We start from the raw sequence: 57671 nt of genomic DNA, 5'->3' as shown, positions 1-57671 counted from the left end.
ACAGCTCATAACATGGCAGTTTGCCGATGAGCCTACTGCTGTTGAAGCGCCAGAAGACTATATTGCCGAGCAGCAACAACAATTAATTGAAGTGGTGGCATTAAAGCGCCAACAAAAAAAATTACGTTATCAAAAGGAGCAGACACTCGCCGAGCAAAATAACACTCTTGCTCCAGCTGACTTTTATTTTCCCGAGGGAAACAAAACCGTAAAAGTCAGCTTATCTCCAAATGGAAAATGGTTAGTGTTAGTCGAACAAGTAAGCTCTGGAGGGCGTGATAATACGGATATCATGCCAAACTATATTAATGAAGATGGCAGAGTCGCTGCAGACGATGTGCGTCAAAGAGTCGCCGACGCAGCGCCCAGTCAGCAGAGTATTTGGTTAGTTAATTTAGAGAACAGATCAAAACGCAAACTGAGCTACAGCAGTTTACCTGGGTACAACGAAGACGTATTGGAAGGGGTAAAGCGTGAAAATGCTGAAGCTAAAGGAGAAACCTATACAGTTAATCGGTTACCGAGAGATATAAGCCTTATGGATGACTGGTATTGGTCACAAAGCGCTATTCAATGGCATAACAATGGTGAAAATGTAGCTATTATGCTCGAAGCTTGGGACAACAAAGACCGATGGCTTACTACCGTCAACATGAAAGAGGCTACTTTAGTTTCTCAACATCGTTTACATGATGATGCTTGGGTTAATTATAAATTCAATAGTTTTGGTTGGTTACGCAATACTACTGATTTGTATTATTTATCTGAAGAAACGGGTTATTCACACCTTTATATTAAACCTTTGGACGCACCAGCAAGGGCTATCACTTACGGGAATTATGAGGTTGATGCATTGACACTAACCTCGGACGACCGATTTATGTATTTTAAGGGAAATAAAAAACACCCTGGTATTTACGAGATATACCGTGTTGATTTACATAACAACACACTAGAAGCAATGACCAATCTTAATGGCATGACTGATTATCAATTGAGTCCAGATGAACAGGCGTTATTGTTGACCCATTCTAGCCTAGTTCAACCACCGGAATTATATGTTCAATCGGTATCTAAAGCGCCGTTGCAGCAACTGACACAAACCACTAGCCAAGCATTTTTAGAGATGGATTGGTTAGCTCCTGATATTGTGCCAATTAAATCCTCCCACACAGATCAACCGATCTATTCTCGTGTCTATTCACCTAGAAATAAACGGCCCGGTCAAAAATTTAAGGCGGTAGTGTTTAATCACGGTGCCGGGTATTTACAAAACTCACATTTAGGTTGGTCTGGATATTTTAGGGAATTTATGTTCCATAATTTGTTAGTACAACAAGGATATGTGGTGCTTGATATGGATTACCGCGCCTCGGCTGGATATGGCAGAGATTGGCGTACCGCGATTTATCGACAAATGGGCACGCCAGAAATTCAAGATCTTCAAGACGGAGTAGACTGGCTAGTTAATAATCTTGATGTGGATCCACAAAGGGTCGGTACCTATGGTGGTTCATACGGCGGTTTTATGACTTTTATGGCATTATTTAATTCGCCTGATTTATTTCAAGCCGGTGCTGCATTGCGACCAGTAAGTGACTGGGCACACTACAATCACGGTTACACCTCAAACATATTAAATACGCCAGATATTGATCCAATTGCCTACGAAAGGAGCTCACCAATTTATTTTGCTGAAGGATTGCAAAAGCCGTTGTTGATAAACGCGCCTATGGTAGACAGTAATGTGTTTTTTGTGGATGTGGTGAGATTGGTTCAGCGATTAATTGAGTTAGAGAAACAAAATTTTGAAACAGCCATTTATCCAGTGGAATCGCACGGTTTTGTGCAACCTAGCTCTTGGCTAGATGAATACAGAAGGATTTACAAGTTGTTCGAAACTTACTTGTAAACTTTGAATACCACATTGATTCACAGCAAATCGAATCAATGTGGTGTCTTTCGATTAGGCTACTTGGTTTAGCCTGTTATCAACTTATCTTGGCTAAATTATTTTCTTTTAATATTGCGATACCAGCAATATAACAGGATTAAACTGCCTGTTACTGTACCGAATAGATGTGCGTCAATTGCGACATTGGCTGAAATCAACTCAGCAACATTTTCACTGGCTCCGTAAATTTGTTCATGTAGCACTTTAAGCCACACACCAACTAACATTATCCACCCACTTTTGAGTTTATTTTGTATATCAAAATAAGCTCCTATTAAAAATAGGCCATGTAGTACTCCTGACAGTCCCACATACCAATACATCTGTGGTGCAAACAAATACAAGCCACCTGACGTCCCTACACACAGCATAAAAAATAGAAATAGATACTGCAAAGTTGGGTAGTAGTGACCATGCAATGCCCACAATAAAGTTAAACCTGCTAAGTTCAATAGTAAATGAATGCCGTTGGTGTGCAGAAAATGTCCGCTTATAAGTCGCCACCACTGCAAATCAATTAATTGTTGTCTGTCATAAGCTAACCAATTACTGCTCATGGGCTCTGTTAAGAACAAAATGATACTAATGAGGGCGATAAATAGTGGCGCGAGACTGTATTTTGACTGAATAGGTAAATTCAAAATAGTATTTTTATGGAGTGGGAATATCGCTATGGTAACTAATTTTTACTAGATAAGTTAGCTACAGTTTTTTGATTTATCGTGTTGTTAGACAAAAATATTATTGGCTAATAAAGATTACTATTTGCAAATACTGTCTTGCATCGTTAGTGTGCGCGGCTATTCATTTTTGTTTGGAAAATCTGTGCGTTTATTAAAATCCTGCTGTGTATTTTGTTTGACCGTTATATTAAGTGTATCCATCCAGGGTAAACAAAAGCGCGAAGATAGAGAGCCCGAAGCGGCAACAGGTCTGCAACAAAAAAGTGCCTTTCATTCCAAAGAATTCATGGTGGTAGCAGCCAATCCCTATGCTTCATGGGCCGGTAAAAACGTATTAGTTAAGGGCGGAAGTGCAATTGATGCCGCAATTGCTGTACAAGCAATGCTCACCCTAGTAGAGCCTCAATCATCAGGCATTGGCGGTGGAGGTTTTATTCTATATTGGGACAATAAAGCTAAAAAACTCCACACTTTTGATGGACGCGAAACAGCGCCATCACAAGCAAGAATAGATTTATTTATGGAAGATGGTAAACCTATTAAATGGATTGATGCAGTAGTAGGAGGACAATCAGTAGGTGTACCAGGGGTGTTAAAAGCCTTAGATATGGCGCATCAAGAATTTGGAAATTTAGCCTGGTCTGAATTGTTTGCTGATAGTATTGCATTATCCAACAATGGCTTTATCGTTTCACATCGTCTTGCTTCATTATTGGAGCGGAAAATCCATCCAGGACTCAATCAGTTTAGAACTTCCTCGGTTTATTTTTATCCTAAAGGTAAAGCGCTGGAAGAAGGCAGTACTAAAAAAAATGCCGCCTTAGCGAAAACGTTAACCACCATAGCGCAAAAAGGTGTCGATAGTTTCTATAAGGGCAGTATTGCGACTAATATTGCAAGGGCTGCGCAATTTTCTACCATTAATCCTGGTTTGATAACGGCACAAGATATAGCCGAATATCAAGCGATAAAACGCTCTCCCGTCTGTGGGCGTTATCGTAGCTATCAAGTTTGTGGCATGGCACCACCAAGCTCAGGTGGCGTCAATGTCTTACAAATTCTACGCACTCTTGAGCCTTATAATATTAGCCAATACCCGTTAGGCTCAGCACCCGCAGTGCACTTATTTACGCAAGCGTCTAGACTGGCCTATGCCGATAGGGAAATGTACATAGCTGATAGTGATTTTAGCCAGCTGCCTTTAAGTGCCTTACTCAGTACACGTTATTTGTCTGAACGTGCCAGAAAAATTAATAATGAAAAAGATATGGGAAAAGTGTTAGCGGGTAAACCATTTCCCATTATGAACTTCTCAAAAGGTAATACCTTTGAACAGCCCAATACTAGTCATTTTAGTATTGTTGATAAAGAGGGGAATGCTGTTTCAATGACCACAAGCATTGAATTTGCTTTTGGTTCAGGTGTGATGGTTGAAGGGTTTTTACTAAATAATCAGTTAACGGATTTTTCTTTTAATCCGTATCGAGGCAACAAACCTGTTTTGAATAGAGTTGAACCTAATAAACGCCCTCGTAGTGCAATGAGTCCTACTATGGTCTTCGATGAGGAGGGGCAGCTTACACTAGTGTTGGGTTCCCCTGGTGGTAGTCGTATTGTGAGTTACGTGGCGCAAACATTAATGGGTGTATTAGATTGGGACCTTGATATTCAAGAAGCGATCAATTTACCTAAAGTAACAAACAGAAACGATTATACCGCACTTGAAAAGGGCACTGTGATTGAAGAATTAAAGCCGATACTCGAAAAGATGGGCCACAAAGTTCAGGTGATTGATTTAAACAGTGGCCTACACGGTATTCAATTAAACAAGGGAGGGCTAATTGGCGGCGCCGATCCTAGGCGAGAAGGTGTAGCTGTAGGGTTTTAGCAGCATTATTGTAAACTGACTACATCAACCTTCCACTCATTTCCCACTTTTATGAGTTCTACAACGCGCATGTCTTTTAATACATTGCCTTCTAATTCACCTTCGAAAAACAGTGATATTTCGGCTTCTTTGGCAAATTCATTTCTGCCGGCACTGCGTGATCTAGGTTGAATGGTCACTTTATCAAATCGCATATTTAATACGTGTTTTTGCACACCCTTGTTGGTGTGATAGGAACGTAACAAGCGTTCCATTTTAGGCGTGCTTAAACTAATTGCGCCCTCAATTCCTTTACTATGATAAATGTGATCAAAAAACTCAATGGCAGCAAATTCCGGGTTACCACTGTCTAACATACCAAATTTACCTCCACCGGGTTTAGGTGACGGTTTATCACATGCACTGAATAGCACTGCAAATATTAAAATAAAACTGATATTTTTTAGCATCTTAGATTCCTTGCTTTGATTTTTCCTACGACTTTGATGCTAATCTTATCTTGTTTATTGTTGCATCTAAAGAAAAGGGAGGCATAAGCCTCCCATTTAAATCAAAGTTATTGTAAGTATTAGTAACTTAACCAAAAAACCATATGGCTACTGGATGTTTTCTGAGTCAGAAAATTCACCAGCAAACAAAGGACTACTTAAATAACGTTCTGAAGCACTGGCTAAAATAACCACTATGTTTTTGTTTGCATTTTCTGGTTTTTCTGCCCAACGTTTTGCAGCAACCACTGCCGCACCTGAAGAAATACCGGCTAAAATACCTTCTTCTTTCATTAGTCTATGTGTCATCGCCATACATTCTTCGTTACTGACTTGCTCAACAGCGTCAACAATATCTAGGTCTAAGTTACCAGGAATAAAGCCCGCACCTATACCTTGTATTTTGTGTGGACCTGGAGTGAGTTCAATACCCGCTTTGGCTTGAGAAATAACTGGGGAGTCAGTAGGCTCTACAGCTACTGTGGTAATGGCTTTACCTTGAGTATTTTTGATGTAGCGGCTAACGCCAGTAATGGTGCCACCTGTACCTACACCAGCAACAAAAATATCAATTTTTCCATCTGTATCATTCCAAATCTCAGGGCCAGTGGTTTTTTCATGAATTTCTGGATTTGCTGGATTTTCGAATTGGTGCATAGGTATATATTTTGAAGGATCAGAGGCTACAATTTCATTAGCGGCTGCAATAGCGCCTTTCATACCTTTTGGCGCTTCAGTCAAAACTAAGTTTGCACCCATGGCTTTAAGTAATTTACGACGCTCTAAACTCATAGAGCTAGGCATAGTTAAAGTAATTTTATACCCTCTAGATGCAGCAACAAAGGCTAGTGCTATTCCAGTATTTCCACTGGTGGCCTCAACTATTTCATTACCGGGTTTAAGTAAGCCTTTTTTCTCTGCATCCCAAATCATATTTGCACCGATGCGGCATTTAACACTAAAACTAGGGTTGCGAGATTCAATTTTTGCGTAAACGTTGCCGCCTGTCACACGATTTAGTTTAACCAAAGGTGTTTTGCCAATGGCGAGTGAATTATCGTCGTATACTTGCATAGTTATTTCCTTGCTTATTATTTCTATTTTTTACAGTGTAACCCTGATTAGTTCACCGTCAATTAGTCATACTTTGGCGCTGTGTTTTGTATATATACGAAACCACAACGGGCCCTATAAATATTATTGATACATATAGCCTATAAAACTGTTTTATCATAATGACATTCATACCTATAGGTAAGGGGAGATGGCTTTATTTAAAGTGCTTTTTCGCTATATCTTATGGTTAATCATTTGTTAATTAGTTTTGAGGTTTTAAATGGCGTTTAATGGAACAGAAAAATACATTGCTAGTCGTGAGCTACAACTTGCTGTTAATGCAGCTATCACCTTAGAAAAACCTTTACTGATAAAGGGTGAGCCAGGTACAGGTAAAACTATGTTGGCCGAAGAGTTGGCAAAAAGTTTAGATGCGAATCTGATCCAGTGGCATATCAAGTCTACGACTAAAGCCCAACAAGGCTTATACGAATATGATGCGGTTTCGCGCTTACGAGACTCGCAGTTAGGGGATGAAAAAGTCCATGATATCGGCAACTATATAGTCAAAGGCAAATTATGGCAGGCATTTGATGCTGAAAAACGCAGCATATTATTGATTGACGAAATAGACAAAGCGGATATTGAGTTTCCAAACGACCTACTGTTGGAACTGGATAAAATGGAGTTTTTTGTTTACGAGACACAACAGCTAGTAAAAGCAAAACAACGTCCAATTGTTATCATTACTTCGAATAATGAAAAAGAATTGCCGGATGCTTTTTTAAGACGCTGTTTCTTCCATTATATTCAGTTCCCTGATGCCGATGAAATGCGTCAAATTGTCGATGTACATTTCCCAGAAATAAAAAAAGTGTTGCTTAATCAGGCATTACAATCATTCTTTGACTTACGTGACGTGCCAGGTCTGCGTAAAAAACCTTCTACTTCAGAATTATTAGATTGGTTAAAGTTACTTGTTGCAGAAGATATTCCAGCTGAAGCATTACAGAATAAGGATGGGAAACAAAGTATTCCACCGCTGTATGGTGCTTTATTGAAAAATGAACAAGATATTCATTTGTTCGAAAAATTGGTCTTTATGGCGCGCCGTTAATGTTAGTCGATTTCTTTTTTAAACTTAGAGAATATCACCTCTCAGTCAGCCTAAGAGAGCTTCTAGATTTGCTCAATGCACTTGAAAAAGGTGTGATATTTGCGAGCGTTGACGATTTTTATATTTTGTCCAAGCTGACAATGGTCAAAGATGAGAGTCAATTCGATAAATTTGACAGAGCATTTGCCGATTATTTTGAGGGTGTGCAAAGTATTGATTTATTCGGCAAAGACATTCCAGAAGAATGGCTAAAAAATGCCTTAGAACGGCATTTTAGCGAAGAAGAAAAAGCACAGATTAAAGCTTTGGGGGGTCTAGAAGAGCTAATGAAAACCTTGAAAGAACGTTTGGCTGAACAAGAGAAACGTCATCAAGGAGGCAATAAATGGATCGGGACTGGGGGGACATCGCCTTTTGGTGCCAATGGTTACAATCCAGAAGGCGTACGTATTGGTCAGCAAGGCAATAGAAACTTTTCTGCTGCTAAAGTGTGGGATAAACGAGAGTTTAAAAACTTAGCGGGGGATGTTGAGCTTGGTACTCGTAATATTAAAGTAGCCCTGCGAAAACTCCGAAAATTTGCTCGAACCGGGGCAACTGAAGAACTTGATATACCTACCACTATAGGTTCTACCGCAAAGAATGCTGGGTTGCTCGATATTCATATGGTGCAAGAGCGACACAATGCTGTAAAAGTACTGATGTTTTTTGATGTGGGTGGTTCGATGGATGCACATATTAAAGAGTGTGAGGAGTTGTTCTCAGCTGTGCATACTGAGTTTAAATATCTTGAGTATTTTTATTTTCATAATTGTGTATACGAAGGTGTATGGAAAGATAATAAAAGACGCGATCGAGAAGTCATACCAATTGCCAATATCATTCACAAGTATGGTGCTGACTATAAATTAATTTTTGTAGGTGATGCCACTATGGGGCCCTATGAAATAACCTATCCAGGCGGTAGTGTAGAACATTGGAACGAAGAAGCGGGTTCTGTTTGGATGCAACGTTTACTTAATCATTTTGAACATGCAATATGGCTAAACCCGCAGCTAAGTCAATACTGGAAATATTATGCGTCAATAAGCATAATGAAAGAATTGATGACTGAAAGAATGTATCCCCTCACGTTAGATGGAATAGGAGAGGGGATTAAAAGTCTAACCAAAAGAAGTGGATAAAATACCCGGTTATGGAAAAGCAAAGTGCTCAGCAGTTAACTGATGTTGCAGAGTCTGAATCACCAGACTCTGCCGTTGAAAACCCACAATTAACGCCCAAAGAAACCCGACAAATCGTCACTCCCTATGCTTTTTTTGTAGCTGATGAGTTGTTAGGTACACCCCTTGCGGGTCCATTTCGCCGGGGTTTTGGTATCTTGATAGACTTGATTTTTGTGAGTTTATTAACCCAAGTTAGTAGTTTAATACTCGCTACCATTGCTGCTTGGACCTTTTTCAAAGCGGGCAACCGATTAGAAACCAAAAAACGCTTTAATGTGTTAAGAATAGTATTGAGGATGATGGTCGCCTTGTTGTTATTTTTTGTGGCCATGGGGATCATTGATTGGATGGATAACAAAAACGCAGAGCAACAGGTTAAAGAGAGTGTTAGCAGCGAAAATGCGGTAGAAGGTATAGAACTGATAGCGTTAACTGCGAAATACTTGATAGACACTAAGGATGTAAAACAGCAAATTGCCCAAGGAGACTGTGCTCCGGCCTATGACTGTTTACAAAGGTTGGGTGAAGATCTGATGCAAGACATGAGTAATACAGGATTAGAAAAAGAGACCATAGATGGAATACTAGAAGGATATTTGGAAGCAGTTTCTGATAGTTTGAGCGCTCAACAACAAACTCAGCTAACTAGTCATTTGCAACAATTTGTTGTAACAAAACAAGCATCAACAAATAGCCAAATACAAGAGGCAGAGGCGTCAGTAGCTTTGCCTGTAGGAGAGCAAAAAACAGATAAAGATAAAACAACGGCTGAATCCACAGGTTTAATTAGCAAGTTAGTGAATTGGGTTGAGGAACTAGGATTAGGACTGGGCTGGGCTGCGTTTTATTTTAGTATATTTACTGCTTGGTGGAAGGGACAAACACCAGGTAAAAAGTTATTAGGAATGAAGGTTATCAAACTCGATAATCAGCCATTAAATTTATGGGAAAGTTTTGGCCGTTACGGTGGGTATGCCGCTGGACTCGCCACCGGCTTAACAGGGTTTTTGCAGGTTTTTTGGGATCCTAATCGCCAAGCCATACAGGACAAAATTTCTGAAACCCTGGTAATTGATATACGAAAGCCTAAAGTTGCTTTTGTAAAAGAAATGGTGAAATAAGCAGATGGCTAATAGGATAAGTCAGTTACTCAGCCATTGGTCCGAAAATCGAGATGTTCATTTGTGGGTGTTGGCCACTATTATTGAAACTGACGGTTCTTCTTATCGAAAGGCTGGAGCCATGATGTTAATCAATGACATGGGCCAATATTTTGGATTATTAAGTGGTGGATGTTTAGAGTCAGACATTATGCGACAGGCGAGGCGCTGTTGGGACAATAAACAAAATCGTATTATTGAATACGATATGCGTGAAGAAGAAGATCTTGCGTGGCAACTAGGCATAGGTTGCGGCGGCATGGTGAGAATTTTGTTGCAACCTGTACATAGTAACAATGAATACCTGAAACTCGATGAGCTTAATAGTTATTTAGCACAACGACTACAGGCGGAATATCATCAAAATATTGATGAGGGAGTACCACTGAATCGCGTTTTTCCTGTAGTTGACCCAATACCAAAGGAAACCAAAAGTACGCTGAAAGAGGGGGCTAATACTACTTTTGTGCAATTGCTTAGTCCTGCCCCCTTAATCGCCGTTTTCGGTGCTGGCGTAGACGCCAAACCTGTGGTGTCTATCGCTGCAGAATTAGGGTGGCAAGTGTTACTTGTGGATCCTCGTGTTGGTTACGCAAAAGCAGAATTTTTTCCCAAAGCCAGTCAAATCATTCGCAGTGCATTTGATGAATTACACAGCGCTGCTTGGGTAAGTCAAATAGATGTGGCATTGGTATTAACACACAATATAAAACTTGATGCCGCAGCCTTAAGTTTAGTACAAGGCAGTAGTGCTAAATATGTGGGTTTGCTGGGACCCACTCATCGAACTGATAGAGTGTTGGACATAGCAAAACTATCTAGAAAAGAGCTAACTAAACCTTTGGCCAATCCAGTAGGTTTACGATTAGGTGGAGAATTGCCTGAATCTATTGCCTTGTCGATGTTGTCTGAAGCCCATGCGGTGTTAGAAAACACCGATGCATTGTCTATTAGTGGTGTATTAAATAAGTGAAAACCGAGTTGTTATTGTTGGCTGCTGGGCAAAGCAAACGTTTTGGTGGCATAAAACAGTTAACCAAGATCCAAGGAAAACCAATGGTTTGCCACTGCTTAATACAATATCGACTAGGTGATAGTTGGCTCGAAGGTTTAGCTGATGGCCATATAGCTTTAGGTGCGAACGCTGCGTTAATAAAAGACTTGCTGCCAATAAATGTCAATAAACATGTGATCGAAACATGGGAAAATGGCATGGGTCATACCTTGGCAGAAAGTATGCAATATCTGGCTCCTAATACCACTCATGTTTTAATAGGATTAGCTGATCAAGTCATGATAAATCAGCAAATGATAAAGGGAATATTAGCGCAATCGAGTCAATTTCCAAAAAATATTGTTGCGTCAAAATATGCAGGGCGACTAGGTGCCCCTGTTATATTCCCTAGACAATATTTTTCTCAGTTACGCCAATTAAAAGGCGATCAGGGTGCTAGACATATTCTTCGGCAACATGTGACTGAGGTCGTAAGTATGCAGATGCCTGAAGCTGCGTTAGATATTGATAGCCAAGATGACCTTAAAGCTTTTAATCTGAGGTAGACTCTTTAGCTGCAATTTTTAGGGTTACTGCATCAGAAATTGCACAGTGCGACACTAAGCTATCTTAATAAATTGGATTTAGCTAAGTTGAATTCTTCATCGCTTAAATATCCTTGTTTGTGTAAGTTCACTAACTTATCAAGGGCATTAACCAAATCGGATGGAGGGGGTAGTGGCCCAGACGACTGCGGAGCATCAGGCATAGTGTTTTGATGTGTAGTATTGGCTTGGTTTTCATCGGTCGCTGAATCTGATTTTTCTTTAGTGTTTTCTGCCGATGTCACCAGTAAATTAGGTCTTGTAATAGTAACAATAGGGGCTATCCGTGTTTCGGTTTCTTGGGGATTAAGCTGTTTTGAAATGACCCAACAAAGGTCTATCACCATATCTACCACTCTATAATACTTTTCTCCTGTCACTCTGCTGTTACCATGCCTAAGGTACAGACAGATAGGATAGCTATCATTTCTATCGAACAGTATGATCTGGATTTGGCGAGTTTGCTCTTCAAGGATTATCTCGTTTTCCTCAGTTGTGAAAAGGCTCCTTATCTGTGCTTCAATTTGATTGCTAATGACATTCGCTGGCTCGTAATCGATGCTGCAAATGACGTTATTATTCAACAAAACTTCGCAACGAGTAATATCCGAAAGCTGAAGGGTTTTATGAGGTTTTTTACTGTGCATCCTAAATAATAATATCGCGTCTTTTGTTAACACATACTCGAATCGTACATAGTCGTTAATTAACTCATTTGATGCCAGAGAGCGCACGCCAGTTTTGCGCTTCTTAATGAAAAATATTACGAACAATAAAATGACCATTAAAGCCGAATACAAAACATAATGTATAGATTCATTGGGCGCATCTGTTGTTGGAGACTGATTGTCACTTATTGCATTGCTATTAGTGGATTGAAGTGAATACAACTTGTTTTTGGGGCGGTCAAAAATAATGATTTCGTGGTGATTATCTTCATGAATACTTAAGTCAGAACGCGAAGAAAGGTTGTCTGTTGTTATGATCTTTTCATTTATTGGTAACTCATTATCTGTTGATTCCAAGATATGGGAGGTTAGATTTAATTGCTCTCCAAGTTGTGTGAAATACACTATTTTATTTCTAAGACCATGGAAATTACGACCTTGATAAAGCAACAGTGATGGCATTTTGTTAGCTTGTTGCTTAAGTAAGTCAGTCAGTGGTAATGAGTCTAGCTTTGCCCCCACCTTTGCTTTGCTTAACCAGTATTGGATCTCGTTGTTATGTTGTATGAATATTGTATTGTGACTATATTTAGCCCAAAAAAAATGTTTAATATTTTGCCCATCCATTATTGCTATTTCGTCATTTATTTCGGGCGTTTTTACAAAAGGATTGCGCTCTGAAACTGTATAGTTACGGGCACCAAATATCTGAGGGTAAATACGTAAAATCACCCCAGAATATAAGGAATGCTCTTTTAGTTCATCTGAGAAGCCTAAAGAGAAATATAGCTGACCAAAATCGACATTCCAGGGCTTGAGATAGGGATCAAATGCCAGTTGTTGGATTGCATGTTCAATGTGTTGGATAGGGATTCGTATCACTTCTCTTTGAGACAGTGGATCAATCTTTTTTGTCTCAAAATTATAACGCCATTCTGTAATGACCGTTTCAAAAGCAAAATTAACATTGGACTCAATTGGCGTTAATCGATTAATGTTATTTTGGTGAGTGAATTCAGTGGTATGTGCAGTATAAAAGGTGGCATAGCCTGTTTCTTCAGGCAATGTAAAACTGGGGTGCAGGCTGATTGCAGTAAGAGAGATAAAAGTGGCGTTATTTAATTGCTGGGGCATATTTAAAATAGGACTCTGTGTATTTGATTCCTTGTTACTGACCAAATAAATAAGCCCATTGTTTTTAGCAACAAAAAAAACATCATCACTTTCAGGACTAGTTAATGGCGCCAACCAAATAGCCTCCTCGCTGAGGTCGTTATAGCCACTTAAATCTACAGCCAGTTCTAATTGGTATTGTTCTGCAAAAACCAATTGAGTGAAAAACAAACAACAAAAAGCCATTGTAAGATAACCAATAAACAAATTGTTTTTGTCAAAGTTTAGAGCAGCATGATTATCCAATTTAATACTTTTAGCCCCCAAAAATTTGTGTTTTAGTCAATCCTACTTCACTTGGCCTAGTAATTTTCTGTATTTTATTGTTATTCTTTTTATAATTAAAATCAGCTATTTAACTCGAAATAGTGATGTCTTGTCAAACCAAATTAATAGTAGGTATTCCGAGTAGTGAATTGACTAAGGTAACAGCAACAAAACTGGCTTAATTAGTAAAGTTCAGTCTAAGTAAATTGCATAGTGGTGCATAAATGTTAGTTTGCTCGGTTGATGTTTATTTTTATCGAGAAATTCGAGTTTAACCTTGGCTAATGTATCAAAGGTTGCCAGTATCATTTGTCAGCGGGTATCTGAAAATAAATAAAGAACATTTTCTTAAGGAAAATGTTCTTTATTTAAACTAGTGGTTTGTTTTAAATTGAAATTAGTACAGCTTGGCTAATGCTATCTTCATTGGAAATTGCCTCGAGTACCGCGCCTTCACATTCAGTCTTTTGCTCTGTCATTACAAATACATCAAATCGTTTACCTGGCAGCATACTTCTTTTTTCGGCTGGTCTTGCTGCGATTTTGTAGCTTTTTCCTGCTTCAACTTTGATTGCAAATTTAACACCATCAGCATCCCCTCCGCCAATGCGTGATGACCTTTCGCAATATCCGCTGGTGCAAATGGCAAAGCCTTTGAATTCATGCAAACCGGGAGTGAGTTGCAGTAACGCAAAACCACTAGATTCGACTGGTCCAGAAGGTAAACCCTCCATCTTAGGAATATTCAAACGTTTACCATTATGCTTTTCTAAACTCACTGCAAAGTCACCTTGAGTAACAAATGGATTAGCAATGAGTTTGCCACATGAACCAGAATAGGACATGGCTGAGTAGCCTAATGAAGCCAACAAATAAGTTAATTTAACGAATTTCATGAATCAATCCTTATGCAACGACAAGCGTATGCTGTGGCGTATGAGGTGCCAAAATAATAAAAAGTGTATGAACATTAACTGAACAATTCAATTTAACAAGACTTTAAAACGAAATGTTTTGCCCAATATCCAAATACATGAAAACAAATAGTAGACTTAAACAAAGTATTTTTTATTCCCTATGTTTTATTAGCATTTTGTGGTGTATTAAATCAGCGCAAATATTATTCGGATTAAATCTATCTGGATTGGGCTTAGTCCCTTTGGATGGGATTGGCTTAATTGGGATATTCACCGCACCTTTAATTCATGGCTCCCTAGAACATATTTTTAATAATACCTTTGCAATTCTCATTCTTTCGAGTGTTTTGTATTATGGTTATCCAAAATCATGGTGGAAAGTATTCAGTTTAGTGTGGATATTGTCAGGGGTAGGGGTGTGGTTATTTGCTCGTCAAGCTTCCCATATAGGTGCAAGCGGCTTAACCCACGGTTTGTTTTTCTTTTTGTTTGTCGCCAGTATCTTTCGCCGTGATAAAAGTTCGGTGGCTATTATGATGATTGCGTTTTTACTTTACGGTGGCATGACAATGACAATTTTCCCTAGGGAAGAAGGGATTTCTTTTGAGTACCATTTTTTTGGCGCCTTAGCTGGGGTTATATCAGCGTTAATTTGGCGAGATAGTGATCCCAAACCTGAAGTGCAACGCTATGAATGGGAAGGGGAGGATACTGACGCTGAAATGGATTATGAAGAACAATGGCAAGTCGAAACCTCTTCAGAAATAGAAAAACATCAAAGACTACATTAAGGCTCACTATGCTCGACAATTCTTCAAAGGCTAACCCTACTTTCACTCTCCTTTTAAGGGTTCGATACGGCGAATGTGATGCACAACAAGTGGTATTTAATGCACGGTATGCAGATTATGTAGACGTCGCCATGACAGAATATTTCAGAGAAGCAGTGGGTGGCTTTCAAACCTTGATTGATAAAGGACTAGATAATCAGGTGGTAAGTTTGCATATTGATTGGCTGTCTTCTGCACGATTTGATGATGTGTTAGCCCTAAATGTTGTCACCAAAAAAGTAGGTAACACATCCTATGGTTTTGACGTCACTATCAGTGATGCCAACTCTAAAAAGATCATTGCTAATTGTGCCATTACTTATGTCATGGTGGACACTACTCACTACCAAAAAGAACCAGTGCCAGATTGGTTAAGAGACATACTTAACAGTGTCAAACCATTACCGCTAGTTAACCAAGCCGGCGATCCTAGATAGTCTGAATACGTATGCATTAAGTTGTTGATTTACTTAGAATCAAGGTACTCTCTACGGTAACAATTTACTTTTTATTAACAGCTGTGATGTATTGGCCACTTTAAAAGCGATCATGGCGGTTTTAGAGAATATTTAATGCAGAAAACAAAACCCCAATTAAACTTTTGGCAAATCTGGAACATGTGTTTTGGATTTTTAGGTATTCAATTTGGCTTTGCCTTACAGAATTCTAACGTTAGCCGTATCTTTGAAGCCTTAGGTGCAGACTATAGTAACCTCGCTATTTTATGGGTGGCTGCACCAATTACTGGGCTGATTGTTCAGCCTATTATTGGTTATTTGAGTGACAATACTTGGAATCGTTTAGGACGAAGACGGCCCTATTTTTTATGGGGAGCAATCGCCGCAAGTTTGTCGTTGTTTATCATGCCGAATTCCCCAACACTTTGGTTAGCGGCTGGCATGTTATGGATAATGGATGCCTCTATTAATGTCTCAATGGAGCCCTTTAGAGCCTTTGTTGGTGATATGTTACCGAAAAAACAGCGAGCTATGGGTTATGCCATGCAAACGTTTTTTATTGGTGTGGGTGCTGTAGTTGCTTCAGCTTTGCCTTGGATGATGACCAATTGGTTCGATATTAGTAATGTTGCACCGGCTGGGATGATCCCTGATTCCGTTAAATTTTCTTTCTATGCAGGTGGCAGTATATTTTTGCTGGCTGTACTTTGGACAGTAGTATCCACTAAAGAATATTCACCAGAGCTACTTGCGGCTTATGAAGAGGCGCAATCTGCAGCAGATGGCACCGCAACTGCGCCACAAAGTGTTCGTTCCAGTCAAGCTTATTTAAAAGGCGGCCTAATATATTTAGTTATTGGGTTAATTTTATTTTTTGTGATTGCTGGCAATATCGATAGCTTAGATAAAAATTTGTTTATTATGGCAGGGGGGCTAGCGGCCTTTGGTGTCTGCCAATTAATAGCAGGTTATTTAAGTAAAAAGGCCCGAATCAATAACGGCTTTTCAGAAGTCATGAACGATTTGTTTGCAATGCCTCAAGCTATGCGGCAATTGGCTGTAGTGCAATTTTTCTCGTGGTTTCCTTTGTTTGCAATGTGGATCTATACCAACTCTGCGGTTACTTCGTTTCATTACTCAAGTACAGATGTCACCTCCGCTATTTATAACGAAGGTGCAGATTGGGTTTCCATTTTAATGGCTACTTACAATGGTGTATCAATATTTGCGGCGATTATTATTCCGATAATTGTACGATTCTCAAACTTACAGTTTGCCCACTTAATTAATCTGTCTTTGGGGGGAATTGGCTTTATTTCTTTTATATTTATCAAAGATCCAGCTTGGTTAGTGTTGTCCATGGTTGGGGTTGGTTTTGCTTGGGCTTCAATTTTGTCGGTACCTTATGCGATTTTATCCAATGTTTTGCCCGCAAAAAAAATGGGGGTATATATGGGGATATTCAACTTTTTTATAGTCATTCCGCAAATTTTAGCCGCCAGTATATTAGGTTTTCTAATTACTAAGGTATTTGATAACCAACCTGTTTACGCTTTAGTGATAGGTGGTTGCAGTATGTTAATCGCGGGTGTGATGACCCTGCGCGTAAAAATCCCAGAATAGGAAGAAAACTTTGTTAAGTTCTAATAACCATTTAGTTGGTATCACAATTGTATCTTGTTTTTTGATGTTGTCTTGCCAACCTGCAGATACTCAGCAAAAATTTAATACTGGTACTGACCATAATCCATCCATTCAAGCCTTCTATGGAACCAAAGATCCCTTTGCCAAAGAAGCCGTTTATTTTGTCATGACGGACCGTTTTGTAGATGGCGACCCAACAAACAATCAAGAGCAGCAAGGCGGTGATTGGCCAACTTTTGATTTACCACTTAATGGTGACAATGGACAAGTCGCTAATGTGGGATACTTAGGTGGCGATCTGCAAGGTGTATTGGACAATGGTCAATACATTAGCGATATGGGGTTTACCGCTGTGTGGTTAACTCCGATTCTAGATAATCCAGATCAGGCCTTTTCAGGCGGTGAACCTATCGAATTTGGGGGGGCCTTTAAAGATGGCGGAAAAACAGGCTATCACGGTTATTGGGCCAATAATTTTTATCAAATTGACGAACATTATCCATCACAGCACTTAGGGTATAAAGAGTATACCCAACAGATGCGTGACCAATTTGGATTAAAATCAGTATTTGATATTGTGGCAAATCATGGTTCCCCGTCTTTTGATATGCCAGTGGATCAACCTAAGTTTGGTGAGTTGTATGACATTGACGGCAACTTGGTCGCTGATCATCAAAACCTCAAACCCGAAGAGTTGGACATTAACAATCCTTTGCACAAAATGTTTCACACTACTCCAGATATCATGCAGTTATCTAATCTCAATGATACTGCCCCCGCACTACAAGATTATTTGATTAATTCCTATTTATACTGGATAGAGCAGGGTGCTGATGCGTTTCGTATCGATACTATTAAACATGTGCCACATGCGTTTTGGCGGCTTATGTCTGACAAAGTGCGGGCAAAACATCCCGACTTTTTTATGTTTGGTGAAAGCTTTAATCATGATGCCAACTTCTTAGCCCAGCATACTTTAGCTAAAAATGGCGGTATTAGCGTACTAGACTTTGTAGGGAAAAATGCACTTGTAAGCACTTTTGAAAACCCTCAGAGTGACTTTTCTGAATTAGTTGACTATTTGCATTTAACCCATGGGCCGTACACCAATCCCTATGAGTTAACGACTTTTTACGATAACCACGATATGCCAAGATTAAATGCATCAGACTATGGTTTTATCGATGCTCATAATTGGTTATTTACCAGTCGTGGCATTCCTGTTGTGTATCAAGGTTCCGAAATGGGGTTTATGCGTGGCAGGGCCGAGCATCAAGGTAACAGAAACTATTATGGACAAGGTAATATAGAGTTGGCAAAAAGCCATAAAATTCATAAGGCACTGACTGATATCGCTAATGTACGCAAAAAGGTTCCCGCTTTGCAAAGTGGATTGCAAGTTAATATTGAACTAGCCGGCAATAAAGCAGCGTTTTATAGAGTGTTAATGCTAGATGGTGTGTCGCAAACCGCTTTAGTATTGTTAAATAAGGGCGAACAAGAAACTAAGTTTTTAGTTGAAAAATATATGCAAGAAGGCAAATGGGTAAGCCAAATGAGCGATGACCAAGTCACTATAGCTAAGTCAAATAGACAACTAAACACCCAAGTCGCAGCTCATTCAGTTCAGGTATGGCTGCGTCAAGGGGATGTATCAAATCAACCATTACTCAAAGAGTTGCAACGTTTAATGGATAATAAATAGTTAGGTCTGTGCGCCACTTGATTGGCGCACTACTAGATCAACTGGCATAAGGTAATGGGAGACGTCTTCACCACTAATTAGCCTTAGTAGACTATCTACTAAAATCTCACCAGCCAATTTTGTATTTTGATGTACAGTCGTTAATGCGGGGTTAGCAAAACTAGAAATAGGGATATTATCGAAACCGGCAATGGCGATGTCTTTAGGAATACTTAGGCCTTTTTCTTGTAAACATCGCATAGCGCCTAAAGCAATCAGATCACTAGCACAAAACAAGGCATCAAATGGGCAACCCGTTGTGAGTAGTTTTTGTACCGCTCCATAACCAGATTGTTCGGTAGAAATCGCATCAAATTGCATAGCAGGGTTAACCTCTAGCCCTGCTTCTTTTAATGCTTGGCAATGTCCTAAATATCGCTCCAGAAACTCAGGTGCTTGACTACCTGCTTCACCAATAAAGGCAAATTTGTTTCGATGCGTTTTAAGAATATGTTGAGTCACATCAAAACCACCTTGCATATTATCGCAGCCAATGGAAACGCCAGGGTGGTCAACGTCATGTGCACCCCATCTAACAAAATGAGTACCTTGTTCTTCCAACTTTGAAAGTTTATCGCGGTAGTCTATATAATCGCCGTAACCCAGCAAAATAAGGCCATCGGCTTTGTTAGAATCTTCATATTCAGCGTGCCAATCATCATTTAGGTTTTGAAACGATACCAATAAATCGTAACCGGCCTTGGTACTTGCCTTGGTAATGCTGCCCAACATTGAGAGAAAAAATGGGTTAATAAGAGAGTCATCAGAAGTTGGATCTTCAAACAACAACAGTGCAAGCGTTAAACTATGCTGACGCCGCAAATTACTGGCGTTTTTATCCACCTTATAGTTTAACTCTGTGGCAATGGCTTGAATTTTGTCTCGTGTTTCTTTATTGACCAGTGGGCTATTGCGCAGCGCTCTGGATACTGTAGATTGGGATACACCTGCTCGATGGGCAATATCAAAAGAAGTGGCTTTATCTCTCATAATTTATGGCTACTACATTCCTAACTAAAAATAAAAATCACGAACAATTTCTTTATATGCCAGCATCTTAGATTGTTTTATGGCAATTTAACATCGACTTTTTACACTGCGGTCTTTTATCAATTCGAAATCAATCACTGCTGTGGTCAATATAAAGCTATTTGTCGAGTAAAAATTGTTATCTTGCTATTTGATACTGTTATAATATCCGGCTTAATTATTCGTAAGTTTTACCAAGAGGGTACATTAATGGCCGAGACTGACAGTCGTCCGACCAATTTTATTCGTCAAATCATAGATAAAGATATTAACGAAGGTTTACACACTACAATCCAGACTCGCTTTCCACCAGAGCCTAATGGCTACCTTCATATAGGTCATGCTAAGTCTATTTGCCTTAATTTTGGTATTGCACAAGATTATCAAGGTCAATGTAACTTAAGATTTGATGACACTAACCCTGAAAAAGAGGACATTGATTACGTAAACTCGATACAACAAGATGTAAGCTGGTTAGGTTTTAGTTGGAGTGGCGAAGTACGTTATTCATCTAATTACTTCGATCAACTCTATGGATTTGCCGTTGAGTTAATAAATAAAGGGTTGGCCTACGTTGACTTCTCTAGTCAAGAGTTGATGCGTGAATTGCGAGGTACCTTAAAGGAGCCTGGTAAAAACAGTCAATATCGCGATACGTCTGCGAGTGAAAATTTGGCCTTATTTGAAAAAATGCGCAACGGCGAGTTTAAAGAGGGCGAATGTTTGCTTAGAGCAAAAATTGATATGAGCTCTCCCTTTATGTGTATGCGTGACCCTGCATTATATCGCGTTAGATTTGCACACCATCACCAAACAGGTGATAAGTGGTGTATCTACCCCATGTATGACTTTACTCATTGTATTTCTGATGCAATCGAAGGCATTACTCACTCTTTATGCACCTTGGAATTTCAAGATAATAGGCGCTTATATGATTGGGTGTTGAGCAATATCACTATTGAAAGCACGCCTCATCAATATGAGTTTTCAAGACTGAATCTTGAATATACCGTATTGAGTAAACGTAAATTAATTCAATTAGTAGAAGAAAATCAGGTTAATGGTTGGGACGATCCACGTATGCCAACCATTGCCGGGTTACGCCGCCGTGGATACACTTCTGCCTCTGTACGAGAGTTTTGCAAACGGATCGGCGTGACTAAAATGGACAATATGGTTGAAATGTCCATGTTAGAAGCCTGTTTAAGAGAAGAATTAAATGCGGATGCACCTAGAGCAATGGCTGTTCTTGAACCGTTAAAGCTTGTCATAGAAAACTATCAGGGTGATGACGTTGAAAATTTGATGGCCGCAAATCACCCAGCAAATGACGCTATGGGCAGCAGGGTTGTACCTTTTAGTAAAGAAATCTTTATTGAAGCGGAAGACTTTAGAGAAGAAGCAAATAAAAAGTTTAAACGTTTAGTATTAGGCAAAGAAGTACGCTTAAGAAATGCTTATGTGATTAAAGCAGAACGCGTTGAAAAAGACCAAGAGGGAAATATCACAACAGTTTATTGTAGCTACGACAAAGATACATTAGGCAAAGACCCGGCTGATGGACGAAAAGTGAAGGGAGTGATCCATTGGGTATCTGCTTCACAAGGTGTGGCAGCAGAAATACGTTTGTATGACAGATTATTTACTGTGCCTAACCCTGCTGCAGAAGAAGATTTCTTAGGGAGTATCAATCAAGACTCTCTAGTTATTAAGCAAGGGATAGTTGAACCTAACCTGATTAATGCACAGCTTAATAAACCAGTGCAGTTTGAAAGAACGGGTTACTTTTGCAAAGACCAAGATAGCCAAGATGATAAGTTAGTCTTTAATCGGGCAGTTGGGTTAAGAGATACTTGGGCAAGAATGGATCAAGGCTAGGCAGGCTTTTACCTGAGTTGAGTTACCTCATAATTCACTATAAAAAACCGGACTTCAATGTCCGGTTTTTTATAGCTTTAATGGATCACTAAGTGTTTTGTGTTTTTTCCAGGCTGCTCATTTAGGTTGAGCATGCAAGGTTTGCCCATTCTCTTTGCTGGTTTGATTGTCCATTAAGTACAAGTACAGCGGCATTATTTGTTCTGGCTTGGTCACTTGATCAGCATTTTCCGCCGGGTAGGCTTTTGCACGCATGGCCGTTTTTGTAGCTCCAGGGTTAATGCAATTGAATCGAATGTTACTATTTTCGTATTCATCAGCGAGTATTTCCATCATGCCTTGAGTGGCAAACTTAGAAATAGAATAGGGGCCCCAGTAAGCTCTTCCTTTTAAACCCACACTTGAAGTCGTAAATATAACCGACGCATGGGATGCCTTTTTTAACACCCCCAATAATGCCTGAGTCATTAAAAACTGACTGGTGACATTAACTTGCATGACGTTTTGCCAATCTTGCTCGCTAATTTGTGCGAACGGACCTAAATGCCCTAACATACTTGCGTTATGTAACACACCATCTAAACAACCAAATTGATCACCTATGGTATTGGCCATATCTCGGTAGTGTTGTGATGTTGCGCCCTTTAAATCCAAAGGCACGATTCCTGGCTGGTTTCCACCCTTGTTGATGATTTCATCGTAAACACTTTCTAATTTTTTAACTGTTTTTCCTAGTAGGATCACTGTTGCGCCATATTTAGCGTAGTGCAGGGCTGCTTGTCTGCCAATACCGTCACCGGCCCCTGTAACTAATATGGTTTTTTTATCTAAATAGTTTTTTTCTGGTGTATAGGAATGCATAATAAATATCTAAATCAATCAATAAATAAATGGTATCACTGAATTGCTGAGGTAAGAAAGTGATAGGTCTATAGTAGTAGACTATTTTTGTGCACGTTTCTGGTGGAGGCTTTACAATCAGTATCCATAAAAACGCAAAGTCAGGCCCTTCTATAAATCGCCACAGATGACGCAAACAGGGTGACTTAAGATAGGTCAGTAGTGGCAAACTAAGTCTCAAGGTTAATTATTCAAAGCCAAGAATTGTTGCTTGGCTTTTTTTTTACTTTTTTACCCCCATATCACCGAAAACATTTTTTAGGAGAAAACCGTTTGGAATTTTTATACGAATATGGATTATTTATCGCTAAAGCGATAACAATAGTTGTTGCTATTCTTTTGGCGCTTGGCGGTATCATTGGTTTGGTGAGCAAACAAAAGCAAAATAAAGGTAACCTTGAAATAAGTTCTTTATCCGACAAGCTAGAGTCGATAACTGATTTTGCTAAAACCGAGTTATTAAGCAAAGACGAACTTAAACAATTTCACAAAGATCAGAAAAAAGCGTTAAAGGCTAAGAAAAAGGAACAAAAAAACCAAGGTGCTGATGAAGCGAAAAAAGGCCAGCTGTTTGTTATCGACTTTTCTGGCTCGATGGACGCCCATGAGGTGGATTATTTGCGAGAAGAAATCACTGCCATTTTATGTGTTGCTAAACCTGAAGATGAAGTGTTAGTTAGGCTTGAAAGTGGTGGTGGGGTTGTGCACGGATACGGCTTAGCCGCCTCTCAGCTACAACGAATTAAAGACAAAAAAATTAAACTTACCATTTCTGTAGATAAAGTAGCGGCCAGTGGTGGCTATATGATGGCCTGTGTTGCCGATCATGTATTGGCAGCAAAGTTCGCTATTATTGGTTCCATCGGCGTAATTGCTCAGTTACCCAACTTCAACAAGTTATTGAAGAAAAGTAATATAGAGTTTGAACAACACACTGCGGGTGAGTTTAAACGTACTTTGACAATGTTTGGTGAAAATAACGATCAAGGTCGTGAAAAATTTAAGGCTGAACTAGAAGATGTGCATCATATGTTCAAAGATTTTGTGCAATCTCAAAGACCTGAGTTAAATATTTCTCAAGTTGCAACTGGTGAATATTGGTACGGCATTAAAGCAAAAGAACTTGGTTTAGTGGATGAGATCCAAACTTCAGATGATTACATTCTAACTGCCAATGAAGACAAGAAAATATTCACAGTAAAATATAGTATGAAAAAGAGCTTGCCAGAGAGACTCGGCTTAGCCGCTAGTTTGTCAGTGGAGTCATTGTTGATGAAACTGTGGAGTAAAAGTGATAGCAGTTTTAGGTAAGTAACTTCCCATATAGGAGAAGGTCGCGTTACCTTCTCCGTATTTCAGAGCTTAAGATTATAACAAGTCTTAACTTGAGCAAATAAATTACCTCGTCCCAGAGCAAGCTAAGTTTCTTTTTTGCAGTGAAAATCCCCCTCAACACTGCATAGACAAAGCAAAAACTAAAATCCTCTATCAAAAAATATTTATTTTTTATTTTCTTTGATTCGTTTGTTTTTCTACTGTGACGGGTATATAAATTATATTCGCCTAGTTATTTTATTGGCGAAAACAGGACACACAAAGCACTTAAATGGCATATCAATGTAGATACTTTGTAGCATTGCCTTTAAGCATTATAAAAAAATATTAAGCTGGAAAACAACTATGAAAACTTCAATAACTAAGCTAGCGAAGAATATTCGTTATGTTATAGCTGCGTCTGCCGCAGCAAGTATTGTATCTGTTACCCCTGTATCAGCTCAAGAAGCCGAATCAGATGAAAATGTTGAAAAAATAGCCGTTGTAGGTTCACGTGCAGCACCTCGTTCAGTAGCTGACTCACCTGTGCCAATCGACATCATAGGCGGCGATGAACTGTCAAAATCCGGTTCAGTTGATATGCTTGATATGCTAATCAGTTCAGTGCCCTCTTTTAATTCAAGAGCTCAACCTATTTCTGACGCAGCAACACTGATTAGACCAATAAACTTAAGAGGTTTATCTTCAGACAGTACTCTGATTTTGGTGAATGGTAAACGTCGCCATAGAGCTTCTGTTATTGCATTTCAAGGCGGAGGCATAAATGATGGGGCTCAAGGTCCTGATATTTCTGTTATTCCTAGCGCAGCGCTGAAACAAGTTGAAGTATTAAGAGACGGTGCTGCCGCTCAGTATGGTTCCGATGCTATCGCTGGTGTGATGAACTTTGTTTTGAAGGATGCAGCTGATGGTGGCTCTTTATCCATCAAACGCGGCGAGTATTATGAAGGCGACGGTGATGCCACTATTATCGATGGTAATCTAGGTTTACCCCTAACGGAAGATGGTTTTGTAAACTTAAGTTTTCAATTGAAAAATGCAGATGCAACCAGTCGTAGTAGGCAAAGAACAGACGCGGCGGCACTTATTGCTGCCGGTAATACATCAATTGGCGATCCTGCTCAAATTTGGGGCAATCCAGAAATAAAAGATGATATTACAATTTTTGCTAATGCTGGCATTGATTTAGGCGATGATAAAGAAGTATACATGTTTGGTAACTTCTCTGAACGTGATGCCATAGGTGGATTCTATTACCGTAACCCTCATAACCGTGGCAACGTTTATTCAATCGATGGCGGTGAAACACTACTAGTAGGGGATATAGCCCAATCTCAAGGTGCAGATCGCACCTGTGCTGTTGTGCCAGCCAATGTACCAAACGTGCTTGAAACTGATGCTTATAAAGATATGGTAGCCGATCCTAATTGTTTCGCCATGAACCAAATATTTCCTGGTGGTTATACCCCAGCATTTGGTGGAACTATCACTGATACCTCTTTAGCTGTTGGTACAAAAGGCGAATTTAAAGAAGGTTTCCTTGCTGAGGTGATGTTTGACTTAAGTGGTTCAATTGGTAAGAGTGAATCTTCTTTCAATCTAACAAATACACTTAATCCTTCTTTAGGACTTAGTACGCCTACTGAGTTTGATACTGGTAGTTATATTCAACTAGAAAAAACCATCAATTTAGATTTAGTTAAAAGTGTTGAAGCCGGACTATATGAACCAATCAATGTGGCAGGTGGTTTAGAGTGGCGAAGTGAATCCTTTGAAATTATAGCAGGTGAAGAAGCATCATGGATTGCGGGTCCCTTTGCAGATCAAGGGTTTAATATTGGTTCTCATGGTTTTAAAGGGTTTGGCCCAGAAGCTGCTGGGCTTAATTCTCGTCGTAATATTGCCGCCTATGTCGATGTGGAAGCCTATGTAACGGAAGATTTACTGCTAGGCGGTGCGTTACGTTATGAAGATTTTTCTACCTTTGGAGATACAACTAATTATAAGTTAACCCTGCAATATAGTGTGTCAGATGAATTATCATTGAGAGGGTCAAGCAGTACTGGCTTTAGAGCACCAACAGTAGGGCAAGCCAATGTGGTGAACACTGCTACTTCTATAGTTGAAGGGAACTTAATTCAAAGCTTTACAGCTCCTCCTACCAACCCATTAGCTTCATTTTATGGTGGTAAAGAGTTAACACCAGAAAATTCGACGAGTTTCGCTTTTGGTGGTGTTTACCAATCGGGTGATTTTTTCTTCACTCTTGATTATTACAATATCGAAGTGGAAGATCGCATCACCCAATCCAGTCAAATCACTGTTAGACCGGAAGATTATACTGCGTTAGAAGCCTTAGGTGTGCAGAATCCTGAATTGATATCAGCGGTAACTTATTTTGCTAACGATTTCGATACCACCACGCAAGGCGTCGATGTTGTTGCAAATTATTCAATGGAAATTTTTGAAAGTAGTGACACTGATTTCTCACTGGCCTATAACTGGAACGATACAAGTGTTGATAAGTTTAATCCTGATACCACCAGTGATGGTAAAGTACGTAGATTAGAAAAGGGTGTGCCTAACCATAGAGCTACTCTAACAATCTCACAAAGCTGGGATGCGTTAAGCATGTTTGTTCGTACCAATTATTTTGGTGAGTATTATGCAACTCATGCTGATGATACCTCTGACACTTGGTCAGAAATTGCTGACGCTGCCGTTACTGTTGATGTAGAAGTTAACTTCTTCTTAAGTGATCAAGTGACTATCACAGCTGGAGCAAATAATGTGTTTGACCAAAAAGCCGAAAGATTGCAGGTTGAGGCAAGAGCTGTAGTAGGTGGTGCTTTCTATGAAAGTGGACCATTCGACTACAACGGTGGTTTTTATTATGTAAAAGCAACCTATAACTTTTAGTTAAATGCCAATCATACAACCTTGCCAATTATGGCAAGGTTGTATTTCTTTTAATAATAGAAGGCAGTTATAATTTGCTCTATCTAACGTTGCAACACTTTGGTAGCAGGGTGCCTAACACTACTGGAATTCTGGTTAACTTAAATGGATTAGTCAATGCAGCATAAGTCGACTATGGCAACTACTTATTTGAAATGTAGCGCTCTCTTAGCGAAAATAATAGGAGGCATTGTAAAAAGTGACGACGTGGAAGATATTGTTCAAGAAACCTTTATCAAAAGTTACGAAGCGGGTCTGAAGCAAGAAATAAAATTTGAACGGACTTACATGCTTACAACAGCTAGAAACCTAGCTCTAAATCACGTTTACAAGGCAAGTGAACGTAAAAATCAATCATTAGATGACATGAAAAATTTGCCTAGTGATTTAACCAGTAAAAGTCTCGAAAGCCAGATTGAAAGTAAAGAGCGTTTTTTACATTTTTGCCGTGCTACTGATACTTTATCAGTAGAAGTTAAGCGGGTGTTTTTATTAAAAAAAGTTTATGGGATGAGTCAAAAGGATATCGCTGGGTATATTGGATTAAGTGAGAGCACAGTTGAAAAACATGTTGCTAAAGGATTATTTCAATGTTCCCTATATTTGCGGAATTTAGTCCAATCAGACACTGAACAAGTCGCTTCGGTATTAAAACACGGTAAAACAGTTAAAAAATGAATAACGTTAAAACATTCAGTAGCAAACAAGAAATTCATCAACAAGCCTGCGAATGGATCAGCCGCTTTGATCGTGGCTTAAATGAAGTTGAAAATAAGGCATTTTCAGATTGGGTTAATATCAGCAGCTTCCATAGAGAAAGTTTATTCTCAGTAGCACAGACTTGGGATGAATTAAGCGTCTTAAATGAATTAAGTACATTATTTCCATTGCGAGAAAATCCACAACGTAAGACTAAGCTATTCTCAAATAGCAAAACCATAGGAATGGCGGCAAGCCTTGTATTTGCTGTTAGTTGTTTGGGGTGGCTTGTGAATTCTCAACTTATGGCTACTGTGGATGACCCATCTTTGGTGGTGCTTGATGCTGAAACTTTGGTGGGTGAGCAACGAATACTTTCGTTAGCTGACGGCTCGGTCATCCATTTAAATACTGATAGTTTGGTGTCGGTTGATTTTTCTAACTCCCTAAGGAATGTAAACCTAGTGCGGGGTGAGGCACACTTTGAAGTTGCCCATGACCAGAAACGGCCATTTATTGTTAAGGTTGCTGGCAACTCTGTGACCGCTGTAGGTACGGCTTTTAACATGCAAATAAACAGTGCTGACCAGTTTGAATTGTTGGTAACTGATGGAAAAGTGTTAGTTAAAAATAAAACGGATAGCATTCCCAATGCCATTATTGAAGAATCATTACAACCCCTTGAAGGTACTGGGGAGTTAATGATTGCGGGGCAAAAGGCACTGATTAGCCAACAAACTATTCAACCATTTACATTGACTAATGAACAAGTTCAGAACGATTTAGCTTGGCAACAAGGTATGTTGGTGTTTCATGGAGAGCCTTTGGCTGAAGCGTTACAAGAAATTAGCCGGTATACTTCAGTTCATTTTACCTTAGCAGACGAACAAGTCAGGCAACAAAGGGTAGCGGGCTATTTTAAAGCTGGTGATATACAAGGATTGTTATTTGCACTCGAAAACAACTTTAATATTGTCTATGAAAAAAACGATGAACAAACAATAGTACTTTCCACTGGAACAGAAAGTTATCTCTAACTAACCAGTTTTCGGTGTTAAATTAGCCAAATCTTGATCGTTTTCCAATCGAAATCAACGTGCTAGACTGCCTTATCGAATTGTATTCAGTTTATCCTGTATTTTTATGCGTGTACTTGTTGTCTTAATAACGATTATTTCATTTCAGACGCTTGCCCAAAATAAGTATCAATTTTCTATCCCCTCTCAATCAGCCGACAAATCGCTAATTTTGTTTGCTCAACAAGCCAATACCACACTTCTATTTCCAATTGAGCTTGCAGAGCTAGAAGTGACCAATGAGTTAAGTGGTTATTACTCTGTTGAATTAGCGTTAGTCAAACTATTAGAAGGCACGGGGTTATATCCAGTTAAAGATAAAAAGGGACTGAGTGTCAAACCGATAATCAAAGTACATTCATCTGCTACGACGGATTTCGAAGAAAGTAAACAAACTGAAATACTGTTTCCTACTGGTGGAATCGAAAAGATAGCAGTAGTAGGTACAAGATCAGCCCCTAGGTCAGTAATTGATTCGCCTGTCCCCCTAGACATCATTGGGGTAGCTGAGTTTACTCAACAAGGCTCCACAGATATTACTTCGATGCTTTCAACTCTAATGCCTTCTTTTAATGTTAATGATCAACCTATAAATGATGCCTCGAGCTTAGTTAGACCGGCTAATTTAAGGGGGATGGCATCAGATCATACGTTAATTTTACTCAACGGAAAAAGGCGTCATAGGTCTGCAGCTATAACTTTTTTAGGCGGTGGTTTATCAGATGGTGCACAGGGCGCCGATGTGAGTAATATCCCAGCCTCATCTTTACATCAAATCGAGATACTCAGAGATGGTGCTGCGGCGCAGTATGGTTCAGATGCCATAGCTGGGGTGATTAACTTTGTGCTTAATGATAATAACCAAGGGGGGATGTTTGAAGTTAGAACTGGCCAATATGGAGAAGGTGACGGTGAATTAGTGCAAATTACTGGGAGCTTAGGTTTTGCACTAAATGAACAAGGGTTTATTAATATAAGTACAGAATATAAACAACAAGGGGCAACCGACAGAAGTATACAAAGAGATGATGCGTTGGCCTTAATAGCCTCAGGAAATACTTTTGTTGATGATCCAGTGCAAATATGGGGAAGTCCTAAAGTAGACTATGACCTGAAGTTTTTAATTAATATGGGTTATGAATTAGATACGTCCAAAGAATTATATTCTTTTAGCAATCTGGCGCAAAGAAAAATCCAAGGAGGCTTTTATTTTCGTAATCCGCAAACCCGAGATGGGGTGTTCGAAGGGGCTCAAAATAATGATGGTTTAACAACATTATTGGTCGCCGACTTAGACGGGATGGGTCAAGGTATTAGTTGCCCACAAATTCTTATCACGGATAATAACGTGCTAGACGATAACAATTATCTGCTCATTGCAGATAACTCTACCCCAATTGGCCAAAATTGTTTCTCGTTCAATGAAATTTTACCCGGAGGTTTTACGCCACAATTCGGGGGTGTTATTAGTGACGCTTCTTGGGTATTAGGCATCAAAGGACAAAGCCCGTCTCATTGGGACTACGATCTCAGTGTTGCGTTAGGTTATTCTGAGATCGATTACCAGATAACGCATACCGTTAATCCTTCTTTAGGGCCAAACACGCCATTTTCTTTTAATCCAGGATTAGCTAGCCAATTAGAAAAAAACGTTAATTTAGATTTATTTAGACAATTTACTATCAATAAAAAGTATCAAATTAATTTTGCCACAGGCCTTGAATGGAGAAGAGAAAGTTACCGGCAAAAAAAAGGCGACTTAGGATCTTATGTGGTGGGCGATTTAGCCTTTAATCCTAATACCGGTTTATCTCAGGGCTTTGGTGTTGGATCTAATGGTTTTCCGGGGTACAACCCTCAATCTGCTGGAAAGTGGAGTAGGGGGAATTGGGCTGTCTATTCTGATTTTGAAGTACATATGAGTGATGCTTTTTTATTTGGTCTGGCAGCCAGATATGAAGACTTTACTGATTTTGGAGCTACTTTTGATGGTAAGGTCTCTGCACGCATGATTTTGAATGACTTGTTAACTCTGCGTGGCTCAGTAAGTACTGGATTTAAAGCACCCACTGTAGGGCAAAGTAATGTGGTTAATGTGACCACCGCTTTTTCGCCTAATGGATTAGAGGACCAAGCGACATTGCCGCCTACCCATGCAATATCAATACAACTTGGTGCGACACCGCTACGTCCAGAAGAGTCAATCAATACAAGTTTCGGAATAGTGGGAGAAATCAATAAGCAGTTTTATTTCACTTTGGACTACTTCAATATACAACTCCATGATCGAATAAGCACCACGTCTGCCTTAGCATTGAGTCAACAGGATGTTCAAGCTTTAGTCGCCGCTGGAAGCACTGAAGCCATTAGTTATGGTAGCGCAAAATATTTCACAAACGATTTTGATACTAAGACTCAAGGTTTAGATTTGGTTGTCAATTATGAAACCTATTTGTTTACTATTCCAAGCCGTTTAATGCTGACGTACAACTGGACTGATACTGAAGTGGTTAGAGTGACTCTGTATCCTAGAATCCATGAGGATGGTACCTCATATGTGGAGTCAAACCTTACGCCGCAGCGTATAAAAATGCTTGAAGGTAATCTACCAGCAAACCGTGTGAGTTTTTCCATGATCCAAAGGTTTGACAAATTAAGTAGTAACATCCGAATTAATTTCTATGATGGCTTTTATGAAGACCACTTGGATGCAGCAGCAGGTTTAGATATTTACGCCAGTTCAGAAATAACCGTAGATCTAGACATAAATTATCAAGTTAACAGTCATTTAAAACTATCAATTGGCGCAAAAAATTTGTTTGATAATCGCCCTGATCAGAATCCATATAGCGGTGAGGCGGGTTCACTTTATCCCGCTACTTCACCTATTGGAATAAATGGTGGGTTCTACTATTTACGGGGAATATACGAGTTTTAGATTCACTACTAATCCTCCTTTATTAGTAGTGAATTGGGTTTAATACTTAGGATATTCTGATCCCATTAGAAACCACAGGTTCTTCCACGGTTTTGTTCGTCGAGCCATTCTTTTAATGGTGCAAAATAAGCCAGAATTGCATTGGCATCCATCTCACCTTTGCCAGTTAAAGTGGTCAGGGCTTCTTGCCAAGTTTTACTCTTACCCATTTCTAACATGTTGTTTAACGCTTCACCTGCCTCTTTGCTACCATAGATAGAGCAACGGTGTATGGGATCGGTGTTTCCTGAAATATCGCACAGGGTCTTATGAAATTGAAACTGTAAAATATGCGCTATAAAATAGCGGGTATAAGGAGTATTAGCTGGTACATGGTATTTGGCGCCAGGGTCAAATGCATCATCACCGCGTTCTGTAGGTGCCATAACGCCTTGATATTTCTCCCTAAGCTGCCACCACACTTTGTTATAATCGGCAGGTTTTACTTCTCCTGAAAATACTTTCCAGCGCCATTGATCGACCATCAAACCGAAAGGTACAAAGGCTATTTTATCCAATGCCAATTTGAGTAACATGCCTATGTCGTTTGATGCATCAGGGATATTCTCTACTAGTCCGATCTCCTTTAGATATTTAGGAGTAATAGACAACGCAATGGTGTCGCCAATGGCTTCATGGAAACCGTCGTTAGCTGATTCTCTATATAACAAAGGTTGGTTTTTGTAGGCTCGTTGATAATAGTTATGACCTAATTCATGGTGAATAACCGCAAATTCTTCACCGGTTTTTTGGATACACATCTTGATACGTAAATCGTCTTTGTCATCTATATCCCATGCTGATGCATGACACACCACTTCGCGATCTGCGGGCTTAGTAAACTGAGACCGTTCCCAAAACGTGTCAGGTAAAGGAGCAAAACCTAAAGAAGAAAAGAATGATTCTGCCTGCTTAACCATTTTGATTTCATCATAATTGTGAGTGGCTAAGGCTTGAGTGACGTCTATGACGTCTAGTTCTTGTTTCGGCTTAACTAAGTCATAAATATTCCCCCATGACTGTGCCCACATATTTCCTAATAAATGCGCTGGTATAGGTTGGTCTTGGGGCACTTTATCTGTGCCATATTGGTTACCCAATTCAGCTCGCACATGACAATGTAATGCGTCGTAAAAGGGTTTGACTTGACCCCATAACCTGTCTAATTCATTGCCAAAATCCTCAGCGGGCATGTCATAGCTGCCGCGCCATAAATCACTTATATCAGCAAAACCTAATTCTTTGGCCCCCTCATTGGCTATAGCCACTTCTTCTGCGTATAAAGATTTCATCGCTGGAGAAACCTGACGCCAGCCTTGCCACATTTCTAGCAATAGTGCTTCATCGCGACTAGTAGACATAATGTTACTCATGTCTGTTAAGCCCATGCAGTCATTTTCAGAGCGACAGTATTTTCCACTTCCGTACATACCTTCTAAATCAGACGTGATCTGCGACAAACGAGCTGACTTTTCGGAATCTGCTGGAGCAGGTAAAACCAAACTATTACGCATCAACTCTAATTTTCTACGTGTATCTGAGTCTACTTTTACATCATTAAATGCTGCCGATTGCTTCGCTAACTCGGACGATAGGCTGCTACTTTTTTCAGATAAATATGCCGATAACGCCGCTGTGTCTTGGTTGATATGAGTCTGATAGACCCAAGCAGCTTGTGCTGATGGCAATCTGACTTTTTGTAACGCTAGTTGCGCATTTTCCACAAATTGTTTGGCATCTTGTGTTTTTGTGGTTGGTTTGACTGTGACATTGTTTGAGTTGTAATTACAACTGAGTAAAGTGGCCGATAAGGCTAACATTATCGCGCTCAAAGGTGTTTTTTTCAAAATGACGTCCTTTTGTAATTGTTGTTTACATCATGGCTACAGCAGTTAATTTACCCCAAAATTGGTGGTATAGAAGGATATCTCGCCAAATAACTTAAAAATGCCTTCGAGTTATTTGAAAGTAGGATAGATATCATGTTTTTATTAACTTAATAGTGGTTCTATTCTTTTTATTCTTCCCTATAAAGCCTATTTGGCAAGACCAAACTTTTAATATTCATCTACTATTTACATCCTAATTACAATTAATATACATACTCACTCTTTGTGTATATAAGAGATATAGGCAAATAAATGAAAGACAGAAATCATTTAGCCAATATTGGGCTGATTCATCAGGTTAAAATCATTGAGAATGGCCTAATTGATATTCCAATGCTGCAAGTCTTACAACCAGACGGTTCAGTTCATCCAGAAGCAGAATGTCCGGCTATTACTGAGCAATGTTCCTTAAAAATTCTGCATACCATGCAATATATAAGGTTGTTAGACGAAAGGATGGTCGCGGCGCAGCGCCAAGGAAGGATAAGCTTTTATCTGGCCTGTACCGGTGAAGAAGCATCCACTATAGGCAGTGCTGCAGCGCTTGAACCACAGGATATGATCATGTCCCAATATCGAGAGCAAGGCGCATTGGCGTATCGAGGATTTACCAGCAAAGAATTTATGGATCAAATGTTTAGCAATCAAAATGAGCTGAATAAAGGGCGACAAATGCCTATCCATTATGGCTCTAAAGCCCTTAACTTTATGACCATTTCATCTCCTTTAGGCACACAAATTCCTCAGGCAAGTGGTTATGCTTACGGTCAGAAAATGGCCGGACACGATGCAGTTACTATTTGTTATTTTGGCGAAGGCGCAGCCTCAGAAGGGGATTTCCACGCTGGTCTCAATATGGCGGCTGTTCTAGATTGCCCAGTAATCTTCTTCTGTCGTAATAATGGTTACGCCATTTCAACACCATCAGAAGAACAATTTGCAGGTGATGGTATAGCTTCCAGAGGTATAGGTTATGGAGTAAGAACGATTCGTGTAGATGGTAACGATGTTCTCGCGGTTTATTCCGCTACCCAAGAGGCAAGAAAAATTGCGCTAGAACAGCAATGCCCAGTACTGATTGAAGCCATGACCTATAGATTAGCGGCTCATTCCACTTCAGATGATCCAACAGGTTATCGTTCAAAAGATGAAGAAGAACGATGGCGCTTAAAGGATCCGTTACAACGATTTAAACGCTGGATAGAGTCCAAAGGCTGGCTGAATGAAGACCAAAATCTGGCATTTATCGATGACACTAGGCAAGAAATTTTGAAACAGCTTAAGCTAGCTGAACAAGTGCCTATTTGTCCCATAGAGCAAATAATTGAGGACGTATACGATTCACCACCTTGGCACTTAAAGGCACAATTAGCCGATTTAAAAACACATATTGAATTGTACCCAGAAGCCTATCCAAAAACGTCAGGGAGGCTATAAGATGGCTAAAATGAATATGCTGCAGGCTGTGAATAATGCACTCATTACAGCCATGAATGATGATGAAAAAGTCATGGTATTTGGGGAAGACGTAGGCCACTTTGGTGGTGTGTTTAGAGCCACCAGTAACCTTCAGCAAACCTTTGGTAAAGGTCGTTGTTTTAATACGCCTTTAACAGAACAAGGCATAATAGGTTTTGCTACGGGCCTTGCCGCACAGGGCTCTGTACCTGTCGCTGAAATTCAGTTCGCTGATTATATTTTTCCTGCCTTTGATCAAATTGTAAATGAAACAGCTAAGTTTCGGTATCGTTCTGGCGGGCAGTTTTCATGCGGTACGCTTACTATCCGCACGCCATACGGTGGTGGTATTGCAGGTGGTCATTATCATTCACAGTCACCAGAAGCGTTTTTTGCCCATGTTCCTGGCATTAAAGTGATAGTCCCTCGTAATCCTTATCAGGCAAAAGGTTTGTTACTCGCTTCCATCCGCGATGATAATCCTGTGCTTTTTATGGAGCCAAAACGATTGTATAGAGCCTCAGTGGGCGAAGTGCCAGAAGATGACTACCAATTACCACTGGGTAAGGCAGATGTTGTCAAATTAGGCTCAGATATCACTTTGTTGGCATGGGGGGCACAAGTGGAAATCATCGAAAAAGCGGCGGTTATGGCTGAAGAGCAAGGCATTTCCTGTGAGGTGATTGATTTACAGAGCATATTACCTTGGGATAGTGAGACGGTTTGCCGTTCTGTTGAAAAAACAGGGCGTTTGTTAATCAATCACGAAGCGCCACTAACTGCGGGTTTTGCTAGCGAAATTGCTGCAAGTGTTCAGGAGAGGTGTTTCCTTAATCTAGAATCGCCTATATGCCGAGTATGTGGATTAGATACACCTTATCCCTTGGCTCATGAAAAAGAATATATGCCAGACCACCTAAAAACCTTCGAAGCGATTAAACGCACCGTCAATTTTTAGGTCAATATTAAGGATCAAAGTATGCAAGATTTTATTCTACCGGATATTGGTGAAGGCATTGTGGAATGCGAAGTGGTCAAGTGGTTAGTTACACAAGGCCAAACTATTATAGAAGACCAACCCGTTGTTGAAGTCATGACTGACAAGGCATTGGTAGAAATACCAGCTAAGTACAGCGGGCAAGTTACTAAGCTATATTATGCTGAAGGTGACATTGCCAAAGTGCATTCGCCTTTGTTTGAAATGCAAATTAATGCAGATGATGGGCAGCCGCAGGAAACGGCTGTTGTTCAAAAACAAGTTGACGATAATATACCAACCGCCACTAAATTAGCTGCTAAACAAGGGGATATAGATACTGCTAAACCAGCATCAGGTAAAGCGCTAGCAAGCCCCGCAGTCAGGCGGTTAGCAAGAGAGTTAGAAATTGACCTGTCTCAGGTTGCGGGCAGTGGCGATAAGGGCCGAGTGTTAAAAGATGATCTTACGTCTGTTTCGTCACCGGAAATATTATCAACTTCTGCGAGATTTGAGACAACAGGTGGTAAACGTGTAGAGCCTATTCGCGGGATCAAAGCGGTTATGGCAAAACATATGATGCATTCTGTTTTTACAGTGCCACATTTTAGTGTCAGTGAAGAAATTGAAATGGATAATTTGATGCAGGCTAGGGGACAAATAAAAGGGTCGTTTGAAAAAGAAGGTATTAAGCTTAGTTTTATGCCATTTTTTATCAAAGCCATGTCTTTGGCATTAGAAAAATTTCCAATCATAAATAGCCAAGTTAATGCTGATTGCAGCGAAGTGACTTATTTTGACGATCATAATATTGGAATAGCAGTTGACTCTAAAGTCGGTCTAGTAGTGCCAAACATCAAAGGTGTGCAGCGCCTATCTTTATTGGAGATTGCTAAGAAATCAAACGAGCTAGTGGAGCTTGCACGTCAAGGCAGATTAAGTAATACCGATTTAAAGGGAGGAACCATTAGTATTTCAAACATTGGAGTACTAGGCGGTACAGTTGCCACTCCGGTTATTAATGCGCCAGAATCAGCCATCGTTGCCCTAGGTAAAATTCAGAGATTACCTAGGTTTGATGAAAATGATGCGGTAAAGGCGGTTAATATCATGCATGTGAGTTGGTCTGGAGATCATCGGATTATAGATGGCGCTACTATGGTGAGATTTAACAATCTGTGGAAATCTTACTTGGAAAATCCTCTCACAATGTTGGCTATAACTAGATAGTCAATTAAATTTAGTGATAAACCCGCTAACAGAGGGTTTACTTTTGCTTTAAGATAAGAGGTTATTGACCTTTCATATATGGCCGAGATTTTCCTCAGAATATTTTCAATAAAGCAAAAACAGGTAAACTTTGGCTATGTAAATAGAAGGGTTTAACGTGTTATGAAAACGTTTGAGGAAAACACTTTAGGTCGATAACCGATTTATGGTCCATTTATTAGTCTACCTTGCTTTTTCATCTTTGGTTTAGAATGGCTAAACCAAAGATAAACGTCTCGGTAACTACATAAACGACCTCAGTCTCAACGACATATGCAAGGTCAACAGCCCCTAAGCCCAATTTTTGTCACACAGTTAAAGTAAGGAATTCACTATTGTTAAGTTATCGACATAGTTTTCATGCAGGTAATCATGGTGATGTTTTAAAACACCTTTGCCAGATGTTGTTAATTGAGAAACTAAAAAGTAAAGACAAAGGCTTTTGTTATTTTGATACCCACAGCGGCGCTGGGATTTATCAATTGAACTCAGATGAAGCACGTAAAACCAATGAATTTAAGCAGGGCATTGAACGTTTAATTGGGAAGCCGGTTAAAAATGAAGCTATTAATCACTACTTGTCTTTGGTTTCTGCGTATAAAGCTTTTAATCAGTATCCGGGTTCGCCAGAAATTGCTAAATCTATGCTTCGTTCACAGGATAAGTTAGTGCTAATGGAATGGCACAATCAAGAGATACTCAACCTTAAAAGTAATATGGGCGGTAAAAACATCGCGATCCATCATAGAGATGGATATGAAGGCTTATTAGCCTTAACCCCACCAGATATGCAACGAGGTATAGTACTAATTGATCCTTCTTATGAAGTGGCGAGTGAGTATCAGCAAGTTGTCGATACTGTAGTTGCAGCCCATAAGAAATGGAATTCTGCCATTTATGGGATTTGGTATCCTCTTGTGAGTGATAGAAAGCCGAGTGACATGAACACCGCGAATACGAGTTTTGCTAGTAGTGTCAGTAAAAAAGGTAAAAGTGAAGCGATGCTTGATAGCTTAAGCCAACATTCTTTTAAAAATTTACTTAAAATAGAGTTATGCGTAACCTCTGCTGATGAGGCTGGAGGTATGTATGGCTCTGGCATGGCCATTATAAATGCCCCTTGGCAATTAGATCATCACATAAAACAAAGTTTACTAGAACTCACGCCATTATTGGCACAAAACGATGGCGCGTCTTTCAACGTTGAATGGTTAATTGCGGAATAATTGGCAATCCTGAGAAGATGACAGCTGAAAATATAAAACATTTTTATATTCCTGATGAACAGTCTATCTATTTGCTGTCCCATAAGGATGCGAAGAAACTAAAAGATTGGTTTAAGTTATGTACCGAGCAATTGCAGCTTCTGGGTTATCAAGAGATTGAATTAATCGGTAAAGGAGCTTTTGGGTTTGCTTTTGCGGGAACGGTTGCCAAAAGGAATGGCTCTCAGAATGCTATTCAACCTCTGCAGCAGGTGTTTAAATTTTCGCGCATTAATCTACCGCAACACGTGCAAGACCGATTGGAAGAAGAAGCCTATATGTTGAGTTTGGTTTCTCATCCTTATGTACCACGATTAATTGAATATCAAAAAATCAAAAAACAATCAGTGTTAGTCATGGACAGGGCAAAAGGTGAAGATTTAGAAAAAATTTCCCTTAAATATGGACCTTTATCAGTTCGATTGGTAATTAAAATTGCGGCGCAACTGGCTGATATTTTGTTGTATTTACGTGGACATCAACAGCAAGGTCAAAGCAAACCTATAGTTCATGGGGATATTAAACCATCAAATATTGTGTTTGATGAATCCAGTGAAAAAGTGGGGTTAATAGATTGGGGATCGTCGGTTTTTGCTCAGCTTGATCATCAAGGACAGTTTGTAGGTAACAACGTGATGGATTTGATGTCTAGTGACATGCAACAAACTAACGCGCGCCTTGGTGATGTGTATTTTATTGGTGATGATCAACTCAACGGAGGCCTATCTTCTGTGCGCTTTGACGAACAAGGATTGGCAAGTACACTTTATGCCTTGGCCTCAGGTCAATCTAGTCGATTTGGACATAAGGTTATTACTCCAAACTCCTTAGGTTTACCCCAAGAACTTGCCAAAACACTAACCGCTATGATGAGTGACTCCCCTAAGTTACGAGAGCAAGGCGGCGATTATTTTATTCATAACATGCAATATATGAAAAATGTCGTATTGAATGAAGCTATACAACCTGATCACGTTTCTTTAATCCCTTCTAGAGTCAGTCCCCATGTAAAAGAAATAGACACAGTAGTATACAGCTCGCGAAAATCCTTTTTAAGGATTGAGGCAGAGCAAGAGCTTAGATTAATTGATGATGCCCAGTTTGAGCGATATTATAAAAATTATATGCAAGGCATGGGAGATACTGAAAAAGCATTTGTAGCAGCGGTGAGTCGATTAGGTAAGTATCCCTTAGTCGGAGGATTAGCGGTTAGATGGGAAAAATCAGGGGTGTTTATAGATTCTAGCCTGAATTTATACGATTTAACGCTTATAAAGTCCTTTGAAGCGTCTCTCAATAACATAGTTCATTTTGCTAGGGCCATTAATCGAATTGGTGTGTTTAAGTGCTGTATGTTCAATGCGCGTGATACCTTACATGTTGAGCGCAGTGATGAGCACAGTGTATTTATTCCAGAACGGACAATGCAAATACCATTTGAACTCAGTGAAGTGTCTCTTTCAGAACACGACAGTCGAATGCATTCATATTTTGAGGATGGTGATGATCCCGATGAATTATTAACCTTGCCTTTAGAATTAATGGCCGTGATAAGGCAATTAAATAGCATCCATCATACTGGCTGTATTATATTTGAATCTTTACCGACTCATCTTAAAATACATAGCGATTACAAACTGTTAAATCACAGTATGGAATTGGAATTTAAGAGTTTATTAAAAGACGTCATTGATCTTATTCCAACCATTGAGGGGCTTGGTATCTCTGGTTTTATGAAGCTGCCTTTTAAAGACACAAGATTTTTTACCCATCAAAGTCAATTACCTGATAGATTTTACCCTAAAGACCCGCGTCAAAAGAATTAGGGTAAAATTTAAATACGTACGAAACAAACAGAGAATTTATGCCAGAAGTCAAATTAGTAGAATTATTAACCCTAGACAAACTTGAAGAAGGTTTGTTTCGAGGACAAAGTTGGGATTTAGGTTTTCGAGCCTTATTTGGTGGACAGGTATTAGGCCAAGCGCTCGCTGCCGCGCAGTTGACTTTGCCTGAAGGTCGCATCACACATTCATTTCATAGCTATTTTTTGTTGCCAGGTGATGCCAATAAGCCCGTGGTGTTTGATGTAGAGAATGTGCGTGATGGTCGTAGTTTCTCCACTAGAAGAGTGAAAGCGATTCAAAACGGCAGAAATATATTCTATATGACTGCATCCTTTCAATCTCCTGAAAAAGGACTTGAACATCAATATGCGGTTATGCCAAACGTGCTACCGCCAGAAGAAATAGAGTCAGACATCAAACTATTGTCTAAGACTCAAGAAATGTCGGAGCGTATGAGTGATAGCAGTGGTTATCACAAACCAATCGATATGCGCACTGTTGACTTTGTAGCCCCTGACAAAGCCATAAAGCAAGAGCCCAAACGTTACATCTGGATGAAAGCACAAGAAGTATTGTCTCGGAATATTAATCTCAATCAAGTCATGTTGGCTTACGCCTCGGATTATCATTTTTTATCTACAGCACTGCATCCTCATTGTATTGCAAACACCGATAAAAATTTGCGCATGGCCACCATTGATCATTCGATGTGGTTTCATCATCCATTCGATTTTGACGACTGGTTATTATACTGTGCTGAAAGTCCGTTTTCTGGTGGAGCCAGAGGGTTAGTGAGAGGGCAGTTTTTTAATCGTCAAGGCAAGTTAGTTGCATCGACCATGCAAGAAGGCCTCATGCGTATGATTGGAGATAAGTAATGATTTATTCGTTAGGTGATGACAAAGTTGAGTTAGCACAAGGGGTTTTTGTTGCCCCTGGTAGCCACATAATAGGTAAAGTTGTCATGAAAGCAAATAGCAGTGTTTGGTTTAACACTGTGGTGCGTGGTGATTGCGATCTGATTACGATTGGTGAAGATAGCAATGTGCAAGATGGTTCAGTATTGCATACCGATCATGGCATACCTCTTATTATAGGCAGAGGAGTCACCATAGGTCATAAAGTGATGTTGCATGGCTGTGAGGTCGGAGATTACAGTTTGATTGGCATCAATAGTGTTGTGCTAAACGGAGCAAAAATTGGTAGGTACTGCGTAATAGGTGCTAACAGTTTGATAACCGAAAATATGCAGATCCCTGATGGCTCATTAGTCATGGGATCACCGGCAAAGGTGGTTAAGACCATCCCAGAAACGCAGCAAAAAATGCTCGAACAATCTGCGCAACATTATGTTGAAAATGCGCAACGTTTTTTACAACAGTTAAAGCCTTGTTGAACACAAATAAAAAAAGGCCCGACACTATTACTAGATCGGGCTTAGGGGAATGGCTCTGAAAGAGCCGTGCGCTAACTGGAGAAAAGATTAAACTTTAAAAACTAGACTGATAAGCATAGAACAAAATTGCCTAAAAACTAAACAAATTTTGAAATCATTTTTAATTTCTATCTAAAACAATATGTTATCTATCCTAAATGGATCTCTACTCGTTATTTAAGTGGTCGATTCGTAATTCAACCTATAAATGCTTGGACATAAAAGCATTTATCTTGTTTATGCTCGGTATAGTTACCTTGTAGCAAACACCTAATACTGTAAAAATTACCCCACTAAATCACCTTTATCTTGGAGCTTTTATGACTCAGACATTTTCATCTTTTATACCTCCTACTCGAGTACTAATGGGGCCTGGACCCTCAGATGTCTACCCGCAAGTGCTTGAAGCTTTAGCTAGACCAACTATAGGTCATTTGGATCCTAGATTTGTTGATCTAATGGATGAAGTGAAACAGTTATTACAATATGCCTTCCAAACTAATAATGCCTTAACAATGCCCATTTCGGCACCTGGCTCGGCAGGTATGGAATCTGTTTTTGTTAATTTAGTTGAGCCTGGCGACAAGGTTATTGTTTGCCAAAATGGCGTATTTGGCGGGCGTATGCAACAAAACGTGCAACGCTGTGGTGGCAAAGCTGTCATGGTGCAAGATGATTGGGGTAAACCTACAGATCTTAATAAAGTCAGAGCAGCACTTAAAGCTAACCCTGACGCTAAAGCACTAGCCTTTGTTCATGCGGAAACGTCAACAGGTGTGCTAAATGATGCCCAAGCCTTATGTCAATTAGCCAAGGAGTTCGATTGTTTGAGTATTGTTGACGCTGTGACATCCTTAGGTGGTAGCGAATTAAGGGTGGATGAATGGAATATTGATGCCATTTATTCTGGTACTCAAAAGTGTCTTTCTTGCATACCTGGATTATCCCCGGTGTCTTTTAGTGACAAGGCGATCGCAGTGATTAAGCAGCGACAACATCCTGTGCAAAGTTGGTTTTTAGATATGGATTTGGTCATGGGGTATTGGGGGCAGGGAGCGAAACGCGCTTACCATCATACTGCACCTGTAAACAGTATCTATGGGTTACATGAATCTTTGCTTATTTTGCAACAAGAAGGACTTGAAAACGCTTGGGAAAGGCACAGTCGAAACCACCTTAGTTTAAAGCTTGGGTTAGAAAAACTGGGATTAGACTTGGTTGTCGAAGAAAAATATCGATTGCCACAATTGAATACAGTGCAAATTCCAAATGGAATAGATGATGGCCAGGTTCGTAATAGGCTACTCAATGAATTCAATTTGGAAATAGGTGCAGGCTTAGGTGAATTGGCAGGCAAAGTATGGAGAATAGGTTTGATGGGGTGTGGTTCTAGCCAAAAGAATGTTGATTATTGTCTTTCAAGTCTAGAAGCAGTACTTAACTAAAACGTTAGTTTGTTTATAACAAGGTCCAATTGTCGACAATTTGACCTTGTTATTTTCAGTTTAAGCGACTATTATGGCGATATCATTTATTATTGTCGACAACCAAAAATTGCAAACGTCAAATAACACAGCACCTAGTATCACCCGTGCAGACACGGTTTTTATTGATCTGCGTCAGCGCATTGTTGAAGGGAATATCTTAACAGGCTCTAAGTTAAGTGAGCCCGAACTGGCCAAACACTACGAAATAAGTCGTTCTACACTTCGCGATGCATTGTCCCGATTAGAAGGTTGTGGCTTGCTTGAGCGCAAAGCTAATATTGGTTATCGCGTGGTGACATTGTCGACAGAAAAATTACTTGAAATTTTTCGGGTCAGAGAATCCTTAGAGGGAATGGCGTGTCGTTTAGCGGCACAAAACATCACTCCAAAACAAATTGAAGATCTAAAACATCTGCTTGATGTCCACAATCAGCACGAGTCATTGCAACAAGGCCAAGCTTATATTCAAGAAGAAGGGGATTTGGACTTTCATTTTCGTATTGTAATGAGCAGCGGTAATCAACTGTTGATCCGCCTGTTGTGCGAAGAATTGTATTATTTAGTACGTATGTATCGTTATCAATTTGGTATGGCAAGTCCTAGAGCCAAAAAAGCATTTTCTGAACACCACCACATTATTCAAGCCATCGAAGATCAAGATGGTGAACTGGCTGAAATTCTTATGCGCAGGCATATATCAGCATCACGTAAAAACGTCGAAAAACGGATGAAAACCCTATGAAAACTCCCGGACAACGCTTTCGTCAAGCTTTAAAAGACAATCAACCCTTACAAATTGTAGGCACTATTAACGCTTATTCAGCGATGATGGCAAAACAAATTGGTCATCACGCTATTTATTTATCAGGTGGTGGTGTGGCTAATGCTTCCTATGGATTACCTGATTTGGGTATGACCTCACTAAATGACGTGCTAGTTGATGTTCAGCGAATTACTGCAGCTTGTGATCTGCCCTTGTTGATAGATATTGATACAGGTTGGGGCGGGGCATTTAATATTGCTAAAACCATTCGCGATATGGAAAAAGCCGGCGCGGCGGCAGTGCACATGGAAGACCAAGTGGCGCAAAAACGTTGTGGACATCGTCCCAATAAGGAAATTGTTTCTACTGAAGAAATGGTGGATCGCATCAAAGCCGCCGTTGATGCGCGTATCGATCCTGATTTTTTTATCATGGCCCGTACGGATTCATTTGCCCAAGAAGGTTTAGACGCTGCTATAGAGCGTGCTAAAGCCTATGTGGCGGCAGGCGCAGATGGGATTTTTGCAGAAGCGATAAAAACAGAACAACACTATCGTGCTTTTTCAGAAGCTTTGGACGTACCTATTCTGGCAAATATCACAGAGTTTGGCCAAACTGAACTTTGGAATAAGAAGGAATTAGGCGAGTGGGGCGCCGATATGGTGCTTTATCCACTCAGTGCATTTAGAGCGATGAATAAAGCGGCGGAAAATGTTTACCAATCAATTTTGAATATAGGCGATCAAAAAGCAGTGGTGGACACTATGCAAACACGCTCGGAATTGTATGACTACCTTGGCTATCACGCCTATGAGCAGAAACTAGACTCACTTTTTTCTGAAGGTAAAAATAAGTAATCTCCTAAACATTTTAAGTTACTTAAATAATGAAACCATTACGACCTTTGTTTGCTTCATACCACAAGGGTTTAAATATAAAAGTTGGATTAAATTATGACTGATAAAAAACTAAGTGGCGCAGGTCTGCGTGGTCAAAGTGCCGGTGAAACTAAATTATGTACTGTGGGTAAATCAGGCTCAGGCCTTACGTATTGTGGTTATGATGTATCAGATTTGGCCGACAATGCCACGTTCGAAGAAGTGGCTTATTTATTGTTTAACGGCGAACTGCCTAATCAAGGGCAACTAGACAGTTATAAAGCCCAGTTATTTGAACAACTTGACTTGCCACTAGCCCTAAAAGAAGTATTGAAACTTATTCCAGCTGACGCACATCCTATGGATGTGATGCGCACGGGCTGCTCATTTTTAGGTAACCTTGAGCCAGAAGTGGACTTTAGTGCCCAAAACAAAGCGGCAAACCGATTGCTGGCTGCTTTCCCGGCTATCATGTGTTTTTGGTACAGATACAGTCACGACGGTATTGAAATAGATTGTGTAACTGATGAAGTGTCACTAGGTGGACATTTCCTTAAATTGCTCACAGGAGATACCCCGTCTGAACTACACAGTAAAGTGATGGATGTGTCCCTTATTTTATACGCTGAACATGAATTTAATGCGTCTACTTTTACAGCTCGTGTGTGTGCGTCTACGTTATCCGACATGTACTCTTGTGTGACTGGCGCTATAGGTTCGCTTCGTGGTCCTCTCCATGGTGGTGCAAACGAAGCGGCCATGGATATGATCCAGAAGTTTAGCTCTCCAGCCGATGCGAAAGAGCAGATGGCTGGCATGCTAGCGCGCAAAGAAAAAATCATGGGATTTGGACACGCCATTTATCGTGAATCAGATCCCCGTAATGTGATCATTAAAGCGTGGTCAGCAAAGCTAGCCAAGGAATTTGGCGATAGCTCTCTTTATGATATTTCAGTGGCCTGTGAAGAATTTATGTGGGATACCAAAAAATTATTCTGTAACGCTGACTTTTTCCACGCTTCGGCGTACCACTTCATGGGCATTCCCACTAAATTGTTTACGCCAATATTTGTGTGCTCACGTTTGACTGGTTGGGCAGCGCATATTATGGAACAACGTTCAAATAATCGTATTATTCGCCCAAGTGCTGATTATATAGGTGCTGAGCCGAGAAAAGTCACCACTATTAGCCAACGCTAACGACCACCACTTAATGTCAGGCCAGAAATTATCGGCCTGACTTCTTCCCTCTATACTATGGAACTCATTATGAATTATGAACATCGCAAACCTCTTCTCGGTTACACAATTGGTGGTAGTAATGTCGATTACTTTGATACCCGCGCTGCGATAGAAGCAATTAGCCAAGGGGCTTACGCTAAATTACCTTATACAGCACGGGTGTTAGCTGAACAACTGGTGCGAAAATGTGAGCCAGAAATACTCACTGATTGTTTAAAGCAGATTATTTATAACAAACAAGAAATGGACTTTCCATGGTATCCAGCTCGCGTAGTCTGTCATGATATTTTAGGACAAACCGCCTTGGTTGATTTAGCTGGCCTTCGGGATGCTATTGCCGAGCAAGGTGGTGATCCTGCTAAAGTTAATCCGGTTGTGCCTACTCAGTTGATTGTCGACCATTCTTTAGCGGTGGAACACGATGGTAACGACAGTGACGCCTTTAATAAAAACCGCGCCATTGAAGACAGACGTAATGAAGACAGGTTTCATTTTATCGAATGGACCAAAACGGCTTTTAAAAATGTAGATGTTATTCCCGCTGGTAATGGCATCATGCATCAAATTAACCTTGAAAAAATGTCACCTGTCATTCAATTAAGAGATGGTGTGGCTTTTCCTGATACTTGTGTGGGTACCGATAGTCATACTCCACACGTGGATGCCTTAGGTGTTATCGCTATTGGAGTGGGTGGCTTAGAGGCAGAAACTGTGATGTTAGGTCGTCCTTCTATGATGCGTTTACCTAATATTGTGGGTGTAAAGCTGTCAGGAAAACGCCAGCAAGGTATTACTGCCACAGATATTGTTTTAGCCATTACTGAATTTTTACGTCATGCAAAAGTAGTCTCCGCTTACCTAGAGTTTTTTGGGGAAGGTGCAACAGAACTCACCATTGGGGACAGAGCAACCATATCCAATATGACACCAGAATACGGTGCGTCAGCTGGGATGTTTTATATAGATCGACAAACCATAGATTACTTGAAAATTACCGGCCGCGAACCGGAGCAAGTGGAATTGGTTGAAACCTATGCTAAACATACCGGACTTTGGGCTGATGATTTAAAAGAAGCTGAATACGAACGCGTGCTTGAGTTTGATTTATCCTCTGTAGGGCGCAATATGGCTGGTCCTTCTAGTCCTCATAGCCGAGTTGCTACGGCAGACTTAACAGCCAGAGGCATTGCCTATGCGTTAGAACAAAAAGAGGAACAAAAAGCAGGTCAAATGCCTGATGGTGCCGTGATTATTGCGGCAATCACAAGCTGTACAAATACCAGTAATCCTCGCAATGTAGTGGCAGCGGGGTTAATTGCCAAAAAAGCCAATGAATTGGGACTGTTAAGAAAACCTTGGGTGAAATCCTCTTTCGCACCAGGATCCAAAGTCGCTAAGTATTACTTAGAAGAGTCGGGGTTATTACCTGAAATGGAAAAATTAGGCTTTGGCATAGTGGGGTATGCATGTACTACTTGTAACGGCATGAGCGGAGCACTAGACCCTGACATTCAAAAAGAAGCGGTAGAGCGTGACTTATATACCACTGCAGTGTTATCTGGTAATCGTAATTTCGATGGCCGAATTCATCCCTATGCCAAACAGGCATTTTTAGCGTCTCCTCCTTTAGTGGTGGCATATGCTATTGCCGGTACGATTCGTTTTGATATTGAAAAAGACGCCCTCGGTTATGACAGCAATAATAAAGCGATAACTTTAAAGGATATCTGGCCTAGCGACGAGCAAATTGATGCCATAGTGTCTGAGTTTGTTAAGCCTGAACAATTTAGAAAAGTGTACGCCCCAATGTTTGACTTAGGTTCATTCGAACCTGCAGAAAGCCCATTGTATGCTTGGCGACCACAAAGTACTTATATTCGTAGGCCACCTTATTGGGAAGGGGCCCTTGCAGGTGAACGCACCATGAAAGGAATGCGACCATTAGCCGTTTTAGGTGACAATATTACTACCGACCACTTATCACCTTCTAATGCGATTATGTTAGACAGTGCGGCCGGTGAGTATTTACATAAAATGGGGTTGCCTGAAGTTGATTTTAACTCTTATGCGACTCATAGAGGCGATCACCTTACCGCTCAACGTGCCACCTTTGCGAATCCCAAATTGTTAAACGAAATGGTATTGCAAGACGGTAAAGTCAAACAAGGTTCCTTAGCGAGGTTAGAGCCTGAAGGCAAGATCATGCGTATGTGGGAAACCATCGAAACCTATATGCAACGTAAACAACCACTTATCATTGTCGCGGGTGCTGATTACGGTCAAGGCTCTTCAAGAGATTGGGCAGCAAAAGGGGTGCGATTAGCCGGAGTTGAAGTCATAGCCGCAGAAGGATTTGAGCGAATTCACCGTACTAACTTGGTGGGAATGGGGGTATTGCCCCTTGAATTTAAACCTGGAACCACGCGACATACTTTAGAAATTGACGGAACCGAAACCTACGACGTAGTAGGTGATTATGCCGCTGGAATAACCTTAACCTTAAATATTACCCGTAAAAATGGTGAACAACTTCAAGTGCCGGTGACTTGTCGTTTAGACACCGCGGAGGAAGTGCGAGTATACGAAGCTGGCGGAGTACTTCAACGTTTTGCTCAGGACTTTCTTGAACAAACAGTGGCATAACTAGGACCAAATTAATATGAGTTATAAACCCCAAATGGCTGTTACTGCAACCTATATGCGTGGTGGTACCAGCAAAGGTGTATTTTTTAGACTGTCTGATTTGCCTGAATCGGCGCAGACACCTGGTCAGGCCAGGGATAGTTTATTACTGAGGGTAATTGGTAGTCCTGATCCTTATGGAAAACAAACCGATGGTATGGGTGGCGCTACTTCAAGCACAAGCAAAACGGTGATACTTTCTAAAAGTAACCAAGATGATCATGACGTAGATTATTTGTTTGGTCAGGTTTCTATCGATAAACCTTTTGTAGATTGGAGTGGAAATTGCGGTAACTTAACTGCAGCCGTTGGTTCTTTTGCGATAACTAATGGATTGGTTGACGCTAAGCGTATTCCCAATAACGGATTCTGTGTAGTACGGATTTGGCAAGCCAATATCAACAAAACCATCATTGCACATGTGCCTATCATCGATGGTAAAGTGCAAGAAACCGGCGACTTTGAGTTGGACGGGGTGACTTTTCCAGCCGCTGAAATCAAAGTCGAATTTGTGGATCCCGTTGATGGTGATGAGGCTATGTTTCCAACAGGCAATCTGGTTGATGATTTACATGTGCCCAATATTGGCGAATTTCAAGCCACTATGATCAAAGCAGGTATCCCCACCATTTTTTTAGATGCTGAAGCACTGGGGTATACTGGCACTGAATTACAAGAAGTGATTAATGGCGATGATATGGTGCTTAATCGCTTTGAAACTATACGGGCATATGGTGGACTTAAAATGGGCCTCTTTAAACATATTGATGAAGCTGCAAATTGCCAACACACCCCTAAAATTGCCTTTGTAGCCAAACCTGCAGACTATGTGACTTCCAGTGGTAAAATGGTTAAAGCGCAGTCTATTGATTTAGCGGTAAGAGCGCTGTCAATGGGTAAACTCCATCATGCCATGATGGGCACTGCCGCCGTTGCCATAGGTACTGCAGCCGCTATTCCAGGCACATTAGTGAATTTAGCCGCTGGCGGAGGACAGCTTGATTCTGTTACTTTTGGTCATCCTTCTGGTACCTTAAAAGTAGGCGCACAAACTCAACTTAACTGTGGTGTATGGACAGTGAACAAAGTCTCTATGAGCCGCAGCGCAAGAACATTGATGAAGGGTGAGGTTTATATTCCAAAAGGTGCACTTTTTCAGTAAAGTTTTTGTATCAAGCATGATACACATTAACAAAAATATAAATGAGCAAATAATGAAAGCATACTTTTTAACCTCGGTCGCAATTGCTAGTACATGTATATTAGTTGGCTGTAGTAATCCTGAAAAAGAGCAACAAATTAAAATGCAAGAAAGTCCCCTCATAACAGAAAAGTCCGCAGAAGCCCCCTTGTGGTTGGAAGAGGTTCAAGGCGAACAAGCTTTGTCTAAAGTGAATGGCTGGAACAAAGTTACCTTAGATAAATTAATGTCAGACAAGCGTTATGAAAAGTACTTTGAATCTGGATTAGACATAGTCAATGCAAAAGATAAAATTCCTTACGGTAGCTACCGTGGCGGTTTTGTATACAATTTCTGGCAAGACGAAGAAAACGTAAGGGGGATGTTAAGAAGAACCAGTCTCGTAGAATACACAAAATCGCAACCCAAATGGGAAAATTTACTCAGCATAGATAACCTTGCGGCATTAGAAGAAAAAAACTGGGTCTATAAAGGTTCTAAATGTTTTGAAGGCAACTACGATAGATGCCTGTTATCTTTGTCCGATGGCGGGAAAGATTCCGTTGAAATGCGTGAATGGGATCATTCCACACAGTCTTTTGTTGAAAATGGTTTTGTTATTCCTGAATCTAGAACAGACCTTAGTTGGACAGATATTGACCACATCAATATCGCTACCAACTGGGGGGAAAATACGCTGACTGAAAGTGGTTATCCATTTGTTGTTAAGTCATTAAAAAGAGGACAAACACTTACCGAGGCCAAACAATTGTTTGCTGGCAGGCAAACAGATGTAGGCGTTTTTCCTTTTTCAGTAAAACTCGACGATACCAATCTAAACATGGTAGTACGTGCGATAACATTTTATGAATCAGAGTATTTTTGGTTACCTGATAATTCAACCCAAAGCATACAATTACCTATTCCAGAAAAAGTGAGCTTAGAAGGTGTGTTTAAGGGACAGCTCGTTTTTTCAATTAAACAAGAATGGACGCCTGAGGGTTCAGAACAAACCTTTACAAGTGGTGATTTGCTTTCTTTTGATTTGAAACATTGGTTGCAAGAGCAACAAATTAAAGATTTACAACTAGTTTATCGTCCCAATGAGCGTGCAACAATTGATAAAGTTTCAATTACCGCCAATAAACTGGTTTTAACACTTTTAGAAAATGTGGTGAGCAATATCTATTTGTATGATTTTGACAAAAGATGGTCGCTCCTAAAGTTAGCCATGCCAGAAAACGGTTCGATGTCAGTGTCATCAGCTAACCAAGATAGCGACATCATTTTTATCAACCAAGAGAGTTTTGTTGCCCCTGATACGCTGTTTAAAGTTGATGTAAATAAAGTAGACATCGCTGCGATTAAATCTATTCCAGCCCGTTTCGATGCGTCTAATATTGTGGTAGAACAATTTCAGGCCAGCTCACAAGATGGTGAAAAAATTCCATATTTTGTGGTCAGACAAAAAGATATTAAATTTGATGGTTCCAATCCAACTTTACAATATGCTTATGGTGGCTTTCAGGTTTCTTTAAAACCTAGTTATTCTGGGCTACTTGGAAAAAATTGGCTAGAACAAGGTGGGGTTTATGTATTGGCAAATATCCGAGGTGGTGGCGAATTTGGTCCTAATTGGCATCAAGCTGGACTAAAAACCAATCGTCAGGTTATTTATGATGACATGATTGCGGTAGGTGAAGATATTATCGCTAAAAAAATTACCTCTGCTAAACATTTAGGAATTATGGGGGGCTCCAACGGTGGTTTGTTAATGGGCGTCATGTATACCCAAAGACCTGATTTGTGGAATGCCGTTATTTGTCAGGTGCCTTTGCTGGATATGTTGCGTTATCACAAGTTATTGGCAGGCGCTTCTTGGGTGGGTGAATATGGTAGTCCTGATATTCCAAATGAAAGAGCGTTTCTAGAAAAAATATCCCCTCTGCATAACATTGATCCAAAAGGAGAGTACCCATCGATTTTGTTTGTTACTTCTACTAAAGACGATAGAGTGCATCCTGGTCACGCTAGAAAAATGGCGTACCTATTGGAACAATATGGTCATGATTTTGAATATTATGAAAATATAGACGGTGGCCATTCAGCGTCAGCTAATTTGCGCGAAACCGCTAAAAGAACCGCTTTAGAATACACCTTTTTGTCTCAAAAATTGATGGATTAAAGGCTTGTGGCGGCTTTACACCTAAGCCGCCACAGATTTCACTGTTTGTTATTCTTGATTCATACTTGGTTCATTAGTGTGAATTCATTATCAACCCCCATTTAATTGAAATGTCTATTTATTGAGGTTTTATATGCGTAAATGTCTTTTTATTTGTCTCACATTAATCTTTGGTAGCAGTTTTGCTAAAGATCATCCTGACATTCAACAACCAAGAATAATTGAAGTCTCGGGAATGGGAAGCGTACTTAGTGTGCCAGATCGTTTTAGTTTTAGTTTGTCTATTCAGGAAAAGGGAAAAGTAGCGGCGCAGCTCAATAAGGCTATCGTTGAGAAGACCAATGCTGTGGTACAAGCTTTAATCAAAATAGGCGTTGATGAAAAAGATGTGCAATCTTTACAAATACAGTTTAACCCTTGGGTTGAATACAATGGCAAAACACAAGAACAAAAAGGGTTCATTTTAACCAGGCAAGTTAAGATAACCTTACAATCCTTAAGCCAATACGAGCAGTCTATTGATACAGTACTAAACCTTGGCGTGAGTAATATTAATCAATTTAGTTTTTATAACAGCCAAAGCGATTCGGACTATCAACTGGCATTAAACCAAGCTTTACTCCACGCCCAGCAGCGAGCCACTGATTTGGCAAAGGTATTGGGCTTGAAATTAGCCGGAGTGATATCCATATCAGAGCAGACGTCAGGACAGGTCTTGCCAGTTTTAGCTAAAACACGCCAATTCCAATTATCTGAAAGTTACCAAGCTGGGGAAATGTCTACAGATGCAAGAGTCAAGGTAATATTTGCTTTGCAAGACGCTTCTTAAATAGAGATATAGATTTTAATTAGGTTGAGATTAATGGTAGAAAATAAACAGCAACACTATGCACAATTGGCTCAACAAGTGGAAGCCATAGTTGCTGGAGAACATGATTTAATCGCCAATATGGCAAACGTAAGTGCGATACTTTATTGGGCTTTGGATAAGGTAAATTGGGCTGGGTTTTATTTGGTGAAGGATGAACAATTGGTTTTGGGTCCATTTCACGGCCAGCCAGCATGTATTCGTATACCAATAGGTAAAGGAGTATGTGGTACCGCAGTATCAGAAAATGCCATTCAATTAATAGAAGACGTTCATCAATTTTCAGGTCATATCGCCTGTGATGCAGCTTCTAATTCAGAAATAGTCTTACCTATAGTGAGAAATAAACAAATTATTGCTGTGTTAGACATTGATAGTCCAGAGATTGCACGATTTGATCTTGAGGATAAAAAAGGGTTAAGTCATATTGTGGAAATATTACAAGCCACGTTTTCCCAAGAAGGCGAAGAAAAAGCGAAGGAATCAATGCAGTGAAAAATAGCATAGATATTCAAGTTGTGCTTGCAACAGTTGAGGATATGGATTTTTGGGATGATAGAGCCCCTGAAGCGACGGATAGGATGAATACTATTCTTCACATGCTCTATGATCATGCCGATGAAGACATAAATTCCACCTCTTTAGAGAATATGATCCAATATATTTGGGAAAATTGGCGAGAAGATGCACATTTACTCGATATAGATGAAGATGATTTGTATGACTGGGTTGACCAACTTCTAGCAACTTGGGATGATGAGCACCAAGAACCCCGTTAACGAACTAACTAGAAGACTGAATGGACAATCTACAAAAATTTACTAACAGCAAAGAAGTCATTGGCTTCTTAGTTGAACAATTCCCTGCTTGTTTTAGTAATAAAGGTGATGCTAAACCTTTAAAGATAGGTATTTTTCAAGATTTAGCAGAACGACTGGAGAATGAAGAGCGTGTCAGTAAAACTTTGCTTCGTTCGTCGCTAAGGCATTACACCAACAGTTGGCGCTATTTACATAGCATCAAAAAAGGTGCGCAACGTATTGATTTAGATGGCAATGAAGTTGCCGCTATTGAAGAAGAACACGCTGAACACGCTAAAAAGCAATTGGATGAAAGTAAGGCTAAGGTCGCTGAGAAGCGTAAAGAACAAAAAGAAGCAGGTGCTGTTCCTGGTGCAGATGTAAAGAATTCTTACAAAAAGAAAGAAGCACCTAAATTTAAACCTACTTCTAAAGTTGCTAAAAAAGAACAAACTAAGGTAAAACAGCCTCCTGCTGAACGATTAGAGCAACAACATATCGTAGAAGGAACTGCTGTAACCGTGAAAATTGGCAAGAGTCCCATGCCTGCAACTATTACTGATGTCAGTAAAGATGGCATTCAAGTGCAACTTGATACTGGAATGGTGGTCAAAGTTCAGTTGGAAAACCTGAGGTTGGCTCGTTCTAAAAGGTAAAATAATGATTAAATCAATTCGTATTTCTGTGGCATCAGCTTTATTGGTGATGAGTACTGGCTCTGTAGCAATAGAGAGTAGTTTGGGCGTGAAAGATTTGCCCAAGCTGACCCAAGAATCGCAACACGTGGCGTCAGCCAAAAGGGTATCATCGCAATTTTTGCGTGCCCATTATAAACAAATTGATTTAGACGATGCGTTATCGCTCAAGATATTTGACCGCTTTATTCGTTCTTTAGACTTTAATCGTAATGTTTTCACAGCTGAAGACATTAAAGGTTTTGAAGCCTATAAAACCAAGTTTGATGACGCGATAGAGCGGGGTAACTTAAGTATTGCCTATGAAATTTATCAACTCAATATGCAACGTCGTGCCGAAAGGTACGAATACGCGTTAACTTTGTTAGATAAAGAATTTAACTTTGCGCTGCCTAACGATAAGTTCACTTACGATCGTGAAGAGGCGCAATGGGCTAAAAATACGCAAGAGTTAGACGAATTATGGCGTCAAAGAGTAAAATACGATGCGCTTAATTTAAAGTTAGCGGGTAAAGATTGGCCTAAAACCCAAGAATTACTGACGAAACGTTATGAACGTGCGATCAAACGTTTAACTCAAACTTCTAGTGAAGATGTATTTCAAACTGTAATGAACTCATTTGCTCGCAGCATTGAAGCACATACCAGTTATCTTTCGCCACGCAATGCTGAACGTTTTCAAATGGAAATGAATCTTTCCTTTGAAGGTATTGGTGCTGTATTACTCAGTGAAGATGACTTTACTGTCATTCGAAGTGTAGTTCCCGGTGGACCTGCGGATTTATCAAATAACATTAAACCTGAAGACAAGATAGTCGGTGTTGCTCAAGATGACGATGAATTTGTAGATGTTATTGGTTGGCGCTTAGATGAAGTAGTAGAACTGATTAAAGGGCCTAAAGGCAGTATTGTTCAGTTACAAGTAGTAAAAGGATCTTCTGAGTCTTCAGTACCAGTGGTAGTGAAGTTAACGCGAGACAAAATTAAGTTGGAAGATAGGGCAGCTAAATCTGAAGTTTATATTCCCAAAGATGGCCCCAACAAAGGTCAAAAACTAGGCGTTATTGAAATTCCATCTTTTTACAATAACTTGCATAAAGATGTTCAGAATGAAATTAATAGTCTTAATGAACAAGGTGTAAGAGGCGTTATTGTCGATTTACGTGGCAATGGTGGTGGTTCTTTGACTGAAGCAACCTTACTTTCGGGGCTGTTTATTGAAAAAGGTCCTGTTGTGCAAATACGTGATGGCGCTGGGCGTATTCGTTTAGAAAAAGATGTTGATGGAAAAGTGTTCTACGACGGCCCTTTAACTGTTTTAGTGGATAGATACAGTGCCTCTGCATCAGAAATTTTTGCAGCAGCCATGCAAGATTACAATCGAGCATTAATTTTAGGCGAACAGACTTTTGGTAAAGGTACAGTGCAACAACACCGCCCATTAGGTAGAATCTATGACTTGTACGAGAACCCTCTGGGAAGTGTTCAGTTTACTATCGCTAAGTTTTATCGGATAAACGGTGGCAGTACTCAGCATAAAGGTGTTATTCCAGATATTTTATTCCCTTCAGTAATTGACCATGCTGACTGGGGCGAAAGCCAAGAAGAAAATGCATTGCCATGGGATAGTATTGCCAGAGCCAATTACACTACTTTTGGTGAAAATAAAAATACAGTTAAAGGCCTTACTGATTTGCATAATCAAAGGATTAAAAAAGAATTTAACTATATTTACGAAGATCTAGAGCGCTACAAGATTAAGAAGGAAGACAAAACAATTTCCTTGGTTGAATCTGAGCGACTTCAAGAGAAAACTGAAAACGATAAACGTAGTCTGATGCGCACTAATGAACGACTAGCGCGACTTGGTTTAGAGAAAGTAGAAAACTTGGATGACTTACCAGAGGAACTAGAAACTGTTGATCCGTTTTTAGAAGAAGCGGCGAATATTACCTATGACGTATTAACTATGGGAAAATACGCCATTAATACCGAAAAGAACTAAAAAAGGGCTGCTAAATGCAGCCCTTAACTATTCAAAAAAATAATAATAAAAATAATAAGGGCAACACATGGCTGTACGTGGAGAGTTTTCATCTCGAATGGGATTTGTGCTGGCTGCGGCTGGTTCCGCAGTGGGTTTAGGTAATATTTGGGGATTTCCTACTCAGGTCGCTAGTAATGGCGGAGCCGCTTTTGTTTTAGTCTATATCATCCTAGCTTTCCTTTTGGCTTATCCAGTGTTGATGGCAGAATTAATTATTGGCCGAGCGACACGCTCCAACATGGTTGATGCACTAGGTAAAATATCTGGCAGCAAATTAGGTAGCGCAACGGGCGTCTGGGGATTTGTTACTGTTTCTTTAATCCTTTCTTTCTATGCGTTAGTTGCTGGCTGGATGTTGTCACACTTTTTGCAGACCATCAGCGATATGTTTGGCCAAGATGTTATCTCATCTTGGTTGATAACGTCGTCGTACACTAGAGACATACTTTTTTCAGGCATTTTTCTTTGTTTAACCGCCAGTATTGTGACTGGAGGAGTGAAACAAGGAATTGAATTATGGTCAGTTCGTTTAATGCCAGCCCTTTTCCTTATTATTGCGCTATTGATAATCTACGTATCAACCCTAGATGGTGCAGCAGCAGGTTGGAAGGCTTACTTGCTACCTAATTTTAGTTTAATCATGGAGCCGGATTTATTAATTAGTGCCATGGGTCAAGCGTTTTTCTCCATGTCACTAGGTGTGGGTACTATGTTGGTATATGGTTCTTACGTGAGTAAAAATGAAAACCTTCCTTCCCTTGGCGCCTCAGTTGCATTGGTTGATATTGGCGTAGCCATTTTGGCGGGTATGTTAATAATTCCTGCTATGTATGTGGCATTACATAACGGTGTGAAAATATTTTCTGATAGTGGGGCTTTGATAGAAGGGCCTAATTTAATTTTTGCGGTTTTACCGTCATTATTCGAAACCATGGGTACAGTTGGCATATATGTCGCGTTTGTCTTTTTTGCGTTAATGAT

At 40.0% G+C, this 57671-nt stretch carries 45 protein-coding genes (2 of these 45 only partly in view); 37 read left to right on the top strand and 8 right to left on the bottom strand.

What is annotated here, in order from left to right; genetic code table 11:
- Positions 1 to 1912: the 3' portion of a prolyl oligopeptidase family serine peptidase gene (locus AAC000_RS03760; RefSeq protein WP_339720219.1), read on the top strand. 578 nt of this gene lie to the left of the window's left edge; 1912 of the gene's 2490 nt are visible here — the last part of the coding sequence; its start codon lies off the left edge, out of view; it ends in the stop codon at positions 1910 to 1912.
- 98 nt (positions 1913 to 2010) lie between these two features.
- Here the strand turns inward: AAC000_RS03760 and rrtA are convergent, their stop codons facing one another.
- The gene (gene rrtA / locus AAC000_RS03755) at positions 2011 to 2598 is read right to left on the bottom strand and encodes a rhombosortase (RefSeq protein ID WP_339720382.1); all 588 of its coding nucleotides are present in this window, start codon (positions 2596 to 2598) and stop codon (positions 2011 to 2013) included.
- A gap of 214 nt (positions 2599 to 2812) precedes the next feature.
- On the opposite strand from rrtA, the gene ggt reads away from it, so the two are divergent.
- Complete coding sequence (gene ggt / locus AAC000_RS03750; RefSeq protein WP_339720380.1) at positions 2813 to 4525, top strand: gamma-glutamyltransferase; 1713 nt, start codon at positions 2813 to 2815, stop codon at positions 4523 to 4525.
- A gap of 5 nt (positions 4526 to 4530) precedes the next feature.
- Here the strand turns inward: ggt and AAC000_RS03745 are convergent, their stop codons facing one another.
- Together AAC000_RS03745 and cysK are read right to left on the bottom strand one after the other, a co-directional pair.
- On the bottom strand, positions 4531 to 4974 hold the full coding sequence (locus tag AAC000_RS03745) for a hypothetical protein (protein ID WP_339720217.1): 444 nt from the start codon (positions 4972 to 4974) through the stop codon (positions 4531 to 4533).
- Positions 4975 to 5121: 147 nt separating this feature from the next.
- Entirely contained in the window at positions 5122 to 6087 is a 966-nt protein-coding gene (gene cysK / locus AAC000_RS03740) for a cysteine synthase A (protein ID WP_339720216.1), read from the bottom strand.
- A 262-nt stretch (positions 6088 to 6349) separates the two neighbouring features.
- Here cysK and AAC000_RS03735 point away from each other — a divergent pair, with 262 nt between their 5' ends.
- The 5 genes from AAC000_RS03735 to AAC000_RS03715 are packed head-to-tail and all read left to right on the top strand — an operon-like array spanning position 6350 to position 11132.
- Positions 6350 to 7186 (top strand): MoxR family ATPase, encoded by an 837-nt coding sequence (locus tag AAC000_RS03735; protein ID WP_339720214.1) that lies wholly within the window; start codon positions 6350 to 6352, stop codon positions 7184 to 7186.
- On the top strand, positions 7186 to 8370 hold the full coding sequence (locus AAC000_RS03730) for a hypothetical protein (protein WP_339720213.1): 1185 nt from the start codon (positions 7186 to 7188) through the stop codon (positions 8368 to 8370). Before AAC000_RS03735 ends, AAC000_RS03730 begins: the two co-directional genes overlap by 1 nt.
- An 11-nt stretch (positions 8371 to 8381) precedes the next feature.
- Entirely contained in the window at positions 8382 to 9533 is a 1152-nt protein-coding gene (locus AAC000_RS03725) for an RDD family protein (protein WP_339720212.1), read from the top strand.
- A gap of 4 nt (positions 9534 to 9537) precedes the next feature.
- Positions 9538 to 10545, top strand: coding sequence for an XdhC family protein (locus AAC000_RS03720; RefSeq protein WP_339720211.1), 1008 nt, complete (start codon positions 9538 to 9540; stop codon positions 10543 to 10545).
- Positions 10542 to 11132 (top strand): nucleotidyltransferase family protein, encoded by a 591-nt coding sequence (locus AAC000_RS03715; RefSeq protein ID WP_339720210.1) that lies wholly within the window; start codon positions 10542 to 10544, stop codon positions 11130 to 11132. The genes AAC000_RS03720 and AAC000_RS03715 overlap by 4 nt, the downstream gene beginning before the upstream one ends.
- 59 nt (positions 11133 to 11191) lie before the next feature.
- Here AAC000_RS03715 and AAC000_RS03710 read toward each other — a convergent pair whose 3' ends face one another.
- Positions 11192 to 13258, bottom strand: coding sequence for a hypothetical protein (locus tag AAC000_RS03710; RefSeq protein ID WP_339720208.1), 2067 nt, complete (start codon positions 13256 to 13258; stop codon positions 11192 to 11194).
- Positions 13259 to 13665: 407 nt separating this feature from the next.
- Positions 13666 to 14175: a hypothetical protein gene (locus tag AAC000_RS03705; RefSeq protein WP_339720207.1), complete on the bottom strand. Its 510-nt coding sequence runs from the start codon at positions 14173 to 14175 to the stop codon at positions 13666 to 13668.
- Positions 14176 to 14312: 137 nt separating this feature from the next.
- Here AAC000_RS03705 and AAC000_RS03700 point away from each other — a divergent pair, with 137 nt between their 5' ends.
- The 4 genes from AAC000_RS03700 (at position 14313) to AAC000_RS03685 (ending at position 18833) form a co-directional block, all read left to right on the top strand.
- The gene (locus tag AAC000_RS03700) at positions 14313 to 14987 is read left to right on the top strand and encodes a rhomboid family intramembrane serine protease (RefSeq protein WP_339720205.1); all 675 of its coding nucleotides are present in this window, start codon (positions 14313 to 14315) and stop codon (positions 14985 to 14987) included.
- A gap of 8 nt (positions 14988 to 14995) precedes the next feature.
- Positions 14996 to 15463, top strand: coding sequence for a thioesterase family protein (locus AAC000_RS03695; protein WP_339720203.1), 468 nt, complete (start codon positions 14996 to 14998; stop codon positions 15461 to 15463).
- 135 nt (positions 15464 to 15598) lie between these two features.
- Positions 15599 to 17107, top strand: a complete 1509-nt coding sequence (locus tag AAC000_RS03690) for an MFS transporter (RefSeq protein ID WP_339720202.1) — start codon at positions 15599 to 15601, stop codon at positions 17105 to 17107.
- A gap of 64 nt (positions 17108 to 17171) precedes the next feature.
- Entirely contained in the window at positions 17172 to 18833 is a 1662-nt protein-coding gene (locus AAC000_RS03685) for an alpha-amylase family glycosyl hydrolase (protein WP_339720379.1), read from the top strand.
- Here the strand turns inward: AAC000_RS03685 and AAC000_RS03680 are convergent, their stop codons facing one another.
- The gene (locus tag AAC000_RS03680; protein WP_339720200.1) at positions 18834 to 19862 is read right to left on the bottom strand and encodes a LacI family DNA-binding transcriptional regulator; all 1029 of its coding nucleotides are present in this window, start codon (positions 19860 to 19862) and stop codon (positions 18834 to 18836) included.
- 249 nt (positions 19863 to 20111) lie between these two features.
- On the opposite strand from AAC000_RS03680, the gene glnS reads away from it, so the two are divergent.
- Entirely contained in the window at positions 20112 to 21779 is a 1668-nt protein-coding gene (gene glnS, locus AAC000_RS03675) for a glutamine--tRNA ligase (protein ID WP_339720199.1), read from the top strand.
- Between the two features lie 117 nt (positions 21780 to 21896).
- Here glnS and AAC000_RS03670 read toward each other — a convergent pair whose 3' ends face one another.
- Positions 21897 to 22640, bottom strand: a complete 744-nt coding sequence (locus AAC000_RS03670) for a YciK family oxidoreductase (protein WP_339720198.1) — start codon at positions 22638 to 22640, stop codon at positions 21897 to 21899.
- A gap of 312 nt (positions 22641 to 22952) precedes the next feature.
- On the opposite strand from AAC000_RS03670, the gene sohB reads away from it, so the two are divergent.
- From sohB to AAC000_RS03645, 5 genes are all read left to right on the top strand, one after another.
- Positions 22953 to 23990, top strand: coding sequence for a protease SohB (gene sohB / locus AAC000_RS03665; protein ID WP_339720196.1), 1038 nt, complete (start codon positions 22953 to 22955; stop codon positions 23988 to 23990).
- Between the two features lie 369 nt (positions 23991 to 24359).
- The gene (locus AAC000_RS03660; protein ID WP_339720194.1) at positions 24360 to 26933 is read left to right on the top strand and encodes a TonB-dependent receptor; all 2574 of its coding nucleotides are present in this window, start codon (positions 24360 to 24362) and stop codon (positions 26931 to 26933) included.
- A gap of 174 nt (positions 26934 to 27107) precedes the next feature.
- Positions 27108 to 27650 carry an RNA polymerase sigma factor gene (locus tag AAC000_RS03655; protein ID WP_339720192.1) on the top strand — a complete coding sequence of 181 codons (543 nt, stop codon included), beginning with the start codon at positions 27108 to 27110 and terminating at the stop codon, positions 27648 to 27650.
- Entirely contained in the window at positions 27647 to 28708 is a 1062-nt protein-coding gene (locus tag AAC000_RS03650; RefSeq protein ID WP_339720190.1) for a FecR domain-containing protein, read from the top strand. The genes AAC000_RS03655 and AAC000_RS03650 overlap by 4 nt, the downstream gene beginning before the upstream one ends.
- Positions 28709 to 28814: 106 nt before the next feature.
- Complete coding sequence (locus AAC000_RS03645; RefSeq protein WP_339720189.1) at positions 28815 to 31685, top strand: TonB-dependent receptor; 2871 nt, start codon at positions 28815 to 28817, stop codon at positions 31683 to 31685.
- A 65-nt stretch (positions 31686 to 31750) separates the two neighbouring features.
- Here AAC000_RS03645 and AAC000_RS03640 read toward each other — a convergent pair whose 3' ends face one another.
- Complete coding sequence (locus AAC000_RS03640) at positions 31751 to 33574, bottom strand: M2 family metallopeptidase (RefSeq protein WP_339720377.1); 1824 nt, start codon at positions 33572 to 33574, stop codon at positions 31751 to 31753.
- Positions 33575 to 33865: 291 nt separating this feature from the next.
- Between AAC000_RS03640 and AAC000_RS03635 the strand changes: the two genes are divergently transcribed.
- The 20 genes from AAC000_RS03635 to AAC000_RS03540 all read left to right on the top strand — a co-directional run.
- A complete protein-coding gene (locus tag AAC000_RS03635; RefSeq protein WP_339720187.1) occupies positions 33866 to 35050 on the top strand; it encodes a thiamine pyrophosphate-dependent dehydrogenase E1 component subunit alpha in 1185 nt (394 codons plus the stop codon).
- A gap of 1 nt (position 35051) precedes the next feature.
- Positions 35052 to 36029 (top strand): transketolase C-terminal domain-containing protein, encoded by a 978-nt coding sequence (locus tag AAC000_RS03630; RefSeq protein WP_339720186.1) that lies wholly within the window; start codon positions 35052 to 35054, stop codon positions 36027 to 36029.
- A gap of 21 nt (positions 36030 to 36050) precedes the next feature.
- Entirely contained in the window at positions 36051 to 37277 is a 1227-nt protein-coding gene (locus AAC000_RS03625; RefSeq protein ID WP_339720185.1) for a 2-oxo acid dehydrogenase subunit E2, read from the top strand.
- 374 nt (positions 37278 to 37651) lie between these two features.
- Complete coding sequence (gene rlmJ, locus AAC000_RS03620; RefSeq protein ID WP_339720183.1) at positions 37652 to 38542, top strand: 23S rRNA (adenine(2030)-N(6))-methyltransferase RlmJ; 891 nt, start codon at positions 37652 to 37654, stop codon at positions 38540 to 38542.
- A gap of 17 nt (positions 38543 to 38559) precedes the next feature.
- A complete protein-coding gene (locus tag AAC000_RS03615) occupies positions 38560 to 40407 on the top strand; it encodes a protein kinase (RefSeq protein ID WP_339720182.1) in 1848 nt (615 codons plus the stop codon).
- Between the two features lie 38 nt (positions 40408 to 40445).
- Complete coding sequence (locus tag AAC000_RS03610; RefSeq protein WP_339720181.1) at positions 40446 to 41306, top strand: acyl-CoA thioesterase domain-containing protein; 861 nt, start codon at positions 40446 to 40448, stop codon at positions 41304 to 41306.
- Complete coding sequence (locus AAC000_RS03605; RefSeq protein ID WP_339720180.1) at positions 41306 to 41824, top strand: gamma carbonic anhydrase family protein; 519 nt, start codon at positions 41306 to 41308, stop codon at positions 41822 to 41824. Before AAC000_RS03610 ends, AAC000_RS03605 begins: the two co-directional genes overlap by 1 nt.
- A gap of 359 nt (positions 41825 to 42183) precedes the next feature.
- Entirely contained in the window at positions 42184 to 43308 is a 1125-nt protein-coding gene (locus AAC000_RS03600) for an alanine--glyoxylate aminotransferase family protein (protein WP_339720179.1), read from the top strand.
- A gap of 73 nt (positions 43309 to 43381) precedes the next feature.
- Positions 43382 to 44092 (top strand): GntR family transcriptional regulator, encoded by a 711-nt coding sequence (locus tag AAC000_RS03595; protein ID WP_339720177.1) that lies wholly within the window; start codon positions 43382 to 43384, stop codon positions 44090 to 44092.
- Complete coding sequence (gene prpB, locus AAC000_RS03590; RefSeq protein ID WP_339720175.1) at positions 44089 to 44970, top strand: methylisocitrate lyase; 882 nt, start codon at positions 44089 to 44091, stop codon at positions 44968 to 44970. The genes AAC000_RS03595 and prpB overlap by 4 nt, the downstream gene beginning before the upstream one ends.
- Positions 44971 to 45066: 96 nt before the next feature.
- A complete protein-coding gene (prpC, locus tag AAC000_RS03585; RefSeq protein ID WP_339720173.1) occupies positions 45067 to 46191 on the top strand; it encodes a 2-methylcitrate synthase in 1125 nt (374 codons plus the stop codon).
- 69 nt (positions 46192 to 46260) lie between these two features.
- A complete protein-coding gene (gene acnD, locus AAC000_RS03580) occupies positions 46261 to 48876 on the top strand; it encodes a Fe/S-dependent 2-methylisocitrate dehydratase AcnD (protein ID WP_339720171.1) in 2616 nt (871 codons plus the stop codon).
- A 16-nt stretch (positions 48877 to 48892) separates the two neighbouring features.
- Positions 48893 to 50077, top strand: coding sequence for a 2-methylaconitate cis-trans isomerase PrpF (gene prpF, locus AAC000_RS03575; protein WP_339720169.1), 1185 nt, complete (start codon positions 48893 to 48895; stop codon positions 50075 to 50077).
- Between the two features lie 52 nt (positions 50078 to 50129).
- Positions 50130 to 52280: a prolyl oligopeptidase family serine peptidase gene (locus AAC000_RS03570; protein ID WP_339720167.1), complete on the top strand. Its 2151-nt coding sequence runs from the start codon at positions 50130 to 50132 to the stop codon at positions 52278 to 52280.
- A 133-nt stretch (positions 52281 to 52413) separates the two neighbouring features.
- Positions 52414 to 53109 carry an SIMPL domain-containing protein gene (locus tag AAC000_RS03565; protein ID WP_339720165.1) on the top strand — a complete coding sequence of 232 codons (696 nt, stop codon included), beginning with the start codon at positions 52414 to 52416 and terminating at the stop codon, positions 53107 to 53109.
- A 33-nt stretch (positions 53110 to 53142) separates the two neighbouring features.
- Complete coding sequence (locus tag AAC000_RS03560; protein ID WP_339720163.1) at positions 53143 to 53643, top strand: GAF domain-containing protein; 501 nt, start codon at positions 53143 to 53145, stop codon at positions 53641 to 53643.
- The gene (locus tag AAC000_RS03555) at positions 53640 to 53927 is read left to right on the top strand and encodes a hypothetical protein (RefSeq protein WP_339720161.1); all 288 of its coding nucleotides are present in this window, start codon (positions 53640 to 53642) and stop codon (positions 53925 to 53927) included. The genes AAC000_RS03560 and AAC000_RS03555 overlap by 4 nt, the downstream gene beginning before the upstream one ends.
- 20 nt (positions 53928 to 53947) lie before the next feature.
- The gene (proQ, locus tag AAC000_RS03550; RefSeq protein ID WP_339720159.1) at positions 53948 to 54604 is read left to right on the top strand and encodes an RNA chaperone ProQ; all 657 of its coding nucleotides are present in this window, start codon (positions 53948 to 53950) and stop codon (positions 54602 to 54604) included.
- 4 nt (positions 54605 to 54608) lie between these two features.
- Positions 54609 to 56648, top strand: a complete 2040-nt coding sequence (gene prc, locus AAC000_RS03545; protein WP_339720157.1) for a carboxy terminal-processing peptidase — start codon at positions 54609 to 54611, stop codon at positions 56646 to 56648.
- 67 nt (positions 56649 to 56715) lie between these two features.
- Positions 56716 to 57671, top strand: partial view of a sodium-dependent transporter gene (locus AAC000_RS03540; RefSeq protein WP_339720155.1) — the 5' portion only. 382 nt of this gene lie beyond the right edge of the window; only the first 956 of its 1338 coding nucleotides appear in the window; its start codon is at positions 56716 to 56718; its stop codon lies off the right edge, out of view.

Source organism: uncultured Paraglaciecola sp. (assembly GCF_963977085.1).
In the GTDB taxonomy this organism is placed as follows: domain Bacteria; phylum Pseudomonadota; class Gammaproteobacteria; order Enterobacterales; family Alteromonadaceae; genus Paraglaciecola.
Note: the sequence above shows the minus strand (reverse complement) of the source record. Positions and strands in the feature narration are given on the sequence as shown.

Excerpts from the sequence above, each read along its gene's own strand:
- AAC000_RS03735 (WP_339720214.1), top strand. The coding sequence starts at position 6,350 with ATGGCGTTTAATGGAACAGAAAAATACATTGCTAGTCGTGAGCTACAA.
- AAC000_RS03725 (WP_339720212.1), top strand. The coding sequence starts at position 8,382 with ATGGAAAAGCAAAGTGCTCAGCAGTTAACTGATGTTGCAGAGTCTGAA.
- AAC000_RS03650 (WP_339720190.1), top strand. The coding sequence starts at position 27,647 with ATGAATAACGTTAAAACATTCAGTAGCAAACAAGAAATTCATCAACAA.
- glnS (WP_339720199.1), top strand. The coding sequence starts at position 20,112 with ATGGCCGAGACTGACAGTCGTCCGACCAATTTTATTCGTCAAATCATA.
- AAC000_RS03670 (WP_339720198.1), bottom strand. The coding sequence starts at position 22,640 with ATGCATTCCTATACACCAGAAAAAAACTATTTAGATAAAAAAACCATA.
- prpF (WP_339720169.1), top strand. The coding sequence starts at position 48,893 with ATGAGTTATAAACCCCAAATGGCTGTTACTGCAACCTATATGCGTGGT.
- AAC000_RS03730 (WP_339720213.1), top strand. The coding sequence starts at position 7,186 with ATGTTAGTCGATTTCTTTTTTAAACTTAGAGAATATCACCTCTCAGTC.
- proQ (WP_339720159.1), top strand. The coding sequence starts at position 53,948 with ATGGACAATCTACAAAAATTTACTAACAGCAAAGAAGTCATTGGCTTC.
- prpB (WP_339720175.1), top strand. The coding sequence starts at position 44,089 with ATGAAAACTCCCGGACAACGCTTTCGTCAAGCTTTAAAAGACAATCAA.
- AAC000_RS03685 (WP_339720379.1), top strand. The coding sequence starts at position 17,172 with ATGTTGTCTTGCCAACCTGCAGATACTCAGCAAAAATTTAATACTGGT.
- AAC000_RS03655 (WP_339720192.1), top strand. The coding sequence starts at position 27,108 with ATGGCAACTACTTATTTGAAATGTAGCGCTCTCTTAGCGAAAATAATA.
- prc (WP_339720157.1), top strand. The coding sequence starts at position 54,609 with ATGATTAAATCAATTCGTATTTCTGTGGCATCAGCTTTATTGGTGATG.
- AAC000_RS03630 (WP_339720186.1), top strand. The coding sequence starts at position 35,052 with ATGGCTAAAATGAATATGCTGCAGGCTGTGAATAATGCACTCATTACA.
- AAC000_RS03705 (WP_339720207.1), bottom strand. The coding sequence starts at position 14,175 with ATGAAATTCGTTAAATTAACTTATTTGTTGGCTTCATTAGGCTACTCA.
- AAC000_RS03645 (WP_339720189.1), top strand. The coding sequence starts at position 28,815 with ATGCGTGTACTTGTTGTCTTAATAACGATTATTTCATTTCAGACGCTT.
- AAC000_RS03695 (WP_339720203.1), top strand. The coding sequence starts at position 14,996 with ATGCTCGACAATTCTTCAAAGGCTAACCCTACTTTCACTCTCCTTTTA.
- AAC000_RS03570 (WP_339720167.1), top strand. The coding sequence starts at position 50,130 with ATGAAAGCATACTTTTTAACCTCGGTCGCAATTGCTAGTACATGTATA.
- AAC000_RS03680 (WP_339720200.1), bottom strand. The coding sequence starts at position 19,862 with ATGAGAGATAAAGCCACTTCTTTTGATATTGCCCATCGAGCAGGTGTA.
- AAC000_RS03745 (WP_339720217.1), bottom strand. The coding sequence starts at position 4,974 with ATGCTAAAAAATATCAGTTTTATTTTAATATTTGCAGTGCTATTCAGT.
- prpC (WP_339720173.1), top strand. The coding sequence starts at position 45,067 with ATGACTGATAAAAAACTAAGTGGCGCAGGTCTGCGTGGTCAAAGTGCC.
- acnD (WP_339720171.1), top strand. The coding sequence starts at position 46,261 with ATGAATTATGAACATCGCAAACCTCTTCTCGGTTACACAATTGGTGGT.
- AAC000_RS03595 (WP_339720177.1), top strand. The coding sequence starts at position 43,382 with ATGGCGATATCATTTATTATTGTCGACAACCAAAAATTGCAAACGTCA.
- AAC000_RS03615 (WP_339720182.1), top strand. The coding sequence starts at position 38,560 with ATGACAGCTGAAAATATAAAACATTTTTATATTCCTGATGAACAGTCT.
- AAC000_RS03635 (WP_339720187.1), top strand. The coding sequence starts at position 33,866 with ATGAAAGACAGAAATCATTTAGCCAATATTGGGCTGATTCATCAGGTT.
- AAC000_RS03560 (WP_339720163.1), top strand. The coding sequence starts at position 53,143 with ATGGTAGAAAATAAACAGCAACACTATGCACAATTGGCTCAACAAGTG.
- AAC000_RS03720 (WP_339720211.1), top strand. The coding sequence starts at position 9,538 with ATGGCTAATAGGATAAGTCAGTTACTCAGCCATTGGTCCGAAAATCGA.
- AAC000_RS03660 (WP_339720194.1), top strand. The coding sequence starts at position 24,360 with ATGAAAACTTCAATAACTAAGCTAGCGAAGAATATTCGTTATGTTATA.
- AAC000_RS03610 (WP_339720181.1), top strand. The coding sequence starts at position 40,446 with ATGCCAGAAGTCAAATTAGTAGAATTATTAACCCTAGACAAACTTGAA.
- AAC000_RS03625 (WP_339720185.1), top strand. The coding sequence starts at position 36,051 with ATGCAAGATTTTATTCTACCGGATATTGGTGAAGGCATTGTGGAATGC.
- AAC000_RS03600 (WP_339720179.1), top strand. The coding sequence starts at position 42,184 with ATGACTCAGACATTTTCATCTTTTATACCTCCTACTCGAGTACTAATG.
- cysK (WP_339720216.1), bottom strand. The coding sequence starts at position 6,087 with ATGCAAGTATACGACGATAATTCACTCGCCATTGGCAAAACACCTTTG.
- AAC000_RS03690 (WP_339720202.1), top strand. The coding sequence starts at position 15,599 with ATGCAGAAAACAAAACCCCAATTAAACTTTTGGCAAATCTGGAACATG.
- AAC000_RS03700 (WP_339720205.1), top strand. The coding sequence starts at position 14,313 with ATGAAAACAAATAGTAGACTTAAACAAAGTATTTTTTATTCCCTATGT.
- AAC000_RS03565 (WP_339720165.1), top strand. The coding sequence starts at position 52,414 with ATGCGTAAATGTCTTTTTATTTGTCTCACATTAATCTTTGGTAGCAGT.
- AAC000_RS03605 (WP_339720180.1), top strand. The coding sequence starts at position 41,306 with ATGATTTATTCGTTAGGTGATGACAAAGTTGAGTTAGCACAAGGGGTT.